The 57,671-nt window shown below is 37.6% G+C and carries 50 protein-coding genes and 1 riboswitch (1 of these 51 running past the window's edge); of the genes, 33 read left to right on the top strand and 17 right to left on the bottom strand.

All coding sequences use genetic code 11. The annotated features are described in order from the left end of the window. The 4 genes in view from ACEVFT_RS04150 to ACEVFT_RS04135 are tightly spaced (at most 11 nt apart) and all read left to right on the top strand, a layout consistent with a single transcriptional unit that may run on beyond the window. Positions 1 to 839, top strand: the 3' portion of a protein-coding gene (locus ACEVFT_RS04150; RefSeq protein WP_205441573.1) for an AAA family ATPase. 157 nt of this gene lie to the left of the window's left edge; 839 of the gene's 996 nt are visible here — the last part of the coding sequence; the start codon falls outside the window, past its left edge; the stop codon is at positions 837 to 839. Continuing rightward, complete coding sequence (locus ACEVFT_RS04145; RefSeq protein WP_393948256.1) at positions 836 to 1,711, top strand: DUF58 domain-containing protein; 876 nt, start codon at positions 836 to 838, stop codon at positions 1,709 to 1,711. Before ACEVFT_RS04150 ends, ACEVFT_RS04145 begins: the two co-directional genes overlap by 4 nt. A gap of 11 nt (positions 1,712 to 1,722) precedes the next feature. After that, positions 1,723 to 3,468: a vWA domain-containing protein gene (locus ACEVFT_RS04140; protein WP_393948254.1), complete on the top strand. Its 1,746-nt coding sequence runs from the start codon at positions 1,723 to 1,725 to the stop codon at positions 3,466 to 3,468. Continuing rightward, positions 3,452 to 6,049: a VWA domain-containing protein gene (locus ACEVFT_RS04135; protein ID WP_393948252.1), complete on the top strand. Its 2,598-nt coding sequence runs from the start codon at positions 3,452 to 3,454 to the stop codon at positions 6,047 to 6,049. Before ACEVFT_RS04140 ends, ACEVFT_RS04135 begins: the two co-directional genes overlap by 17 nt. 944 nt (positions 6,050 to 6,993) lie before the next feature. Here the strand turns inward: ACEVFT_RS04135 and thiW are convergent. From thiW to ACEVFT_RS04100, 7 genes are all read right to left on the bottom strand, one after another. Further along, on the bottom strand, positions 6,994 to 7,494 hold the full coding sequence (thiW, locus tag ACEVFT_RS04130) for an energy coupling factor transporter S component ThiW (RefSeq protein ID WP_393948251.1): 501 nt from the start codon (positions 7,492 to 7,494) through the stop codon (positions 6,994 to 6,996). Positions 7,495 to 7,588: 94 nt separating this feature from the next. Next, a riboswitch (TPP riboswitch) is annotated at positions 7,589 to 7,696 on the bottom strand. A 66-nt stretch (positions 7,697 to 7,762) separates the two neighbouring features. Beyond that, a complete protein-coding gene (locus ACEVFT_RS04125; RefSeq protein WP_393948248.1) occupies positions 7,763 to 8,959 on the bottom strand; it encodes an MFS transporter in 1,197 nt (398 codons plus the stop codon). Between the two features lie 622 nt (positions 8,960 to 9,581). Then, positions 9,582 to 10,655, bottom strand: coding sequence for an ABC transporter substrate-binding protein (locus ACEVFT_RS04120; RefSeq protein WP_205441591.1), 1,074 nt, complete (start codon positions 10,653 to 10,655; stop codon positions 9,582 to 9,584). Further along, positions 10,652 to 11,449, bottom strand: coding sequence for an ABC transporter permease (locus tag ACEVFT_RS04115; protein WP_205441593.1), 798 nt, complete (start codon positions 11,447 to 11,449; stop codon positions 10,652 to 10,654). The genes ACEVFT_RS04120 and ACEVFT_RS04115 overlap by 4 nt, the downstream gene beginning before the upstream one ends. Then, positions 11,446 to 12,255 carry an ABC transporter permease gene (locus tag ACEVFT_RS04110; protein ID WP_393948244.1) on the bottom strand — a complete coding sequence of 270 codons (810 nt, stop codon included), beginning with the start codon at positions 12,253 to 12,255 and terminating at the stop codon, positions 11,446 to 11,448. Before ACEVFT_RS04110 ends, ACEVFT_RS04115 begins: the two co-directional genes overlap by 4 nt. Beyond that, complete coding sequence (locus ACEVFT_RS04105; RefSeq protein ID WP_393948242.1) at positions 12,245 to 13,351, bottom strand: ABC transporter ATP-binding protein; 1,107 nt, start codon at positions 13,349 to 13,351, stop codon at positions 12,245 to 12,247. Before ACEVFT_RS04105 ends, ACEVFT_RS04110 begins: the two co-directional genes overlap by 11 nt. 17 nt (positions 13,352 to 13,368) lie before the next feature. Then, on the bottom strand, positions 13,369 to 13,911 hold the full coding sequence (locus tag ACEVFT_RS04100; RefSeq protein ID WP_004224674.1) for a helix-turn-helix domain-containing protein: 543 nt from the start codon (positions 13,909 to 13,911) through the stop codon (positions 13,369 to 13,371). A gap of 406 nt (positions 13,912 to 14,317) precedes the next feature. On the opposite strand from ACEVFT_RS04100, the gene ACEVFT_RS04095 reads away from it, so the two are divergent. The 8 genes from ACEVFT_RS04095 (at position 14,318) to ACEVFT_RS04060 (ending at position 20,494) form a co-directional block, all read left to right on the top strand. Continuing rightward, the gene (locus tag ACEVFT_RS04095) at positions 14,318 to 14,860 is read left to right on the top strand and encodes a peroxiredoxin (RefSeq protein WP_004224676.1); all 543 of its coding nucleotides are present in this window, start codon (positions 14,318 to 14,320) and stop codon (positions 14,858 to 14,860) included. A 156-nt stretch (positions 14,861 to 15,016) separates the two neighbouring features. Then, entirely contained in the window at positions 15,017 to 15,472 is a 456-nt protein-coding gene (locus tag ACEVFT_RS04090) for a TlpA family protein disulfide reductase (protein WP_205441599.1), read from the top strand. 141 nt (positions 15,473 to 15,613) lie between these two features. Beyond that, positions 15,614 to 16,276, top strand: coding sequence for a potassium channel family protein (locus ACEVFT_RS04085; protein ID WP_004224679.1), 663 nt, complete (start codon positions 15,614 to 15,616; stop codon positions 16,274 to 16,276). Positions 16,277 to 16,282: 6 nt separating this feature from the next. Beyond that, on the top strand, positions 16,283 to 16,762 hold the full coding sequence (locus ACEVFT_RS04080) for a hypothetical protein (protein WP_393948240.1): 480 nt from the start codon (positions 16,283 to 16,285) through the stop codon (positions 16,760 to 16,762). A 132-nt stretch (positions 16,763 to 16,894) separates the two neighbouring features. Then, positions 16,895 to 17,998 (top strand): GNAT family N-acetyltransferase, encoded by a 1,104-nt coding sequence (locus ACEVFT_RS04075; RefSeq protein WP_393948239.1) that lies wholly within the window; start codon positions 16,895 to 16,897, stop codon positions 17,996 to 17,998. A 16-nt stretch (positions 17,999 to 18,014) separates the two neighbouring features. Beyond that, the gene (locus tag ACEVFT_RS04070; protein WP_393948238.1) at positions 18,015 to 18,980 is read left to right on the top strand and encodes a S66 family peptidase; all 966 of its coding nucleotides are present in this window, start codon (positions 18,015 to 18,017) and stop codon (positions 18,978 to 18,980) included. Between the two features lie 18 nt (positions 18,981 to 18,998). Beyond that, complete coding sequence (locus ACEVFT_RS04065; protein ID WP_393948236.1) at positions 18,999 to 19,514, top strand: GNAT family N-acetyltransferase; 516 nt, start codon at positions 18,999 to 19,001, stop codon at positions 19,512 to 19,514. After that, the gene (locus ACEVFT_RS04060) at positions 19,511 to 20,494 is read left to right on the top strand and encodes a S66 family peptidase (protein WP_393948233.1); all 984 of its coding nucleotides are present in this window, start codon (positions 19,511 to 19,513) and stop codon (positions 20,492 to 20,494) included. Before ACEVFT_RS04065 ends, ACEVFT_RS04060 begins: the two co-directional genes overlap by 4 nt. A 33-nt stretch (positions 20,495 to 20,527) precedes the next feature. Here the strand turns inward: ACEVFT_RS04060 and ACEVFT_RS04055 are convergent, their stop codons facing one another. From ACEVFT_RS04055 to ACEVFT_RS04045, 3 genes are all read right to left on the bottom strand, one after another. After that, complete coding sequence (locus ACEVFT_RS04055) at positions 20,528 to 21,070, bottom strand: GNAT family N-acetyltransferase (RefSeq protein WP_393948232.1); 543 nt, start codon at positions 21,068 to 21,070, stop codon at positions 20,528 to 20,530. A gap of 105 nt (positions 21,071 to 21,175) precedes the next feature. Beyond that, the gene (locus ACEVFT_RS04050; RefSeq protein WP_393948231.1) at positions 21,176 to 21,391 is read right to left on the bottom strand and encodes a hypothetical protein; all 216 of its coding nucleotides are present in this window, start codon (positions 21,389 to 21,391) and stop codon (positions 21,176 to 21,178) included. Positions 21,392 to 21,491: 100 nt separating this feature from the next. After that, positions 21,492 to 22,754 carry a dicarboxylate/amino acid:cation symporter gene (locus tag ACEVFT_RS04045; protein WP_342442595.1) on the bottom strand — a complete coding sequence of 421 codons (1,263 nt, stop codon included), beginning with the start codon at positions 22,752 to 22,754 and terminating at the stop codon, positions 21,492 to 21,494. A 401-nt stretch (positions 22,755 to 23,155) separates the two neighbouring features. On the opposite strand from ACEVFT_RS04045, the gene ACEVFT_RS04040 reads away from it, so the two are divergent. Both ACEVFT_RS04040 and ACEVFT_RS04035 read left to right on the top strand, forming a co-directional pair. Then, on the top strand, positions 23,156 to 24,757 hold the full coding sequence (locus tag ACEVFT_RS04040) for an ATP-binding protein (RefSeq protein WP_342442596.1): 1,602 nt from the start codon (positions 23,156 to 23,158) through the stop codon (positions 24,755 to 24,757). Then, a complete protein-coding gene (locus tag ACEVFT_RS04035; protein WP_393948230.1) occupies positions 24,758 to 25,465 on the top strand; it encodes a response regulator in 708 nt (235 codons plus the stop codon). It abuts the gene before it with no gap. A 796-nt stretch (positions 25,466 to 26,261) separates the two neighbouring features. On the opposite strand, the gene ACEVFT_RS04030 is transcribed toward ACEVFT_RS04035, so the two are convergent. Further along, on the bottom strand, positions 26,262 to 27,515 hold the full coding sequence (locus tag ACEVFT_RS04030) for an MFS transporter (RefSeq protein ID WP_393948229.1): 1,254 nt from the start codon (positions 27,513 to 27,515) through the stop codon (positions 26,262 to 26,264). 433 nt (positions 27,516 to 27,948) lie between these two features. Here ACEVFT_RS04030 and ACEVFT_RS04025 point away from each other — a divergent pair, with 433 nt between their 5' ends. Continuing rightward, on the top strand, positions 27,949 to 29,517 hold the full coding sequence (locus ACEVFT_RS04025; RefSeq protein ID WP_342442598.1) for a glycoside hydrolase family 10-like protein: 1,569 nt from the start codon (positions 27,949 to 27,951) through the stop codon (positions 29,515 to 29,517). A 45-nt stretch (positions 29,518 to 29,562) separates the two neighbouring features. On the opposite strand, the gene ACEVFT_RS04020 is transcribed toward ACEVFT_RS04025, so the two are convergent. Beyond that, complete coding sequence (locus ACEVFT_RS04020; protein ID WP_393948226.1) at positions 29,563 to 32,652, bottom strand: efflux RND transporter permease subunit; 3,090 nt, start codon at positions 32,650 to 32,652, stop codon at positions 29,563 to 29,565. A 99-nt stretch (positions 32,653 to 32,751) separates the two neighbouring features. On the opposite strand from ACEVFT_RS04020, the gene ACEVFT_RS04015 reads away from it, so the two are divergent. After that, on the top strand, positions 32,752 to 33,585 hold the full coding sequence (locus tag ACEVFT_RS04015; RefSeq protein ID WP_205441634.1) for a TetR/AcrR family transcriptional regulator: 834 nt from the start codon (positions 32,752 to 32,754) through the stop codon (positions 33,583 to 33,585). Positions 33,586 to 33,632: 47 nt separating this feature from the next. Here ACEVFT_RS04015 and ACEVFT_RS04010 read toward each other — a convergent pair whose 3' ends face one another. The 3 genes from ACEVFT_RS04010 to ACEVFT_RS04000 all read right to left on the bottom strand — a co-directional run bounded on the left by ACEVFT_RS04010 (position 33,633) and on the right by ACEVFT_RS04000 (position 36,592). Next, entirely contained in the window at positions 33,633 to 34,421 is a 789-nt protein-coding gene (locus tag ACEVFT_RS04010) for a protein kinase domain-containing protein (protein WP_393948224.1), read from the bottom strand. Between the two features lie 288 nt (positions 34,422 to 34,709). Next, on the bottom strand, positions 34,710 to 36,377 hold the full coding sequence (rnjA, locus tag ACEVFT_RS04005) for a ribonuclease J1 (RefSeq protein ID WP_205441642.1): 1,668 nt from the start codon (positions 36,375 to 36,377) through the stop codon (positions 34,710 to 34,712). A 5-nt stretch (positions 36,378 to 36,382) separates the two neighbouring features. Beyond that, positions 36,383 to 36,592 (bottom strand): DNA-dependent RNA polymerase subunit epsilon, encoded by a 210-nt coding sequence (locus ACEVFT_RS04000; RefSeq protein ID WP_205441644.1) that lies wholly within the window; start codon positions 36,590 to 36,592, stop codon positions 36,383 to 36,385. A gap of 436 nt (positions 36,593 to 37,028) precedes the next feature. On the opposite strand from ACEVFT_RS04000, the gene ACEVFT_RS03995 reads away from it, so the two are divergent. After that, positions 37,029 to 37,799, top strand: coding sequence for a Cof-type HAD-IIB family hydrolase (locus ACEVFT_RS03995; RefSeq protein ID WP_205441646.1), 771 nt, complete (start codon positions 37,029 to 37,031; stop codon positions 37,797 to 37,799). Between the two features lie 320 nt (positions 37,800 to 38,119). Here ACEVFT_RS03995 and ACEVFT_RS03990 read toward each other — a convergent pair whose 3' ends face one another. Further along, positions 38,120 to 38,881, bottom strand: a complete 762-nt coding sequence (locus ACEVFT_RS03990) for a DeoR/GlpR family DNA-binding transcription regulator (protein WP_393948221.1) — start codon at positions 38,879 to 38,881, stop codon at positions 38,120 to 38,122. Positions 38,882 to 39,032: 151 nt separating this feature from the next. On the opposite strand from ACEVFT_RS03990, the gene ACEVFT_RS03985 reads away from it, so the two are divergent. The 5 genes from ACEVFT_RS03985 to phnX are packed head-to-tail and all read left to right on the top strand — an operon-like array spanning position 39,033 to position 44,308. Beyond that, the gene (locus tag ACEVFT_RS03985; RefSeq protein WP_205441648.1) at positions 39,033 to 39,785 is read left to right on the top strand and encodes an ABC transporter ATP-binding protein; all 753 of its coding nucleotides are present in this window, start codon (positions 39,033 to 39,035) and stop codon (positions 39,783 to 39,785) included. Further along, a complete protein-coding gene (locus ACEVFT_RS03980; RefSeq protein WP_393948219.1) occupies positions 39,778 to 41,409 on the top strand; it encodes an ABC transporter permease subunit in 1,632 nt (543 codons plus the stop codon). Before ACEVFT_RS03985 ends, ACEVFT_RS03980 begins: the two co-directional genes overlap by 8 nt. Further along, complete coding sequence (locus ACEVFT_RS03975; RefSeq protein WP_131521663.1) at positions 41,406 to 42,392, top strand: extracellular solute-binding protein; 987 nt, start codon at positions 41,406 to 41,408, stop codon at positions 42,390 to 42,392. The genes ACEVFT_RS03980 and ACEVFT_RS03975 overlap by 4 nt, the downstream gene beginning before the upstream one ends. 13 nt (positions 42,393 to 42,405) lie before the next feature. Next, the gene (phnW, locus tag ACEVFT_RS03970; RefSeq protein WP_281216869.1) at positions 42,406 to 43,506 is read left to right on the top strand and encodes a 2-aminoethylphosphonate--pyruvate transaminase; all 1,101 of its coding nucleotides are present in this window, start codon (positions 42,406 to 42,408) and stop codon (positions 43,504 to 43,506) included. Next, on the top strand, positions 43,496 to 44,308 hold the full coding sequence (phnX, locus tag ACEVFT_RS03965) for a phosphonoacetaldehyde hydrolase (RefSeq protein ID WP_393948217.1): 813 nt from the start codon (positions 43,496 to 43,498) through the stop codon (positions 44,306 to 44,308). Before phnW ends, phnX begins: the two co-directional genes overlap by 11 nt. 41 nt (positions 44,309 to 44,349) lie before the next feature. Here phnX and def read toward each other — a convergent pair whose 3' ends face one another. Continuing rightward, positions 44,350 to 44,907, bottom strand: coding sequence for a peptide deformylase (gene def, locus ACEVFT_RS03960; protein ID WP_048391947.1), 558 nt, complete (start codon positions 44,905 to 44,907; stop codon positions 44,350 to 44,352). A 394-nt stretch (positions 44,908 to 45,301) separates the two neighbouring features. Here def and pdhA point away from each other — a divergent pair, with 394 nt between their 5' ends. The 11 genes from pdhA (at position 45,302) to ACEVFT_RS03905 (ending at position 57,359) form a co-directional block, all read left to right on the top strand. Continuing rightward, on the top strand, positions 45,302 to 46,417 hold the full coding sequence (gene pdhA, locus ACEVFT_RS03955) for a pyruvate dehydrogenase (acetyl-transferring) E1 component subunit alpha (RefSeq protein WP_004224731.1): 1,116 nt from the start codon (positions 45,302 to 45,304) through the stop codon (positions 46,415 to 46,417). 3 nt (positions 46,418 to 46,420) lie between these two features. Continuing rightward, the gene (locus ACEVFT_RS03950; RefSeq protein ID WP_004224734.1) at positions 46,421 to 47,398 is read left to right on the top strand and encodes an alpha-ketoacid dehydrogenase subunit beta; all 978 of its coding nucleotides are present in this window, start codon (positions 46,421 to 46,423) and stop codon (positions 47,396 to 47,398) included. Positions 47,399 to 47,445: 47 nt separating this feature from the next. Next, complete coding sequence (locus tag ACEVFT_RS03945) at positions 47,446 to 48,795, top strand: dihydrolipoamide acetyltransferase family protein (RefSeq protein ID WP_048391944.1); 1,350 nt, start codon at positions 47,446 to 47,448, stop codon at positions 48,793 to 48,795. A 5-nt stretch (positions 48,796 to 48,800) separates the two neighbouring features. Then, positions 48,801 to 50,216 carry a dihydrolipoyl dehydrogenase gene (lpdA, locus tag ACEVFT_RS03940; RefSeq protein ID WP_004224738.1) on the top strand — a complete coding sequence of 472 codons (1,416 nt, stop codon included), beginning with the start codon at positions 48,801 to 48,803 and terminating at the stop codon, positions 50,214 to 50,216. Between the two features lie 213 nt (positions 50,217 to 50,429). Next, positions 50,430 to 51,317 (top strand): LysR family transcriptional regulator, encoded by an 888-nt coding sequence (locus ACEVFT_RS03935; protein ID WP_393948215.1) that lies wholly within the window; start codon positions 50,430 to 50,432, stop codon positions 51,315 to 51,317. A gap of 428 nt (positions 51,318 to 51,745) precedes the next feature. After that, positions 51,746 to 52,372, top strand: a complete 627-nt coding sequence (locus ACEVFT_RS03930) for a phosphate starvation-inducible protein PhoH (protein ID WP_342534031.1) — start codon at positions 51,746 to 51,748, stop codon at positions 52,370 to 52,372. Further along, positions 52,372 to 52,980 carry a hypothetical protein gene (locus tag ACEVFT_RS03925; RefSeq protein WP_393948214.1) on the top strand — a complete coding sequence of 203 codons (609 nt, stop codon included), beginning with the start codon at positions 52,372 to 52,374 and terminating at the stop codon, positions 52,978 to 52,980. Before ACEVFT_RS03930 ends, ACEVFT_RS03925 begins: the two co-directional genes overlap by 1 nt. Before the next feature lie 179 nt (positions 52,981 to 53,159). Then, on the top strand, positions 53,160 to 53,792 hold the full coding sequence (locus tag ACEVFT_RS03920) for a hypothetical protein (RefSeq protein WP_393948212.1): 633 nt from the start codon (positions 53,160 to 53,162) through the stop codon (positions 53,790 to 53,792). Continuing rightward, the gene (locus ACEVFT_RS03915; RefSeq protein WP_393948211.1) at positions 53,789 to 55,534 is read left to right on the top strand and encodes an ABC transporter substrate-binding protein; all 1,746 of its coding nucleotides are present in this window, start codon (positions 53,789 to 53,791) and stop codon (positions 55,532 to 55,534) included. Before ACEVFT_RS03920 ends, ACEVFT_RS03915 begins: the two co-directional genes overlap by 4 nt. Before the next feature lie 14 nt (positions 55,535 to 55,548). Further along, positions 55,549 to 56,550, top strand: coding sequence for a FecCD family ABC transporter permease (locus tag ACEVFT_RS03910; RefSeq protein ID WP_205441677.1), 1,002 nt, complete (start codon positions 55,549 to 55,551; stop codon positions 56,548 to 56,550). Then, entirely contained in the window at positions 56,541 to 57,359 is an 819-nt protein-coding gene (locus ACEVFT_RS03905; RefSeq protein WP_483869618.1) for an ABC transporter ATP-binding protein, read from the top strand. The genes ACEVFT_RS03910 and ACEVFT_RS03905 overlap by 10 nt, the downstream gene beginning before the upstream one ends. The last annotated feature ends 312 nt before the right edge of the window (positions 57,360 to 57,671 follow it).

Below are 57,671 nucleotides of genomic sequence, written 5' to 3'. Positions count from 1 at the left end.
GTTTAGGAAAAACGATGTTAATTCGGACGATTTCAGAGGTACTGGATCTGTCGTTTTCACGTATTCAATTTACACCAGATCTTATGCCAGCCGATATAACAGGAACGAGCATGATTGAACGTACACCCGATGGGAAGCAGCAATTTACGTTTCAACCTGGGCCAATTTTTAGCCAAATGGTATTGGCTGATGAGATAAATCGTGCAACACCGAAAACACAAAGTGCCTTGTTGGAAGCAATGGGAGAAAAAACGGTAACGATATTAGGGGATACGAAAAAAATGGCGAAACCATTTTTCGTGTTGGCAACACAAAACCCGATCGAAATGGAAGGAACATACCCATTACCAGAAGCACAAATGGACCGTTTCCTTTGTAAAATTCTTGTACCCTATCCTGAAAAAAGTGAACTAATGGAAATTATGAAGCGAACGACAGGTGCTCAGGAAATTGGTTTACAGAAGCAGATGGATACGGAGGCACTTATTGAAGCTCAGCAAATGGTGAAAGAAGTGATGGTTGCTGATGAAATGCTGGAGTATGCAACGGATTTAGTGGTGGCTACGCATCCTGAAAGAGCTGATGCACTTGATGAGGTTAAACAATATGCAATGTATGGCAGTGGCCCACGTGGCTTGCAGAGCTTAATCAAATTAGCAAAGGCGAGAGCTCTAATGAATGGACGTTTCCATGTTTCTGTAGCGGATATTAAGTCTGTTGCAAAGCCCGTTTTACGTCATCGGATGCTGTTGAATTATGAAGGGGAGGCTTCAGGAAAAACAGCAGATGATGTGATTGATGTTATTTTAGAAAAGGTTCAGCAAGGTGTTGGCAAGTGACAGCCAAATACTTATTGCCCGAAGACTGGTTAGCAAAAATCAGTCGCTTTCAAGTAGCGACGGCCTCCAAACTACGCGGGCAACATAAGGGCTCGCATCGTTCACAACGCTTCGGGGCCTCCCTTGATTTCTCGGATTTTCGAGAATACCATTTAGGAGATGATGTACGCCAAGTAGATTGGAACGTCTTTGCTCGTACAGATAAATACTTTATTAAAAGGTTTTTAGACGAGCAAGAGATGCGTGTACATATTTTACTAGATGCTACCAAATCAATGGGGGATCATGCTAAGTGGCTATTTGCTCGTCAAATCGTAGCCTCCCTCGGTTTAATGGTATTAGGTCGAGATGACCGTTTATCCTTTTCTATTGTTCAAGATGAAGTGAAACCACCCTTTAGACGGAAAGGTGCCATGTATCGCCGAGCTTTTTTGCAGGTAGTAACAGATATAGAGGAAGCTAATTACTCTAATCGTTTTGTCCAGAGTGCACTAAAAGCTTTGCCTAAAGATAGTACCGTATTATTCATCGTAACAGATGGATTAGAGCCAATTGAGGAATGGGAACAGCTATTGAAAAGGCTACCACGCTATGCTGGGGATGTTCGCATTTTGCAAATTGTGACGCAAGAAGAGCTGTCACCAAATTATTCGGGTGATGTACGCCTGCTTGACCGTGAAACAGGTAATGATGTGAATGTGACGATGTCCTCTAAAGTACTAGAGACCTATCATGCAAGACGCGTATTACATGAAGAAGAATTTGAAGCCATTTGCCGTCGCTTTGGTGTTCGAAAATTACAATTGAAAGTGGAAGATGGATTGCAACATGCAATTTTCCAGCAATTATTAAAAGCACATTGGATTAGGTGAGGTGAGCCGTATTGGGCTTTAGTCAAATTATATTTAGCTGGACGGCCATCATCCCGGTCATTGTCCTACTCTATTATTTCTTTCGAAAAAAATATACAGAGCAAACTGTTTCTTCGACACTTTTTTGGTCGGAGATTATGCAGGAAACGCGTGTATCGCCCTATTTAAAGCATTTACAAAAAAATGCCCTACTATATTTACAGCTACTAGCGTTGCTACTACTTGTATTGGCACTGATGAATCCATATGTAAAGAAATCAACCATTGTGGGTGCACAAACCATATTTATTGTAGATACTTCAGCTACAATGTTGGCAGGCAAGAGTCAATCAACCTTTGACACACATAAACAGGAAATGTTGACCTTGATGGATGAGCTGAATGGTCGACCTGTTACATTGATTACAACTGGTGCCGCTCCAAAAGCTGTTTTACAGCAAGAAACAAACATGAATGAAATAAAAAAAGCTATTCAAGATTTACAAGTAGCCTATGAAACAGCTGAAATGAATAAGGCACTGGATGTAGCACAGGCATTTGTGGGTGATACACCAACTTCTATCTATGTTTTTACAGATACACTTGATAAAAAACAATTACCGATGGACAAGGATTCTGTGAAATGGCTAGTAAGAGGGGCTGCAAAAGACTTAACAAATATCGCTATTACACGCTTTGCTGCTACGACAGATGGACAAGTTACGCTGGCACTTGTACAACTCCATAATGATACAAATACAGAGCAAAAGGTAACACTAGCATTGCAAAATGCAGAGGGCGAGGAGCTGGTAGCAGAAAGTGTCGTTGTGCCTCCAAATGAAGCCATTACGAAAACATTCAAAGATTTGCCTTTAGCAAAATCGATGACAGCTACTATTGATGCAAAAGATGATTATGCTGTAGACAATCAACAAACCGTTTTACTACAAACAACTACTTCTAAAATTGCTGTTGATCAAGGTATGCATCAATTGATACAAAAAGGTTTTCAAACGGTCAGTAATGGGGTGAAAATCGTTCCGTCATTACAAGTAGCTGACAATCAGGATGCTACAGTAATCACAAACCAAACAGCCTTATTGGAAAAGATGGAAAAACCCCTTGTATTATTTGGTCGTGACGATGCAGAAAAAGTAGAAGCAAATGGCTTGGTAAGCACTAGAAGTGATGCATTGTTTGCTTTTAGCGAACTAAAGGATGTTTATGTTAGTGCTGTTTATCCAGGCTTTGCGGACTATGAAACGATTGCTTCTGTTGGAGAAGAGCCGTTCATCCAACGCTCCCCTAAAGGAGATATCGTTGTTTTAGCGGATATTGCCGATACAGATTGGCCATTACATCCATCATTCCCGCTATTTCTATGGAGTACTGAGCAGCAGCTAACAGAAACAGTTGGTTCACTTGGGATTTTTTCACCGAATGAACAGCGTGCAGTAGCTTTAGCGCAAGGAGAGTGGAATGTTTATTCGCAAGAAGACGAGTTTCTTTCGACTGTTACGAAGGGCATGCTAACTGCACCAAAACAACCAGGCATTTATATGGTACGTTCAAATAATGAAGAAAAACAATTGATTGTGCAATTGCAAGCCCAAGAACGCGTTATTGAACAAGGAACAAGCTTTACATTAGGTGATATCTCAGATAATGGGAAAGAAGAAGTATCGATGACCTCTTTCGTACCTTGGCTAATTGTGATTATTTTATTATTAATTGTTTCAGAGTGGGAGGTGCAACGACGTCGTGGATTTACGAATTGATATGCCATTAGTATTGTTGCTACTCCTTCCATTGTTCTTGTATTTTGGATGGACTTATTTTCGTGAACGGCAGCGACTCAAAAAAAGTCATATTGTTGTACTTGCTATTCGCATAGTAGCAGTAAGTTGTTTAGTTTTTGCACTTGCAGGACCATATCTATTATTACCAATAAAAGAAGAACAAATCGTCTATTTAGTTGACCGTTCTGCTTCCATGAATGGCACAGAAGATGAAATGGTTCAGTTTATCCAGGAGAGCCTACAATCAAAAAAAGAACCACAGCTTGCAGGCATTTATTCATTTTCCTCCACTTTACAAACAGAAGCCATTTTGTCTAAAACATTAAAGGAAGTACCAAAACTTACAGAAATTAAAGCAACCGATCAAACAAATATTGAACAAAGTCTCCAGCTTGCAGCAGGTATTATCGATCCGAAAAAAGCAACTCGTCTTGTGCTATTAACAGATGGTAATGAGACAAAAGGCGATGCTTTAGAATTTGCCACGAAGCTGAAAGGCTCCAATATTAGTGTGGATGTTATACCTTTTAGTCAACCAGTTGTCAATGATGTGTCACTAAAAAGCTTTGTATCCCCTCAGGTTGCTTATGTGGGAGAGCAGCAACAATTAGTGACGGAAATTCATGCAACGACTGCAGGCCAAGGAGAGCTGTTATTATATGAAAATGATGAGCTTATTCATCGAGAGGCAGTTGAGCTGACTGAAGGCACGAATGTGTTTACCTATAAACATGCAGCGACAGCTGAAGGACTTGTAAAATATGAGGCAGTTGTTCAAGTTGGTCAGGATGCTATTTTTGAAAACAATAAGTTAACTAGTGTCACAATGGTGCAAAGTGAACCACATTTACTAATCGTTAATGGTTATGAAACAGCTTCACCTATCGCAGCAGCACTTGGCAGTCAATCTATTGCCTATGATGTTGTCAATCCTCAAAGTCTACCAAATGAACTGTCCAGCTATTTGCAGTATAATGCTATTATTTTCGACAATGTGCCAGGTCATTTAGTCGGTGAGGCAAAAATGAGTGTTATTGAGCAAGCAGTCAAAAACTTTGGTGTTGGTTTTACCATGGTTGGAGGAGAAAATAGTTTTGGTCTAGGCGGCTATTTTAAAACACCGATTGCAACCTTATTGCCAGTGGAAATGGAAATTAAGGGCAAAGAGCAATTACCTTCCTTAGGGTTAGTGATTGTACTTGACCGTTCTGGTAGTATGCAAGGCTCGAAGCTAGAGCTTGCTAAAGAAGCAGCAGCACGTTCTGTTGAGATGTTGCGAGATGAGGATACATTAGGATTTATTGTCTTTGATGATCGTCCTTGGGAGATTATAGAGACAGGACCTCTTAGCAGTAAAGAAGAGGCAGTGGATACTATTTTATCCGTAACACCTGGTGGTGGAACAGAAATCTACAGTTCATTAGCTAAAGCCTATGAAAATTTAGCTGATTTAAAACTGCAACGTAAGCATATTATTCTCTTAACAGATGGGCAATCACAGTCAGGGAATTACGAGGATCTAATTGCTGAAGGAAAAGAAAACGGTATAACCTTATCGACAGTAGCGATTGGACAAGATGCCGATGCGAACTTATTAGAAGCGCTTAGTGATATGGGCAGTGGACGTTTCTATGATGTCATAGATGAGCAAACGATTCCTTCTATTTTATCTCGTGAAACAGCTATGATTTCTCGCACTTACATTGAGGATAATCCATTCTATCCCGCGATTTATAATGCAGCAGGATGGAATTCGCTGTTTGCCAATGGTGTCCCACAAATGAATGCTTACATTGGTACAACCGCAAAACAGGGGACTACTGTTGTGGCAGAAAGCGAGAAGGAAGATCCTGTGTTAGCGCAGTGGCAATATGGTCTCGGTAAAACTTTTGCCTTTACATCTGATTCAACGGGTAAATGGACAGGAGATTGGGCAAGATGGCAGGATTGGGGAACATTCTGGCAAACACTTATTTCACAAATGCTACCAAGCTATAATGATGTGGCCTATGATGTAAGATTGGAAGTAGATGGTTCCTTTATGATTACCGACCCTACAAATGAAGCTGCATTTTTAGATATTGTAGCAGTTAATGAGGCTGGGGAAGAGCTAGAAACACAACTTGAAACCATTTCGGCCTCCCAAGTTCGAGCTGTAGTACAAGCCGAACCTGGATTAATATTCTTCCGTGTAGCAGATGAAAAGCAGGCCATTTATCAAGCAGGACTAAGTGTTCCTTATAGTGCCGAATACGAACTACTTCCTGTCAATGATCAACTGATAGAAGAGTTAACTCAACAAACAGGAGGCACGGTTTTAAAGGAACCACAAGATGTATTCCGTGACTTTACAACAAAAGGAGCGGATCGACAAAATATTGCTACATGGCTTCTCTTAGCAAGTATGCTTTTATTCTTTATGGATATTACCATAAGACGTTTTGGTTGGAACTTCCTAACGAATGCGAAGAAGAAAGAGCCGCTGGTTGAGGAAAAACCTATACAGGCAGAAGACACAAATGTGGCACAGTTATTAAAAGGTATGAAAAAACGATCTTAAAATAGTGGAAGCAGTGCAAAATATTAGATTTTGCACTGCTTTTTTGTATTGTTTAAATAGAGAGTTGTCCCCTTTGTAGAGAGTGGCAAGATGATCTAAAAAGTGGGACCTTTGCTCATAAAGAGATAGAAAGCACTCTAAGTTGAGTCAATGCCGCTCGTAAGGAGAAGAAAGGTGCTCTAAGTTGGGTCGCAGTCGCTCGTAAGGAGAAGAAAAGCGCTCTAAGTAGAGTCCCTGCCGCTCCTAAAGAGTTGGAAACCGCTCTAAGTTGGGTCCCAGCAGCTAGTAAGGAGAAGAAAAGCGCTCTAAATTGAGTCGCAGCCGCTCCTAAGGAGATGGAAGGTGCTCTAAATAGAGTCGCAGCCGCTCCTAAAGAGTTGGAAACCGCTCTAAGTTGAGTCAATGCCGCTCATAAAGAGAAGAAAGGAGCTCTAAATTGAGCCGCAGCCGCTCCTAAGGAGATGGAAGGCGCTCTAAGTAGAGTCGCAGCCGCTCCTAAGGAGAAGAAAGGCGCTCTAAATTGAGTCAATGCCGCTCCTAAGGAGATAGAAAGCGCTCCAAGTTGAGCCGCAGCCGCTCCTAAGGAGGTGGAAGGTGCTCTAAGTAGAGTCGCAGCCGCTCCTAAAGAGTGGGAAGGCGCTCTAAGTTGAGCCGCAGCCGCTCGTAAGGAGAAGGAAGGCGCTCTAAGTAGAGTCGCAGCCGCTCCTAAGGAGGTGGAAGGCGCTCTAAGTTGAGCCGCAGCCGCTCATAAGGAGATAGAAAGGAGCTCTAAATTGAGTCGCAGCCGCTCCTAAGGAGAAGGAAAGCGCTCTAAATTGAGCCGCAGCCGCTCGTAAGGAGACAGAAAGCGCTCCAACCAAGGCCATCGCCGCTCATAGAAGGAAGAAAAGCGCTCCAATCTTGGCCACCTCCATCTCAATGAATGCTCATAATCCAAACCCCCCTCAATAAAGAGAAGAATTAAACCCCTTTACTAGCTCTGTTTTACGCAAGCTGCTAGCAACCATAACACCTAGAATGGCGCCGATTGTACTTGATGTTAAAAAGGCAGGTAGGAAGAAGAATGCTGCTACAGATGTTCCCATGAATAATTTTGCATAAGGTACGGCAATAAGTGAAGCAAGAATGCCAGTTCCCACAACTTCTCCGATGCCAGCTAACCACATTTTATTGCTATATTTATAGGCAAGGGCCGCACAGAACGCGCCAATGACACTACCAGGGATAGCTAATAGAGAGCCTGTTCCGGTAAGGATTCGAATGATGGCAGTGACAAAGGCAACTATTACTGTTGGTACGGGTCCAAGTATAATGGCTCCTATCACATTAATAGCATGCTGAACGGGGTAAGCACGTGCGATTCCTGTTGGGATAGATACGAAGGTAGAGCCTGCAACAGCAATAGCTACTAATAAAGCCATGACTGTTAATTTGCGAATTGACATAAAGTTCACTCCTTTTGATAAAGTTCGTGAGGAAAAATAAAAAGGCCGCCCCCTTTAAACAATAGGAAGCGGCCTTGCGTGTATATAGTGACAACAGCAAGTAGCGCCACTTCCCTCCGCTAGTGTGAACTAGATCAGGTTCAAAGGGTCCGTATATTACCATATACGTCTCAGCCTTTTAAAGACTCCCCTAGTGGTTAAAATCATTCAATTTCGTTGACCAACATTAATGTAACATACTGCTAAAAATAGTCAATGATTTTTCAGACTATTTTGTATCGGGATGCATTAAATGAGGTGCTTTTTTCAATGTCCAGATAAGTGCAAGGAAGAAGCAAGCTAATAATATGATCGATCCGAAAATATATGGACTATTCATATTCCAGTCGAATAATAAACCAGCCAAAGCGGGTCCAATCATATTACCAAGACTCATATAGGCATTATTCAAGCCCGCAGCGAATCCTTGTTCTTTCTCTGCAAGCTTCGAGATGAGTGTATTAACAGCTGGACGAATTAATGTCGTTGCTGTAGAGAAAATCGTTGCTACAACTAATATAAGGGCAAAGCCAGAAACAAATAATATGAAGAAAATAGCAACAGATGCAATAAATAAATTGACAAGCACTACCTTCATTTCACCGAAGCGATTGAATAGTGGTGTAATAATAAACATTTGTACAACTACCCCAAAAGCACCACCGACAACTAATATAATTGCTATGTCCACAGGTGTGTAATTAAACTTTTCTGTCACAAATAATGACAATGTCGTTTGGAAGTTTGCAATTCCGAATGAGAACACCAGCATAATGATAAGCATTACAAAATAAGGCATATGTATGGAACGAGCCATTTGCTTCGCCAGATTGTCTTGCTTTTGCTTCTTTTGTGCAGTGTTTGGTTTGGTAGATGGTAATAAAAAGTAAGATAAAATAGAAGCTAGGATGGCTGCAGCTCCAGCAGTGTAAAATGGAAAATGTAAGCTAACCTTTGCTAAGAAACCACCAATTCCTGGCCCTATCATAAAACCAAGAGACATGGCAGCACCCAACATTCCCATCCCTTTCCCGCGTTCTTCATAGGTTGTGACGTCAGCGACAAAAGCCATAATAGGAGGTACGACAAAAGCGGAACCTAGGCCACCTAAAAAGCGTGCTAAAAAGAGCATCCATACATCTGTAGCAAGGCCAAAACCGATTTGTGCAAGACCTGTCACGATGAGGCCGAAAATAATTAAATTTTTTCGACCGTACTGATCTGAAAGGTTCCCAGCAATAGGAGAAAATACGAATTGAGCTAAGGCGAACGTTGCAATTAGCATACCTAGAACTTGTCCTGCTGCACCAAATATTTTTAAATACTCCGGCATGACAGGAATAATAATGCCAATACTCCCCATTGCGATAAACATATTAAACATTAAAATATACAAAGCCGCCTTATTGGACTTCTGCTGGGTCATCGAATGAACCCCCTTTTTTTGTAATCAAATATAGTACAGTCTATCATAAAGAATTATTGCTTGGCTAATAGTTAAGATTGTAGAACTGGTTCTATATTTAGAATGGTTTTCCACAAAAGTTTTCGTCCGGGCATCTATGAATTGCGAAACAATCCATTTTTGTAATAAAAATGGATGAAAATGAAGCTGTAGAATGGGAGATGGAAAATTTTACAGCTCCAAAGTTGCAACAATAAGTAAAGCAACAACAATGGATGGACTTCGCTTATGAAGAGAGAATAAAAAAATTGTGAGTAAGTCTGTAATGACATAAAGGTTGGCTATAAATCCTAGCGATGATATAGCGGCATCAGAAATACTGAGTGAAGGTTATGTAATATAAAAGGTACACTTTCATGGCTTGTTTTTCGATAAAGCAATATAAAATTGTGCATGATAGATGACAATATCTAGATGCAAAGCTATTCCATAACAAATGATGTAGGAATCCTCGAAATCCAGATAAATTATTTTCTAAATATAATAATGCAAATAATCCATTGTAAAGGTTCTTATTTAATAGAAAGTTAGATAAGCAGAAAAAAACTAGCGAATGGGTGTGAAAACCAATTCGCTAGTTTAATTATCGAATACTCATTTTAAATTCTAAAAATAATTCATTGTATTTCCCTAAGTAATCTGGTCCTAAGTTTTTGTAGACCTCTAATGTATCGCGTTGTTCTTCAGAAGGATAGTAGCGTTCGTCAGAAACAACTTCTTCATCCATTAAGTCCATAGCTGCAATATTAGGTGTTGAGTAGCCTACAAAATCGGCATTTTGAGCACCAGATTCAGCACTTAGCATAAAATTGATAAAGGCATGGGCACCATCGATATTTTTCGATGTTTTGGGAATGACCATGTTATCAAACCATAAGTTTGAGCCTTCCTCAGGTACTGCAAAGTCTAGCTCTTCATTTTCATACATCATGTCTGCTGCTTGCCCAGACCACGTAAGGGCTACAGTCGCCTCATTATTGATCATTAATGGCGTAATTTCATCTCCAATGATTGCTTTCACATTTGGTGCGAGTGTGATTAATTTATCAGTAGCTTCACGTAGTTCTTGATCATCTAGTGAATTCAGAGAATGTCCAAGACTGTTTAAGCCCATCCCTATGACTTCACGAGCACCATCCACTAAAAACACTTTTCGTTTTAAGGAAGGGTCCCATAAATCGTCCCAAGAAGAGAAGTCTAAGTCTCCAACAAGGCTTGGATTGTAAACTATACCTACAGTTCCCCAAAAATAAGGGACAGAATATTTATTGTTATCATCGAATGGTAAATCTAAAAAGTAAGGATCAATATTTTTAAAATTAGGGATTTTCGTTTTATCTAAAGGAATCAATAAATTTTCTTCCTTCATTTTTTCAATCATATACTCAGAAGGCACAGCAATATCGTAAGCTGTTCCGCCTTGCTGAATCTTTGTCATCATGGCTTCATTGGAATCGAATGTTTCATAGATGACATGAATGCCTGTTTCTTTTTCAAATGCTTTTAACAAATCGGGATCAATATATTCTCCCCAGTTAAAGATGGTTAACGTGTCTTTTCCACTTTTACCGCCGCCTGCACTTAAGGCGTCAGCCGCATAGAATAAAAGGGCTGAAACAACAAGGATGGCGATGGTAGCTTGAATTAATGACTTCATCGTTGGCCCTCCATTCTTTTACTCGTACGACTTGTAATGAAATAATAACCAACAACAACTAAAACCGTAACAAAGAATACTAATCCAGAAATCGCATTCACCGTTAGAGAAATTCCTGCTCGGGCCATTGAATAGATTTCTACGGATAATGTACTGAAGCCATTACCTGTTACGAAGAACGTCACGGCAAAATCATCTAATGAATACGTAAGGGCAAGGAAGAAGCCTGCAAAAATGCCTGGCTGAATATAAGGAAGAATGACACGCATCATAACGTCCTTTTTCGTTGCCCCTAAATCTAATGCTGCATCGATTAATGAGTTATTCATTTCTAATAGTTTGGGTAAAACCATTAGTACAACAATCGGTACACTAAATGCGACATGAGCTAATAACACAGATGCAAAGCCCAGTTTAATGCCAACCATTGTAAATAAAATTAAGAAGCTTGCCCCGATGATAACGTCTGGACTGACGATTAAGACATTGTTTAAGGATAGTAAAGTATTACGCATTTTTGAATCCTTAACCGTCACAATACCAATTGCTCCTAGCGTACCAATAATAGTAGAAATGAGAGCAGAAAGTAATGCCACGATGACCGTATTTATTAATATAACAAGAAGACGTGAATCTTCGAAAACGGCTTGATAATGCTCTAAAGTAAAGGATTCAAAATGATTCATGGAACCGCCACTATTGAACGAGTAAAAGATTAAATAGAGGATTGGTGCATAGAGAACGATAAAGACAATTGTTAAATAAACTTTGGCTGATGCAGATAGTTTGTTCATCGTACGCGACCTCCTTTATCCTTTTGTCCCGTAATTAGCATAATAATCACCATGAATAAAATTAAGAATACAGCAATAGTGGAACCCATACCCCAGTTTTGTGTCACAAGGAATTGTTGTTCAATCGCTGTACCTAGAGTAATGACACGGTTCCCCGCAATTAAGCGAGTAATCATGAACAGGGATAGTGCTGGAATAAAGACAACTTGAATACCAGACTTAACGCCATCCATTGTCAAGGGTAAAACAACGCGACGGAAGGTTGTAAAAGCCGAAGCACCTAAATCACGTGCTGCATAAATGAGCGTTGGGTTTAATCGATCTAAAGAATTGAAAATCGGTAAAATCATAAATGGAATAAAAATATAGACCGATACAAAAACAAAGCTAATATCAGTAAAGAGCATTTGCTTTGGATCGAAGCCAAATACTTCCCTAAATGCATTAATTGGGCCGTATAGCCCAAAGATGCCGATAAAGGCATATGTTTTTAATAAAAGATTAATCCATGAAGGAATAATAATAAGCAGAAGCCAAAGTTGTTTATGTTTTGTCTTCGTTAAGAAATAGGCAGTTGGATATGAAATTAATAATGTAAAGAATGTAATTAAAAACGCATACCAAAACGAGCTCAAGGTCATTTTTAAGTAAACAGAAGAAAAGAATCCTTTATAGTTATCGAGCGTAAAGTTGCCATGTAAATCAAGTAGGGAATAATAAACAACGAGTGCAATCGGCGCGATAACGAAAAAGGCAATCCATAACACATATGGAAATAACGCTGATTTCGATGTTTTAGTTTGCATCTTCATCGTCTCCATACGATTCTAATCGTTTATCAAACTCTTCCTCTGTTTCGTTTAAGCGCATTACATGAATCGCCTCAGGATCAAAGTCCAAGCCAATTTCAGTCCCTACTTCTGCTTTCTTCAATGAATGGACTAACCACTCATTACCATCTTTATCGTATGTTGATAATTCATAATGTACGCCTCGGAATAATTGTGTATCCACTTTTACCACAAGTTTTCCTTTATCAACCGTTGTCATTTCTAAATCTTCTGGTCGAATGACAATGTCTATTTTTTCATTTAGCTTCATCCCTTGGTCGACACATTCAAAAACCTTGCCAGCAAATTCAACCTTGAAATCCTCAATCATTACACCAGGTACAATATTGGATTCACCTATAAAGTCAGCAACGAAGCGGTTAATCGGTTCATCATAAATATCCACCGGTGTACCTGATTGCTGAATTTGTCCTTCACTTAAGACAAAAATTTCGTCACTCATCGCAAGTGCTTCTTCTTGATCATGTGTAACAAAGACAAAAGTTTTGCCAAGACGTTGCTGTAGTTCACGAAGCTCATATTGCATTTCTGTACGTAGCTTTAAGTCTAAAGCTGAAAGTGGCTCATCCAGTAAAATTACTTCAGGATCATTGACAATGGCACGTGCAATCGCCACACGTTGTCGTTGTCCACCAGACATTTCAGATATTTCACGGTTACCATAGCCTGCCAAATTGACAAACTTTAAGGCTTCAGCCACACGCTCTTTAATGTCCTTTTCAGGGAGCTTCTTAATGCGTAGACCAAATGCGACATTTTCAAAAACATTTAAATGAGGGAACAGCGCATAATCCTGAAAAACAGTATTAACCTGACGTTCATTGGCAGGAACTGCATTAATCTTTTTATCATGGAAAAATATATCTCCTGTTGTAGGTTCCGTAAATCCTGCAATAATTCGTAAAATGGTTGTTTTACCACAACCTGATGGACCAAGGAGTGTGTAAAATTTCCCTTTTTCAAGCTCCAAATTGATATTTTTTAAAACGACGGTACCGTCACTATATGACTTTGAAACATTTTCAAAGCGGATAATTGAATTTGTTGTCATGGATGCGCCTCCTTAAGCTATAAATAAGAATCTGTTGCGACAAGTAAAATTTTTGTTTCATCATCATGTGCATTAAAAATCTGATGATGGTCTGTCGCGTCATAATAAAGTGCATTGCCTTCACTTGCGATATACTGTTCATTCCCTAAAACGAGACGAATACGTCCTTTAACCACATAAATAAATGTTTCAGAGAGCGAAGGCTCAAACTGTTTGAACTCGCCATCTGCGGCAAAGGTTAAGAAAATGGGTTCCATCTCTTTTTCATTCGAAGTAGGAATTAGCCATTGAATTTCATATTTTTTTTCTTCATCCGTATAGGTAGATTGATCTTCCTCTGTATAAACAACCTTCTGTTCAGGTGATTCATCATCAAAAAAGTCTTTAGGTCTCGACCCTAAAACTTCTAATATTGAAAATAATGTTTCAATAGAAGGTGAGTTTAGATCACGTTCTAATTGGGAAATATAACCTTTACTTAAATCTGTACGTTCTCCAAGTTCCTCTTGGGTAAGACCTTTTTTTAAACGAAGCGCTTTAATTTTTGCTCCTATTTGCATCTTTTCCCTCCTAAGAGAAGTTTAGCAATGATAAACTTTCGAAATATGAAGTTTACTTTAACGAAACTTTTAGTTTACTAAAACCATTACAATTATACATAATAATAAAAAATTTGCAATCGTTTTTCGTGAAAAAAATAGCTATAAAATGTTAAAAAAAGAGGTATAAATTTAATTGAGAAAAAAATTGTATAGTGTAGAAAATTATTGTTAAAAATAGCTGATAGAAAGACAGTAGCGATAATTCCATTGATGGATTTGACGAATTTTTGTCAATCGATTTCAATCATCCAAACGGGCGGAGTTTACTTGTTTGAAAAACTACGGTTACTCTGCTATCGTAGAAGACGAGTTCGCTAGTGCGAATGGAATATATAAACTACATATTTATTCGGAGGGATTTATTATGGCAGAACGCATGGTAGGTAAACAAGCACCTGACTTTACAATGGAAGCAGTACTTTCAGACAAATCATTTGGTAAAGTATCATTAGAAGATATTAAAGCACAAGATAAATGGACAGTTCTTTTCTTCTATCCAATGGACTTTACATTCGTATGTCCAACTGAAATCACTGCAATGAGCGATCGTTATGACGAGTTCGAAGACTTAGATGCAGAAGTAATCGGTGTTTCTACTGACACGATCCATACACATTTAGCATGGATTAATACAGACCGCACGCAAAATGGTCTTGGTGAATTAAAATACCCATTAGCTGCTGATACTAACCATCAAGTATCTAAAGAATATGGTGTTTTAATTGAAGAAGAAGGTATCGCATTACGTGGTTTATTCATCATCAACCCAGAAGGCGAATTAAAATACCAAACAGTATTTGATAACAACATCGGCCGTGATGTTGATGAAACACTACGTGTACTTCAAGCACTACAAACGGGTGGTCTTTGCCCAGCTAACTGGCGTCCAGGCCAAGCAACTCTATAATTTAAATAGAGTCCAGTCATTATGCAACAAATTAACAGTCCCCACGACAAGTTTGTGGGGACTTTTAACTGAATTTTTCTTTTTGGAAAGATTTTTTAGACCGTTAGCTAAATATCTGAAGACAAACTATCTATTATCTATTAGAGGAGGATTTTTATGAAACTTCGTGAACAAATGCCTGAATTAGTAGGCGCAACGACTTGGTTAAATGGTGAAGTATCAAAAGCGGAATTAGTAGGCAAAAAACCAACTTTAATTCACTTCTGGTCAGTAAGCTGCCATTTATGTAAAGAAGCAATGCCAGACGTAAACAATTTCCGCGATCAATATAAAGATGAATTAAACGTTGTAGCAGTACATATGCCACGTTCTGAGGCCGATACTGATTTAGATACAATTAAAGCAGTAGCAGCAGAGCATGATATTGTGCAACCAATCTTTGTAGACAGTGAAATGAAACTAACAGATGCTTTTGAAAACCAATATGTACCAGCGTATTTTGTGTTCGATAAAGATGGTCAGCTGCGTCATATGCAAGCTGGTGGTAGTGGTATGAAAATGCTAGAAAAACGTGTAAACCGCGTGCTAGATGAGATGCGTAACGCTGAATAATAACGATATGTTGAAGACGGGGATCTAGGTCCTCGTCTTTTTTGTTGTCCAACATTGACGAATAGGCTCTTGTTTTGACAATACATATCGCAGAGAATACGCTACAATGGTGGTATAGTAGTTTTCGGAGGGATTTTTATGATGAAAAAAGAGTTTGCAGTCATAGGGCTTGGACGTTTTGGAGGAAGTATTGTTCGTGAATTAATGAGTCAGGGCGCACAAGTAATGGCGATTGACCATTCTTCAGAGCGTGTAGATGAGTTTGCTTCCATTGCTACACAAGCGGTTATTGCAGATTCAACCGATGAATCGGTACTGAATTCATTAGGTATTCGTAATTTTGAGCACGTAATTGTAGCAATTGGGGAAGATATTCAAGCAAGTATATTAACAACCATCATTTTAAAGGAAATTGGTGTTGAGCAAATTACGGTAAAGGCTCAAAACGATTACCATGAAAAGGTTTTACGTAAAATTGGCGCAGATTTTGTCGTCCATCCTGAGCGAGATATGGGGATTCGTATTGCCAATAATATGTTATCGAATACTGTACTAGATTATTTAGAGCTATCAGATGAACACTCCATTATGGAATTAAAGGCCAATGATGCGATTGCAGGATACTCCATTATGGATTTGGATATTCGCGCTAAATATGGCATCAACATTGTAGGAATCAAGCGTGGAGCTGACATTATTGTATCTCCACAGGCAAGTGACAAGATTTTACTAGGAGATATTATGCTTGTTATAGGCGCTGATGTGGATATAAATCGTTTTGTTAAAAAGGCATTGAATGGGTAAGAGCAAATGACAAAACGCAGATGGAGACTTGTTATATTTGCTGGTATATTATTAATTGGTGGATTTATCATGCAAAACAGAGAAAAAAGTGAAGATGAGGCAATCTCTCTTGTACTAGATCATGCCACAGAAATTGACGACATTGAATTATTCCAAGGAGACCAATCACTATTTCGTGCTACAGGCGATGAAGCACAAGATTTTATTGAGAAATATCCATTAAGTCATGTAAGGAAGCTTTCCAAAAAGGAAAGGACTATTTTTGAAGAAAAGCCAGCTTATCATATTGTTTATAAAATGAAGGATAAGCCTATTTATGAGGTGGAAATTTTAAAAGTGGCCATTAGTTCTGAACTCGATGAAGAGTTGCAGCAAATGGTTTTTCCTATAGGTGATGCACAATATTTGATCTATTGGACAAAAGAGAAAAAGGCACTTGAACAATCAATCAATACGCAACGTTTACTTGAACAATACGGACAATAATATAGGTAGTGATTCAGCAATTCATGCTGGTCACTACTTTTTTATTCTATTATTAAGAAAAATTGGAAAAAATATTTGATTTCATTCAGAGAGTTAGATTAAACTTTGACATAAAGAAGGGGGCTAGATGTAATGAAAATCATGTCAACTAACTGTGTAATCGAACGAATACAACCAGAGCATTTCACAGATATACATATACTCTACTCTAATAAACAAGTTCGAACTTTTCTCGGGGGTGTTCCATCAAACAACTATATAGAAGCATCTTTTAAAGGCATGCTAGAAGCACCATTCCCTAATACATATTTATATATCACTTTAAAGACGACAGGTGAATTTATAGGTCTTGTCTCGATCGATGAATACCATGATAAGGATCTATATGAGCTTTCCTATCAATTTTTACCTCAGTTTTGGGGGAGGGGGTTAGCTTTTGAAGTGCTTACACAGGTAATTGAGGAGGGGTTGAATTATCTGAATATAGCATCTATTGTGGCAGAAACACAAACGGCTAACAAAGCATCTTGTTGCTTACTTGAAAAATTAGGGATGAAGAAAGTTCAGACGTTAGAAAGATTTGGACATGAACAAGCTGTATATGAATTAAGAAAAAATAATGAACGGACAAGACAAATCTTTGCCCTATCAGGCGGAGGATTTTCTCAGCAAAACCCGTCAATTATCGACGAATACATTTTACGTCAAGTTCAAGTAAATGAACGAGTTAAAATTTGTTTTATTCCCACCGCAAGTAAGGATGCACAAGGGTATATCGAGAAGTTTTATGCAGCATTCCATCATTGTGAAGCAACACATATTCTGCAAAAGGATATGCTTGATAAAAATATCCGAGAAAAAGTACTAGCGCAGCATATTATCTATGTGGGTGGGGGAAATACAGGTTATCTTCTTGAAAAGTGGCGAGAATATGGTTTTGATGAATTGTTAAAGGAAGCTTATCAAAAAGGGGTTATATTAGCTGGTATCAGTGCTGGGGCCATATGTTGGTTTGATAAATGCTATAGTGAAAACACAAATAATGATTTTGAGGAATGGAAGGGCTTGGGAATATTAGCAGGTACTTATTGTCCTCATTATGATAATCAAGAGAGAAAGTGGGCATTTGATCGCTGGTCAGGAAATCATCCCACATTACCAGCATATACACTCATTGATGCAGAGTCGCTCCATTTTAGGAATGAAAAATTAGTAGCTAAAATTCAAACCTATTAGAAGGGACATAGAAAATATGAGAATACCAGCAAAATTAACATTGGGTGATGAGATACGTGTCATTGCTCCAAGTAGAAGTGCCCAAGTTTTAAAAGTAGAGATGGTTGAACAAACGAAGACCATACTGGAGAGATTAGGGTTTCGCATATCGTTTGGTCACCACATTTTTGAGTGTGATTTGCAGCAATCTTCATCCATCATGCATCGTGTTACGGATATACATGAAGCTTTTCGAGATCCACAGGTGAAAGCAATACTGACGGTGCTTGGTGGATACAACTGTAATGAGGTTTTACCTTATTTAGATTATCAAATGATTGCTGAAAATCCGAAGATACTTTGTGGGTTTAGTGATATCACGGCCTTAGCTATAGCTATTACTAAAAAATGCAATTTTATCACTTATTCAGGGCCACACTTTTCTAGCTTTCGTATGGCGCAAGCACAACAATATCAGCTGTCCTATTTTCAAAAATGTTTAATGGAGAAGAATCCATTTCCCCTAGTAGCATCTAGCGTTTGGAGTGATGATGCATGGTATATAGATCAGGAAAATCGTCATTTTGAAGCAGCCGGCTGGAAGGTCTATTCGGAAGGGGAAGTGAGTGCGCAGCTTTATGGTGGTAATTTATGCACATTAAATTTATTACAAGGAACAGCTTACATGCCTGATTTATCGAATTGTATTTTATTTTTAGAGGATGATGAGCTTGTGAATCCTGCTATTTTTGCACGTGATCTCACGTCATTATTGCAAGCAACGACTCCAATTAAAGGATTGGCAATAGGTCGATTTCAACGAGCTTCCGCTATGACAGAAGAACAATTACATTTTATTTTAGACAAGCATCCACTATTAAAAACTATCCCTGTATTATATGATGTGGATTTTGGTCATACACAGCCGATTTTTACATTCCCTATCGGTGGGAATATCCAAATGAATACAAAAGAAATGTGGATTCAGGTGACGAAATTTTAGAAGGAGAGTGTGCTCAACATGATTATACGAGAAGCAACCCGACATGACAGTGAACAAATTATAGCTGTTATGACAAATGCAGAGGCATCGAATTTTATGTTATTTGGACCAGGTGAGCGCAATTTAACACCTAAGCCATTTGGGGAGTATATAGACAAGCTACATCATAGTCAACACTCAGCTTTGTTCGTAGCTGAAATAGATGAGCAGGTTGTGGCGTACTTAATTGTACAGGGCAATGAGCCGACAAGAATTGCTCACCGTGCTTATCTTGTCATAGGCATACATAGTGACTATAGAGGAAGAAAGATTGGAACGGCTTTATTTCATCATGTAGAAAATTGGGCAATGGATAATGATGTACATCGTCTAGAACTAACCGTTATGGAAAATAATGAGTCGGGTGTTGCTTTGTATAAGAAAATGGGCTTTGATATTGAGGGAACGAAGAGGGATTCGCTGTATGTAGATGGACAATATATCAATGAATATTATATGTCAAAACTATTGATTGGGAGAGGAACTAGCGTATGACTTCAAAAATAAACATCGGCATCTATTCACCATCCTCACCAGCAACGGTGACGGCTTTGGAACGTTATGAACGTGCTAAAACGTTTCTGGAGGAGGAAAATTTTCAAATCGTGACAGGTTCTCTTACTGGCAAATCAGATTATTATCGTTCAGGTTCTCCAAAGGAAAGAGCAGAAGAATTGAATGCGTTACTACGCAATCCGAATGTGGATATGATTATGTCTACCATCGGGGGCACCAATGCCAATAGCATGCTACCTTATATTGATTATGAGGCTTTTCGTCAACACCCAAAAATTGTAGTAGGTTATTCGGATGCAACGGTCATTCTACTGGCACTTTATGCAAAGACGGGTATATCAACTTTTTATGGTCCAGCCCTCGTACCTTCCTTTGGCGAGTTTGAACCTTTAGTAAATGATACCTTCAAATTTTTTGAGCATTATTTCTTGAAGCCGCAAGCATTACCATATGAAATTCCAATGCCTCCTTATTGGTCAGATGAACCTGTTAATTGGCTAGAGAAGACAGTCGATAAGCAGCTCAAAAAGAATGAATGGTTAGCGATTCAGCAAGGGGTTGCTGAAGGGAGGTTAATTGGTGGGAATGCTAATGCCATGTATGGTTTTATTGGTACGCCTTATTTCCCTGAAGTTTTGGAAGGTGACATTTTATTAGTGGAGGACTGCTTAAAAAATGCTGCTATTGTTGAAAAGAATTTTGCTATGCTGAAATTGCATGGTGTCTTTAACAAAGTTAGTGGGATTATTTTGGGGAAACATGAATGCTATGATGATTTAGGAACGGGGCGACAACCCTACGATATTCTACTTGAACAGTTGGATGGAATAGAAATTCCTATATTAGCAGAGGTGGATATTTGTCATACACACCCTATGCATCCAATAGCGATAGGGAAACAAGTAAAGCTAGATGCAACAGCTAAAAAGATATATTGTGTAGAAAAATGGTTGTCATGACAAAGCCTTGCATACGGAGCAAGGCTTTATTTGCTAGAGTTTCCTATAATCATCATCAGTTATAGCGTACATTTTCACATTTTGGTATTGACCCTTAACAAACATACTTTTGCGTAATAACCCTTCAAACTGCATACCTGATTTCTCCATAACCTTTTGGGAGCCAATGTTTTCTTCAAAGCATCGTGCTTGGATACGTACTAAATCTAATTCATTAAAACCGAAGTCAATGAGTTTTTTCGTTGCTTCTGTTGTGAAGCCTTTGTTCCAATAATCCTCAGAAAGCACATAACCGATTTCCGCGTATTTATGGGTGTCATTCATCGTAACAAAATCGATTGTTCCAATAATTGTTCCTGCATATTCAATACCCCATAACATCAGATTGCCTTGCTGATAACCATCAAAAATTAATGCCATAAAAGCTTTTGTATCCTCTAAGCTTGTATGTGCTTGCCATGTCACATAACGCACGACATTTTCACGGGAAGAGTAGTCATACATTGCTTCTAAATCCTGAGGTGTAATAGGTCTTAATAGTAACCTCTCCGTTTTCATAATTGGTATATTACTCATGATTTACCTCCTTTAACAAATAGTATATAAAAAGCCGACCTATTATAATAATGGATTAGGTCGACTTTTTATGTTTATTCATTTTGAAGCACGATAATTTAAAATTCAACTTTTACATGATCGATAGCGCTTATCTGTTGCGGAAGAATCCTTTGTTTTGGATTTATGTTGTTCATCTTTCACTTTTTCATTCAATTCTTCGACAGGTATTGGATCAACTGTTTTCATGTCCTCATGTTTATCAAAAATGCTTTCTTTATCTGTATCCAATACATCAGGGTTGTTCGTATTACGTGTTTTCGCCTGTTTTTTATTAGCCATACACTATCACCTCTTACTATTAACTTTCACTTTTTTACTAGAGTGTAAACATTTTGAGTGATAGTGGAAACGGCGATGGCTATCATCACAACCATTTTTCTTAGGAAGAAATAGTGGTCTTTCCTTGAAGTGCACGTTCTTCCATCGTTACATCAAACTCTTTTTCAGATTTTGACACTACAACACAAGCTACACCATTACCAATTAAATTTGTTACAGCACGAGCCTCAGACATAAAGCGATCAACACCGATTAAAAGTGCTATTCCTTCCACTGGTATCATTGGGAAGGCAGCCAAAGTTGCTGCTAATGTGATAAAACCTGAGCCTGTTACGCCTGCTGCACCTTTAGAAGTAATCATTAAAATTCCGAGTAGTGTAATGATTTGAATCCAAGTTAGTTCCATTCCATATGCTTGTGCAATAAACAAGGCAGCCATTGATAGGTAGATGGAAGTCCCATCTAGATTAAAGGAGTACCCAGTAGGAACAACTAAACCTACAACCTGCTTCGAGCAACCATAATTTTCAAGCTTTCGCATCATAGATGGTAGAGCTGATTCAGAAGAGGATGTCCCAATGACTAAGAAAATTTCATCTTTGATGTAAGCGATAAATTTAAAGATGTTGAATCCAAAGAACTTTGCAATGGTACCTAAAATAAAGACAACAAATAAAAACATTGTAATATATACGGCAGCCATTAATAGACCTAGATTACCTAAAGATTTTAAACCAAAATTCCCAATTGTATAGGCCATTGCACCAAAAGCCCCGATTGGTGATATTTTCATCACCATACTTACGATCTTGAAGAATATCTCTGCTACTTGCTCAAAGAATGTGATGACTGGTTTTGCGGGTGCACCGATTGAAGCGGCTGCTAAGCCAAATAAAACAGCTGAGAATAGAACTGGTAATAGTTGCCCAGTTGCCAATGCACCAACTACATTTTCTGGAATAATACTAGAAATGAATGCACCCAAGCCCTGCTCAGATTCAGCCGCAGCAGTTGTGTATTTCGAAATATCAGCATCAGATGCACCTGAAGTATCCAAGCCTGTACCAGGACTTACGATTAAAGCAACAGCAATTCCGATTGCTAAGGCAATTGTGGAAACGATTTCGAAGTAAAGTAATGCCTTCCCTCCGATTTTCCCGACCTTTTTCATATCTCCCATACTGCCAATTCCAATAACTACTGTTAGGAAAATAATTGGGGCAATTAACATTTTAATTAATTTAATGAATAGGTCTGCTAAGATTTTTAAACTGGCACCGAACTCAGGGAAAATGGCTCCGACAATTATCCCAAGGATGATAGCCACTATAACCTGAACAGTCAAATTTTTCAGTAATTTCATTTTTTGCTACCTCTTTTCTAAATTTTCTCTTTGATATCGCTTTCAATAGAATCATCATAGCGAATACTTCTTGAAAAAAGAGATTTAGAAAATAAGAAACATAACGTTCATTAAGTACATTTGCGTATCCTTACATATAAATATAGTAATATCAATAACTATCTCTGTTATGGTACGCTATAGTTAATTAATTATTGTTATAATACAAAAATATAGAGTGATAAAAAAGTTCTTTTTAAATTGTCAATTTGTAATATTGTTCATTAAATTCAATATTTTCTGCTACTTATATAGACTAAAGGTGTTGTCAAAAGATTTTTTTGCAGATAATCTTAAAAACATATAATCGATATGTATGCCACTGATTTTGAGAATGCAAATTTGAAAGGAAGGAATTTTTAATGATGAAAATGCCTGTGAACGGCAAAATACTGTTAGTGACATTTTTAATCATTGCACTCTCCTTTTTACTAGGTGGTATTTTTTTACTGGGTAACCTATTATCTGAACAGGAAAAAGACTTTGGTCAGCGGGCAATGCTTGTGGCAAGAACTGTATCAAATGTACCAGAGCTTAGTGTACATTTGGAAAATGACAACATAAAAGAAGCTGCAAAAAATATTAATAAAATTGTAGATGGCATTAGAGTGATTCATAAGGCCGAGTATATTGTTGTGATGAATATGGAACGTATTAAACTATCACACCCAGTAAGTAAGGAATTAGGACAGCGCAGTGAGTCGCAGGATTTAAACGCAGCGTTTAGTGAACATTATTATGTATCGAAGGCACGTGGAGAATCCGGTGTTATGATACGCGCTTTCGTGCCAATTATAAATGATAAAAGGGAACAAGTGGGCATTGTAGTAGTTGGCTATTCATTACCAGATTTTCTGGAAATGTTACAAAGTTATGAGCGTGAAATTATGATAACGATTGTTATATCGCTGATTTTCAGTATTTTCGGTGCATATACACTCGGACGACATATAAAAAAACAAATGTTTGGGCTTGAACCTCATGAAATTGCAAAAATGTATGTGGAAAGAACAGAAACCTTTAATGCCATGCATGAGGGAATAATAGCCGTTGATAAGGAAATGAATATCACCATTTTTAATGAAAAAGCGGCCGATATTTTAGGGGTTTCTAGGAAAATAGAGGACTGTATTGGACAAAAGATTTATGATGTTTTGCCTGACACCCGTCTGCCTGAAATTGTTGAAACAGCAACACCTGTTTATGATCAAGAGCTTTACATTAATCATCATAGTATTTTAAGTAATCGTGTACCCATTATTGTGAATGGAGAGCTAGTCGGAGCAGTTGCTATGTTTAAAGATTTAACAGCTGTGAAAAAGCTTGCGGAGGAAGTAACGGGTGTAAAGGCTTTTGTTCAAGCATTACGTGTGCAAACCCATGAGCATAAAAATAAGATTCATACGATTGCAGGACTACTGCAATTGGGACATACAAAGCAAGCACTTGAATATGTTACAGTGACTACTGAAAATGAAGCCTCATTGACGAAGTTTTTAAATGAACGCTTTCATAATGAAAATATTTCAGGTTTGTTATTAAGTAAAGTAAGCTATGGCAAAGAGCTGGGGATCGAGGTTGAAATTGATCGAAAAAGTCATTTTAAACGCTTTCCACCTCTATTAGATCATCATGATTTTGTTGTATTATTCGGCAATTTAATTGAAAATGCTTTTGAGGCTTTAAATGTCCTTTCTAAGGAAGATAAATATGTAGCCATCTCTGTAGACGAGCATGATGGAGTCTTAGCGATAGCGGTTTCCGATAATGGGATTGGCATGTCCAAAGAGGTGCAGGATCGTATGTTTGAAAATGGATTTTCGTCAAAGGCTAGTGAAAATCGGGGCATTGGTTTGCATTTAGTATATGAAATTGTAAGAAAGGGCAATGGAGATATTGAAGTTGTGAGTGAATTTATGAAAGGAACAAGTTTCTTAATTTTATTTGAGTTAGGAGAAGTATAGATGGATGTAATAAATGTCTTATTAATTGAAGATGATCCAATGGTACGAGAAGTGAACAGGCAATTTATTGAGCAAATCAAAGGATTTTCATTAGTCGGCTATGCTAGCAATGGTATAGAGGGGATTCAAAAAATTAAACAATTAAATCCAGAGCTTGTTTTTATGGACATTTTTATGCCAGAGCAAGATGGCATTATTACGTTAGGGAAAATCCGAGAGGAGCATCTTCATGTTGATGTGATTGCGGTAACAGCTGCGAATGATATGCCCACTGTGCAGCGAATTTTACACTTAGGTGTTTATGATTATATTATGAAACCTTTTACGTTTGAGCGGATTGAGCAGACTTTAAAAAATTACCAAAGCTATAGAAAGAAAATAAGCGGTATGCAAGATTTAACTCAACATGATGTCGATCATTTAATGCAACAACGTCTTCCCGAGCAAGTTGTAGTATCAACAACAGGAATGGATGCCATTCTTATAGAAGAGCTCCCAAAAGGGTTTAATCGAGCTACCTTAGATAAAGTACTTGCATATATAAAGACAAGTGGCGAGGCAGTATCAGCGGAGGAGGTATCAACTTATATAGGGACAGCACGTGTTACAGCTAGACGCTATCTAGACTTTTTAGAAAAGCAGAATCTATTAAAAGTAGATATACAATATGGAAACGTAGGACGTCCTATTCATCGTTATTATATTTAATGATAATAGATTTTAGTTCAATTAGATTGAAAGCTCGTATTTTAGTTTTATTGAAAGCGTATGAAGTTATGGTGAAAAATGTACGGAGGAATTCTAGAAGCCCTATTTCCTAATACATATCTTTAAATTCATTTAAAGGCATAAAAACTGCAAATTATAATATGCAGTTTTTCATGTTGTTGAAAAAAGAGGATGTCAACGGCAGAAAAAGCAACTTGGCAAGGTGAGGGGTTGATTTCCGTTCCGCCAGCGTCCTTTCCAGAGGGCGTCCGATGAGCCGCTTCACTCACTTACGTTCGCTCCAGGGTCGCTAAATCCTCTAGGAGTGACGCTGGCTCCACTCCAATCAACCATGCTGCAAATTTTCATAGTAGCTTAGCAATTAAATAGCCCATTATTTGTATTCTTAGAGAGAGGATAGGCTCTTATTTTCAATGTGGAAAAGTGACGCGTGACAACACCTCTTCCTAAAGAGTAGTGAACACCTTAATTTTATGTGAAAACCTTTGCTAAAAAGATTACGTTTTTTGGGTTGGAGTGGAAGGCTACTTGACTCCCGTGGGATAGCGAGACAGGCGAGCCCCTGCACGGAGCGGTAGCAGAGGAAGCGGCTCGGCGCTCGCCCACAGGAAAGCAAGTAGCCTGCAACGGAAATCCATTTCTACCTTTCAATTGACTGTTTTGTTTTTTAGTAGAGCTTTTTTAGCGTCGAGAAAATCTGTATACATTTAAGATTGTTTATAAGCTAAGTTTTAATTTTTTTTTTATCATCAACAATTATCTCAAAACGAAATCTTCACTTTTTTTCTAGCGTGTCAACATCCATATGCTTGAGAGTAGGTTTGCCAGCTTTTAATAAGACTTTACTGCCCAGAAGGAAAAATCCTTGGATGAAGAGTAATAATCCTGTACCGATGAGTAGCCACTCAATAGCAATAATATCAGCTATTGGACCGAAAATTAGCATTCCTAACGGCATCATAGAGGTAGATATCATACTAAGAATGCCAAATACTCTTCCCATATAATCACTTTCAACTTTTTCTTGTAATAACACCGTAGCGGGTGTATTAAAGATTGGCATGGCTATACCAGTAATGGCCATGATCACAAGATACAGCCAAAAAACAGGGATGATTCCGAGAGCCATTGTACAAAGACCAAATAATAAAGCAGATAATGTCATCGTATGCACTTTATTTTTAAAGCCACCCCATGTTGCGATTGCGATCCCACCGATTAACATACCAATGGCAAAGGCCATTTCGATGGCAGTTAAACGCCATACATCATTACCAAAGCTACGTGTAACTTGTAAAGGTGTTAAAAAGGCAGCAGGTGCAGCAAGCAGCATGAAAAAGGCAAAGAACAAGAACAATTGTTTTAAGAAAGCATGCTCTTTAATGTAGATGAAGCCTTGTTTCATATCACTAAAATAGCCTGTTGTTTGTGGCTGCGTTGCTTTTGCATGTGCAGGAATATGCAGAAATAATAAGAAGATAGCGATGGCAATAGCCGCTGTTGTCACATCAATAAAGAAAATGGATTCAATGGAAGCCATTGTTAATAATGCACCACTTGCCATAGGTGCAAGAATCATAATAAAAGCTTGAATGCTACTATTTACGCCATTGACCTTCATTAAGCGCTCTTCAGGCACAAATTGCGGTAAAATAGCGCCCACAGCTGGTGTTTGAATACCCGCGCCAACTGCACGTACGGCTGAGATAACAAATAGTAGCCAAAGCTCATCATAGCCGATTAAAAATAAAATCGCTAAAATTAGCGTGGATAAGGCAATCATGCCGTCTGCCAAAATAATAAGCCATTTGCGATTATAGCGATCTGCCCAGACACCAGCAATAGGTGCTAAGAAGAAGGTTGGTAGAAAGCCGCAAATAATCGCAATGGTCATCATGCTGCCTGATTGCGTTGTAAGCGTAATATACCATGTAATGGCATATTGCACTAGTGCAGAGCCAAAAAGTGAAATCGTTTGACTACTTAAAAAAAGTATCGTATTACGTTTCCAATGTTCCAAATTCGTCATCCCTTTCTAACAGTAGTGCCTGTGTGGAAAGTTAAAAGACAACAAAAAAAGAGGGGAGTAGAAGTCCCCTCTTTTCCAGTATTCCTAAAACAGACTAGACCTAATTCCATTTCCCTTGCACAGCAGGCAAAGTGTACACATATTTAATTAGTAATGTGAAATCGTAGTCTAATTGAAGCTGTCATTGGAATACCCTCCGTTCTATATAAGTTGTGTTGATTGTAGCATAAAGTCCTTCTATGCGTAAAGAATGAATTAAACAAAAACTAGGTCAAATTTAAAAATATGGAAATTATAAAATGAATCTATTAAACTTGGCATAAAAGTGAAATGTATGATTTGCTTTATTTCATCAGGTGAACTTGCTACGAAGACGTGCATATAGCGAGCACTTATCATATACTAAAATAGAAAAATAGCAAATGGAGGAAATATGAGAAAGAATAATAGTAAATGGAAACTTTTAACTTTAGTCGCGATGATTTTTGTATTATGCCTATCGACAATCCCTGTAAATACAGCGAAGGCGAGCACGACACAGCCGAAAAGGGAAATGCGGGCTGTCTGGATTTCAACCGTTCTCAATCTTGATATGAAAGCAGGTATGACAAAGGAGCAGTACACGGCTTGGACACGCCAAACATTGGATCAACTAAAAGCCAATAAATTCAATACTGTTATTTATCAAGTAAGACCAACAAATGATGCAATGTATGCGTCTGATTTAGCGCCATGGTCATCTTACATAACAGGTAAAAAACAAGGCACAAATCCTGGTTACGATCCTCTTGCGATAATGATAGACGAAACGCATAAACGGGGTATGGAGCTGCATGCATGGATGAATCCTTATCGTGTAACAATGTCTGGACAAAAATTGACAGACCTTGCTGCCGACAATGTCGCTAGAACACATCCAAACTGGGTTATCAAATATGGCAAGCAATATTATTTAAATCCCGGTTTACCCGAAGTACAAGACTATTTAGTTGAAGTAGTAAGAGAGTTAGTTGCCAATTATGATATTGATGCAGTTCATATGGATGATTATTTTTATCCATACAAAATTGCTAATGAAGTTTTTCCAGATCAAGCAGCTTTTAAAAAATATGGTGCTTCCTTTAAAAAGGTGGAGGATTGGCGACGAGATAATGTCAATCAGCTTGTAGAAAATCTTTATACGGCCATTAAAGACACAAAGCCATATGTTCAATTCGGTATTTCACCATTTGGTGTATGGCGCAATAAATCGCTTGATAAAACAGGAAGCGATACACGGGCTGGTGTCAATAATTACGATGATTTATATGCAGACGTTAGAACATGGATTCAAAATGGCACAATTGATTACATTACACCACAAATTTATTGGTCAAGAACATTATCTGTTGCGAAATATGGGACGCTGCTGGATTGGTGGAGCCATGAAGTGCAAACATACGCAACAACGCACCCTGTGCATCTATACATTGGGCTTGCTGATTACAAGGTGGGCAATGACAGTGATGCAGCATGGAAAAATAAAATGGAATTACCAAATCAAATACTAGCGAATCGTTCGGAAAAGGTTGCGGCTGAGGGGCAAATGCATTTCTCCTTAAGAAGTTTTCAAAACAATAAACTAGGCTATGCAACGATTGTTAGCCAACAACTATACAATTACACAGCACTGACACCAGAAACAACTTGGGATGATGACATAGTGCCGAACGTGCCGACTTTTGTGCAAGTGACAAAGGAAGCGGCAGGACGCAAGATTGAGATTATAGACGAAAATGAAACACAACCACGCAAGTATGTCATTTATCGTTTTACAGGAAACAAAGAAGGCTCTTATGATGACCCTCGAAATATAGTGGATGTTGTTTATAATATGGATGGCCTCACTAAATTTGTGGACAAGTCAGCTCTTGCTAAGCATAGCTATACATACGGCATTACGGCTGTATCTGCTACAGGTGTGGAAAGCAAGGAAGTTTTTGTAGTGAAAGAAGATCAATAAAAAAACAGCTACTCATGCAATGACTGCATGAGTGGCTGTTTTTTATTAATTTTCTTCAGTATCTTTACGGTTTTTCTTTAACATTTTAGATAGCATTTCATAAACAATTGGTACAACAACTAGTGTTAATAGGGTAGAAGATAACAAACCGCCAATTACAGTGATGGCTAAGTCTTTAGAAATTAATCCACTACCACCAGTTCCAAGTGCCATTGGAATCATAGCACCGATTGTTGCGATGGCTGTCATTAGGATAGGACGTAAACGTGTTGCTCCTGCTTCGAGGATCGCCTCACGCATGGCAAGACCATCATGTTCCATATGAATGATACGGTCAACTAATACGATGGCATTGGTTACGACGATACCAATTAACATCAATAGACCCATCATAACAGATACAGAAATGGTTTGACCTGTAACGAATAAACCAATGAATGCACCAATTACAGCAAATGGTAGTGAGAAAAGAATAGCGAACGGAGCTAAACCTTCTCCGAATGTTACCACTAGAATGAAGTAAACAATGGCAATGGCCGCTAACATCGCAATACCAAGCTTCGTGAATGTTTCTTGCATATCTGCAGCAACACCAGCAACGCCAAGCGTTACACCTTTTTGTAAATCTAATTTATCAATTTTCTTATCAGCAGCAGTAGTGGCTTTTGAAATATCGTCACCGATAATCGTACCAGATACTGTTGCGAAATATTCACCTTTTGAACGAGATAATGAGTTAAGTGTCGTACCTTCCTCAACATCTACTAATTCTCCGATTGTCATTGTTGTGCCTAATGCTGTTTTAATTTCAGTAGCTAAGACATCATCAAGTGAAGTCGCAGCTGCTTTAGCATCACGTTGAACAATTACATCAATATCTTTACCATCGTTTTTCACGGTCGTTAACACTTCTTGTGATGTATTCGAATTTAATGCCATCACGATTTGAGCTGTTGTTAACCCATATTGAAGGACATTTTTTTGTTCAACTTTTAACACATGTCCTACATATGGATCTTCATTATCAGATTTAATATCTTCTAAGCCATCCACTTCTTTTAGAGCACCCTCTACTTGTTTTACAGAATCTCGAAGTTTATCTAAGTCATCACTATAAAGTGTATAGCTGACTTCGTTTGATGACATAGACATAGAAGTGAAGTTTTGAGACTTCCATTCTCCTGACTGACCGATGTTAAATACATAGTCCTCAACCTCTTCACGAGCTTTAGGGAAGTCTTCCATATCCGGATCAAAGATAAGGTACATTAAGGCACCACCAGCACCTCCACCCATCATCATTGCTGAAGGATCTACATTCTTCGCATCTGTAATGGAAACTTGTAAAATATTAACATCTTTACGTTTCATTAATTCTTTTTCTACTTTTTCAACATTCGCTGCTGTTTCGTCAGCAAGCTCTCCCGTTGCAGGCGTATACGTTAAGTACATAACTTTTTCTTCTTGTGAGCCCATGAAACTAAAACCAATAAGTGGTGTTAATGCAAGAGAACCAACAAGTAAAAGAATTGCAATGACAGATGTAATAATTTTGTGATTTAATACTTTTTCTAAGACACCTTTGTACCAAGTAGCAAGTTTACCAACCTCTTTATGTTGGCTTTCTGTCTTCTCACCGTATAATTTTTTACGGAATAAGAAGTGAGATAAAGCAGGTACGATTGTGATGGCAACTAATAACGAAGCACCTAATGCAAATGTCATTGTAAGGGCAAATGGCATGAATAATTCGCCTACCATACCACCTACGAAAATAAGTGGGGCGAATACAGCTACCGTTACTAATGTTGAAGAAAGAATTGGTTTAAACATTTCAATCGTTGCTTCACGAATTAGGGCACGACCTGTAAGTTTTTCTTGTTTTAAGTGAATTCGTCGGTAAATATTTTCGACAACTACAATGGAGTCATCGATAACACGCCCAATTGCGACAGTAATCGCGCCGAGGGTCATGATATTTAATGTGATATCCATCCAGTTTAAAAGCAGTAATGCCATGAAGACAGAAACTGGGATAGAAATAATTGAGATAATAGTTGATTTGAAATCACGTAAGAATAGTAAAATGATTAATACGGCAATTGCGCCACCAAATACTGCTTTTTCGATCATTGTAAATACGGAATCTTCGATTGGGGCACCTTGGTCAAGAGAGATCTCTACGTTTAAGCCATCTAATCGTTTTTCCTCATCCTTCATGAGGTCTTTTACTGCATTGACAACTGTTACCGTATTGGCATCTTGGCCTTTAACGATTTGAATAGCAATGGCATCTTGACCATTTGTACGTGAAACAGATTGTACTTTACCTTCTACTTCAATTTTTGCAATATCACCTAGACGAACGAAAGGTGAAGGATTTGTAGCTGAAGGTGTAACTGGGATTAATAAATCTTTCAGTTCATCAACGGATTGTACTTTACCGTCTACTGAAACGGCTTGCTCGCCAACAGTAAATTGATATAAACCAAGTGACAGTGACATATCACTTGCCTGAATCATCTGTTTAACAGTATCTTCCGTTAAACCAAGTGCTGCCATTTTTTCTTCATCATATTTAAATGATACTTGTTCAATATGCTGACCTGTGATGGTAGCTGAAGCAACACCATCAATTTTTTCGATTTTAGGAAGTAAAACGTCTTCAACTGTTGCAGTTAAATCCACAATATCTTCCTTAGAGCTACTTACAGATAATGCGACTACAGGCATCATGTTCATGCTGATTGCCATAATAGTAGGCTCTTGAGCACCTTCAGGTAGTTTAATATTATCTAAAGCTGCCTCTAATTGTCGTTTTTTCTCATCCATATCAATTCCATAGTCGTATTCCACTTGAACTTGTGCTACGTTGGAAGAGGATGTTGAGTAAACTGCCTTGACATCTTCTAAACTTTCTATCGATTTTTCAAATGGGATGGAAAGATCATTCATGACTTGTTCAGGCGTTGCGCCAGGATATACACCCATGACAATTAAGTATGGGATCGAAATATCGGGTATCGATTCCATTTTCATTCTTGTACCCGAATAAATACCAGAGACAGTGATGATAATTGTTAATAACCACACTGCCAATTTGTTTTTTAATACGAAATTAACTAAACCTTTCACCTTCACACCTACCCTTTATTGACTATCTAAATTCAATTATTTATACTAATGACTAATCGGTCATTTGTCAACGAAATGCATTAGGAGAGAGTTAAAAATATGTTAAAAAAGCAATTAATTATGGAGAAAGCGTTAGAGCTGTTTTCTGAACAGGGTTTTGAAGCTACGTCAGTACAACAAATTACGGAACGCTGTGGTATTTCTAAAGGTGCATTTTATTTATCCTTCAAAACGAAAGATGAGCTTGTTATTTCAATGGTGGATTACTATTTACAGCAGTTCATCACAGATATTGACCAAGTAGTCAGAGGAGCGTATAACAAAGAAACCGTTTTGGTTGAATTTTATAAAAGCATCTTTCAAGCATTCAAAGATCATTCTGCATCCGCTCGTGTATTTTTTAACGAAAAGGTCTTTCTAACGAAAAAAGAGTTATTTCATAAAATAACAGCCTATGAAGCAGAAATGTCGAAATCAATTCTCTATATGCTTGAGCAACTTTATCAGGATAAATTACAAGAAACGAAATATGATGTGATGTATTGTATAAAAGGGTTCATGAAGAGTTATGCTGAGCTTTTTATTTTTTCAGATATGCCTCTTGATTTAGAGCAATTAGCTAAATCTTTAGCAGAAAAAACAGATATTATCGCACATCATACAACCATTCCTTTTATCACAGCAGATCTTGTGCCATTTATTGCAAAGCCTTGTGAACAAGATGTATCAAAAGATGCTTTACTACAATTATTGAAGCAAAATATAGATCTTACCGGGGATTCTATAGAAAAAGAATCCCTTGAGCTGTTAAAGCAAGAAATAGAAAATCCTACTTACAGTAGAGCGATCATTAAAGGGCTAATTGAAAATCTACGTCTAGACCCAGCGTATCATTGGATTGCATATGTAACTGCAAAATACTTTAATATTTGAACTGCAGGATAGAATTGTTCACTTTTGGAGGTGAACAATTCTATTTTTTAATGTTTTCTATTTATTAATGGTGGCATAGATTGCAAAGCTTCTAACGCACTAGCAAAAGGTTCTTGAATCCATAATAATCGTTCAAGAAAATCTTGGACTTCGATTGGTAACTTCAATTCCTGCTGCCAGGCTTTTTCTTTTTTATTGCTTGGCTTGTAGTCTGAGTATAGTAAAAATAACAAAAAATGACCGACAAAATAAAGATCACTAATATGATTTTCTGCACGTTTAGGATTTTTGATCGTAGAGATATCGATTTGCTTTTGATAAGTGGTAGCAAGACCAAAGTCAATAATATGCAATTGTTGATGTACAAACAGTATATTAGGGATACGTAAATCGCGATGTACAATACCATCATTGTGTAACTGTACAATTTGTTCTAATAGTTGCTTTGTAATAACAAGTGATTGAGCGATTGTAAACTTGGCACCGTCTTGAAAAATAAGCTGCTCAAATGTATGCCCATTGACATAGTCCATGATAAAAAATGGGCTATCTTGAATCGTTCCTGTTGAATGGATGGTCGGAACGTAGGGTAGTGATATGTGTTGGAGTATGTGTATTTCTTGTTGAAATTTATGAATGGTTTTCTGGTGGTGACGATGTTTGGGACGCAAGCATTTTAAAACGAATAGCTTTTCTGACGAGCGTTCTTCAATTAAATACGTACGACCATATGAGCCATAGCCAAGAAATTTTTTAAAAGAGAATGCGGGATGCTCGGCAATGTAAAGTTCCACAGCCTGATCAAAGCTTTTTTCGGATAGTCGTTTCCACCACATTAGCTACTAAAGAAACTCATAGAGCTGAAAAAACTGCGTGAGCTTTTACGAGAGCTACGCTTATAATGCTTGTGACCATAATAATTATGTTTTTTTGAATATCTGCTACGGCTACTTGATGAAGAATAATGGCGTTTGGATTTACTATTGAATAAGGAATGAAGAATTTTATCTAGCATAAAAACGCTCCTTTTTGATGTTGTTATTACTATATACGCAAAAATAAAAAGGAGGTTTCAAAAATAAAAAAGAAACTATGTAAAATTTACATAGTTTCTTTCTACGAGGTTAAACCTCCATAATAATCGGTAAAATCATTGGTCGACGTTTTGTTTTTTCGAATAGATAAGGTCCCAAAACGTCTGTAATTTCATTTTTCAATTCTGTCCATTGAGGTGTTTTACTTTGGATTGTTTCATTCAGATGACGGTTCAGCATTTTTTGTGCCTCGTTTATCATCGTGCCTGATTCACGCATATAGACAAATCCACGCGAGATGATGTCAGGACCAGAAACAATTTTTTGTTTTTCCATATCCACGCTGACAACTACAATCACTAAACCTTCTTCAGAAAGGATGCGGCGATCACGCAACACGATATTACCGATATCGCCAATACCATTGCCATCAATGTAAACATCTCCTGAAGGAATACGGCCAGCTACATGTGCTTCATTAGCACTTAATGCTAGTACATCACCATTTTCCATAACAAATGTATTGTCTAATGCAACATCACAATCTTCTGCTAGATGTGTATGCATTTTTAACATACGGTATTCTCCATGGATAGGCATAAAGAATTTGGGTTTCATTAAACGAAGCATCAGTTTTTGTTCTTCTTGAGATCCATGACCAGATGTATGGATATTGTTTAATGCGCCATGAATGACTTCTGCACCTGCACGGAACAATAAGTTAATGATTTTATTAACACTTACAGTATTACCTGGTACTGGTGAAGAAGAAAAGATAACTGTATCGCCAGGCTGTATTTGAATCTGACGATGCGTACCATTGGCAATTCGTGATAAGGCGGCCATTGGTTCACCCTGAGAGCCTGTACATAAAATCATGACTTCGTTTGCAGGTAGTCGATTGATACTTTGAGCATCAATAAATGTATCCTTTGGAGCGGTAATATAACCAAGCTCACGACCAATTGTAATAGCATTGTCCATTGAGCGACCAAAGACAGCAATTTTTCTTCCATATTTTATGGCTGCGTCAGTGGCTTGCTGTAAACGGTGAATATTTGACGCAAATGTAGCAAAAATAATACGGCTATCCACTTTGCGGAAAATTTCATCGATACTTTTTCCAACTGTGCGTTCTGACATTGTGAAATTAGGCTTCTCAGCGTTTGTACTATCTGATAGAAGGCAAAGCACGCCATCTCGTCCAATTTCAGCCATCTTTGTTAGGTTGGCTGGTTCGCCCACTGGTGTAAAGTCAAATTTAAAGTCACCTGTGTGAACGATATTACCAGGTGGTGTTTTCACAACAATTCCATATGCATCAGGAATACTGTGTGTTGTTCTAAAGAAGCTAACAGATGTTTTTCTAAATTTAATAACATCCTCTTCTTTAATTTCGATTAGTTTTGTTGTACGTAGCAAGCCATGTTCTTCTAATTTATTACGTAATAAGCCAAGTGCGAGCTTACCGCCATAGACAGGGATATTTACTTGTCGTAAAAGGTATGGAATACCTCCGATATGATCCTCATGCCCATGGGTAATAAACAGTCCTTTAATTTTGTCGACATTACGCACTAAGTACGTGTAATCAGGAATAACATAGTCAATGCCGAGTAAGTCGTCTTCTGGAAATTTAATACCGGCGTCAATTAAAATGATTTCATCTTGAAATTGAACGCCATAAGTGTTTTTGCCGATTTCGCCCAGTCCGCCGAGCGCGAAAACAGCTGCTTGGTCATTTTTAACAAACTTCATGTTTGTTAAATTTCCTCCAAGACGAAGTTCGGGCTTGCTTGTTCGTACTCTAAATAGTTACCTTCAAGCAGTTGAACGAACTCGATGTTGTAGTTACGGTCTTTTAGCTTTTCACGTACTTCACGTTCTGAAGCAGCTTCAAGGTATAGACTTTTAGTATTTTCGCGAACTGGAATCTCATTTGCATTTTCTTGATAATAAACTTTGTAAATCATAGTTTGCTCTCCTTTAATTGCGTACAATTTTCTTGCACCTTTGACTACTACCACACACGTGCTACAAGAAAACAACGAATTTCTTTTATTGAAGAAATGTACGTTTGTAATACTTGTATCTCAATACTTCAGATGTGCACTATGTTATAAAATTGTATAGAAAGTAGTGAGACAGTGGTTGCGTATAGCCAAATAAATGCATTTCCTTTATATTATCACGCAGTTCCTCTAAAATAAAGAAAAGCCCTTCAAATAATGAAGGGCAAATGTTAGGCAATTGATTTTTTTCCGAGTACGCCACGAAGTTGCTTCAACAATTTTCGTTTGAGTTTCTTCAGCATGGCACATCACTCCTTAGGATCATTATAATAAAAATTATTGTCTATGTAAAGTCATTTAACTTGAAAGGATAATATTTATGGAAAGGGTTAATAGAATGAAAAAAATTTTATTTTTTGATGTCGATGGTACTCTCTATAACAGTGAAAAAAAATTACCTATATCTGCAAAAGAGGCGCTTTTGACAGCACGACGTAATGGTTATGAATTGGCAATTGCTACTGGTCGAGCACCATTTATGATTGAGTCACTACTAGAAGAATTAGAGATCGATACGTATGTTACTTTCAACGGACAGTATGTTGTCTATAAAGGTGAGGTTGTCTATACAAATGGGATTGCAAAGGAAGAGCTAGCTAATATCATTGCCTTTGGTGAGGCCCGCAATGAACCAGTGGTGTTTTTAGATGATAAACGTATGATTGCCTCAGTTGGCGAGCATCATATGGTAGCTGAAAGCTTAGACACTCTTAAATATCCATATCCAGAATTAGACTCATCTTATTATATGCAGAACGATGTATATCAAACACTTATTTTTATGGAAGAAAAAGATGAACCTTTATATAATGAAACATTTCCGAATGTTCAATTTGTACGTTGGCATCGTTATTCTTGTGATATTTTGCCTAAAGGAGGTTCGAAGGCTGCTGGTATTGAAAAGGTGCTTGAAAAAATGGGCATCACTTTACAAGATGCCTTTGCTTTTGGAGATGGCATAAATGACATTGAGATGCTGCAGGCTGTAGGGACAAGTGTTGCCATGGGGAATGGGCATGAGCGAGTGAAGGCAGTCGCTCATCATATTGCTGACCATGTAGATGAGGATGGTCTCTCAAAAATAATGCGCAAGCTATCGATTATTTAAAATAAAGAAGCAACTAGTTGCCAACTTCGCGACTAGTTGCTCATTTTTTTGAAAAACAAAGTAATCATTAGTGTGAAAGGTGAAAAAGACTTTCATTCCAATAAGTCTTAACTTAAAGTTGTTTACTACTCATTTTAGTATACGTTGTTGTCATTAATCTGTTAAAAATAAATGCATATCCTAAAATATGAAATAAAGGGCTATTTATTCACTACTGCTCGATATTTCTCCCGTATAGTTGATTGGAGTGTCGCTGGCGGAACGGAAATCAACCCTCGCCTTGCCAAATATACTCTATCTGTTCTTAACATCAGCGCTTTTTAATCCTCGACTGTGTTGACCACTTTTATTGGAACGCCATTATCTGCAAAATGTTGAATCGTTTTTTTAGGTAGTGCGTCATCTGTGATAATGACATCTATGTCATTCACTGGACAAACCTGAATTGCTACATCTTTATTAAATTTTGAGGAATCTGTAGCGACATAGACTGTTTGAGAGATGGATATTATTTGCTTTCTGGTAATCGCTTCATCCAAGCTAAAATCAGATATACCTTTCTCAATTGAGACGCCACTAGCACAAATAAATGCTTTGTTGATATTAAGGTGTTCAAAGCGAAATAAGAATTCATTCGACGTCACTGATTTTTCAGAATGACGAACTTTACCGCCAAGCAGTATAACCTCGATATTAGAGCCAATTAGATCGAATGCCACAGGTAGTGAGTTTGTTACTACTGTTAGTTTTTCCTTGTCCAATAAAAAGGGTGTCATTTGATAGGTAGTTGTTCCACTATCAATGAAAATACATTCCCCATCTTGAACGAGCGAAGCACATGCTTTGGCAATAGCAATTTTCTCTGCTAACTGCTCGTGAAGTCGTTGATCAATTAATCCCTCAACTGGCTCAATATATTTAACGCCTCCATAAAACTTTTCAATTTTTTTGTTTTGCATCAACTGTTGGACATCACGACGGATCGTTTCCATCGAAACGTTAAACTCTTTCGTGAGAGTTACTAATTTTACTACCTTATGTTGACGTATAAACTGCAAAATTTGATGTTGCCTTTCTATCATATACATTTCATCACCTCTACTAGATATTTACTCAAAGTAATCATAACTTTGTCAACAGTTGGTCAGAATTTACTCAACATTTACACAAAAAAGCATTTTCCTTTACAAATGGTCTCTATACTAAAGCTAAGAACTGAGAGAGGTGACCAAATTGTTAGAGCTAAAAAATATCTCAAAAAGCTATAAAAATAAGAAAGTTTTAGTAGATATCAACGTAACCATCGAATCAGGTGAGATCATTTCGTTACTAGGGCCAAGTGGTTGCGGTAAAACTACTTTGCTGAATATCATTTTAGGACTCGCGGATCCAACGGCTGGTCAGCTTATCTACAATGGACAAGATATATCAAAGCAATCGATGCAAGAAAGAGGATTTAATATCGTATTTCAGGATTTTGCGTTATTTCCTCATTTAAACGCATACGACAATATCATTTATGGATTAAAAAATAAAAACCTGCAAATGTCCAAAGAGGAGATACAAGAATACATTGATTTTTTAGAGCTAGCTCCACATTTGCATAAAAAAATTCATGAATTGTCTGGTGGGCAAAAACAGCGTGTTTCCATTGCAAGAACACTCGTGATGCAACCTAAAATTCTATTATTAGATGAACCATTAAGTGCACTGGATGGCGTCATTAAGGAATCGATAAAGGAGCGCATTAAATCCATCGCCCGTGAATTTGATTTGACGACTATTATTGTGACACATGATCCAGAAGAAGCCCTCACCTTATCAGATAAAGTTATGATTATTAATGAAGGTACAGTTGCTCAATTTGGCACACCTCATGAAATCGTAACAGCGCCAAAAAATCAATTTATAGAGGACTTCATATTAAGGCAGCTTCATATTAAGCGACATAACATCTATCAATTGTTTGGAGAAACATATGCTTAAAACGAATAAAATGATGAAATTAATTTTTCTGCCGATTCTACTATTTTTTCTATTCTTTTTAATTGTGCCATTGCTTTATATGTTTTGGCAGTCATTCAAAATAGGAAATGTCGTGACTGTTCAAAATTATATAGAGGCTTTACAAAATATCGAAATTCGTGAAGCTTTCATTAATAGCTTTAAAGTTTCCTTTGTAGCATCGATAGTGACAACTATTTTAGCTTTTTTATTGGCGTATGCTGTTCATTTTACTACGATGCATCGCCATACAAAAAAGCTAGTTCAAATTGGAATTACCTTGCCGATGCTACTGCCAACCATCACCTATGGCTTTGTATTGATTTATACATTTGGGAATCAAGGAATTCTAACAAAATTAGTGGGGCAGCCTCTTTTTACAATCTATGGGTATAACGGCTTGGTGATCGGTTACGTCTTATACACATTACCAGTTGCCTTTATATTAATGCAAAACTCCATGCAATATATCGATAAACGTTTTTTACTTGTTTCAATATTAATGCATGATCAGCCAATGCGTCGTTTTTATCATACCGTATACCGTCCTATGGTTGGGACAATTGGCGGGGCATTTATTTTAACATTTGTTTTAAGCTTCACTGACTTTGGAATCCCTGCATCGGTTGGTGGCAATTACAGGGTAATAGCTACTGAACTCTACCAAGCTATGTTAGGTTCCATTGTGCATTTTGAACGTGGAGCAGTCATTTCAGTGTTAATGCTAGTACCTGCTGTATTAGGTGTTGTCATGCTAACGATTTTAGAGCGCTTCAATTTTCAATATAAACAGGTTGGGCAAAGTGAACTTGTAAAGCATCGTTTACGAGACACGCTATTTACAATTTATTCAATTCTCTGTGTAACAGCTGTATGTATTATTTTTTTAACCATGTTTATTGTGCCTTTTACCAAAGGCTATCCGTACGATTTCAGCTTTACATTAGAGCATGTTCAAAATGTACTCGCAGAGAAAGATTTAACAAAGGTTTACATCAATTCTCTCATCGTAGCGGTTCTAACAGCAATATTAGGTGTGGGCATAACATTTATGTCGGCGCTTCTTAATACAAGGACACCATTAAAGGGAAGAAAAAGCTTAGATGTAACTTCTATGATGACAAATACAGTTCCAGGTATGGTACTTGGATTATCCTACTTATTTTTCTTTAATGGAAGTTCTTTAAAGGGTACTTTTCTTATCGTTATCGCATGTAATATCGTGCATTTTTTTACGACACCTTATTTAATGGCGAAAAATTCATTGCAAAAAATGGATCCTACGTGGGAAGTGACAGCTGAGCTGTTAAAGGATTCGTGGTTAAAAACCGTGATACGAATTATTTTACCGAATATTAGGCCAACGATTTATCAAATGTTTAGCTACTATTTTTTAAATGCGATGGTTACAGTCAGCGGTGTTATTTTTCTTGTCAGCACAAAGACAATGCTTGTATCGACAAGGATAAAAGAGCTACAGCATTTCGCAAAGTACACCGATATTTTTGTTTTATCGATATTCATTTTATGTACAAACCTCATTGTGAAATTAGGTTGTGATTATATAGCAGCACATAAAGAAAAAACGGAGGAGATTACAAAATGAAGAAGTCAACAGGCATGATGTTAGGGACAGTAAGTGCAGCAGCAGTCGTTTTAGCTGCATGTGGAGGAGTAGCAGCAGATTCCAAAGAGCAAGTCATCATTTATTCAAATGCTGATGATGAAGCTATTGAAGTGATGGAAACTACATTAGATGATAAAGGCTATAAAGGTAAGTATTTAATCCAGTCGTTTGGTACTTCTGAGTTAGGTGGCAAAATGATGGCGGAAGGGACAGATATTGAAGCAGATGTTGTAACAATGGCTTCTTATTTTATAGAAAGTGCACAAACCTCAAAATCCATGTTTGTGGATATTTCCTCAGACTTAAAGCCTCTTGATGGGAGTGTTACGTATGCATTACCGATTTTAGGCAATGTAGGCTCTATCTTTATTAATACAGAGGTATTACAACAAAAGGGGCTATCTATTCCGAAATCCATTAAAGATTTGACAGACCCTGCTTATAAGGATTTAGTGTCATTCCCAAACATTATGGACTCCTCAACAGGGTGGCTTCTAGTACAAGCTATTATAAAGGAATATGGTGAAGAGGAAGGGAAAAAAGTTCTAGCAGAGTTAATTAAAAATGCAGGACCACATATTGAAAGTTCAGGCTCTGGCCCTATTAAAAAGGTGAAAACAGGAGAAGTTGCTGCAGGCTTTGGTTTACGTATCCAAGCTATTGATGCCAAAAACGAAGGGTTACCGATTGATTATATTGACCCGACAGAAGGAAATTTCACTTTAACGGAATCTGTAGCTGTTGTAGATAAAGAAGGTGAGGAAGCATTAGCAAAAGAAATTGCAAAGGTAATTGCAACAGAGGCTCGTGATGGTCTTCTAGAGCAATATCCTGTAGCTCTATATGAAGGAGAACAAGTAAAGGACGAGCACGTTCCTACCTATTTGAAAAAATGGGATACTACCTTAACCGTAGATTTATTAGAAAAACACCAAGCCTTCTTTAAAGAAGCACAGCGATAAGGAGTTATAGCAGATGAGTAACTATAAATTATTGACGCCAGGTCCATTGACAACAACTGAAGCAGTGAAACGAGAAATGTTAAAAGATCGTTGTACATGGGATGACGATTATAAAAATGTGACACAAGTGATTCGTAAGCAACTCTTAAAATTAGCAAAAGTTGATGAAGCTGATTACACTACGGTACTAATGCAAGGAAGTGGAAGCTTTGTAGTAGAGTCTGTACTAACAACAGCAATTGGTGAAAATGATAAGGTGCTGATACTAACAAATGGTGCTTATGGTGAAAGAATTGTTGAAATGGCCAAAGCCTTAAAGTTACAGCATGTTGTTTATAGTGCTCCTTATGATGAACAGCCCTCCTTGTTAGAAGTTCAATCCTTCCTTGAAAGAGATAGGAGTATTACTCATGTAGCTCTCGTACATTGTGAGACGACTACTGGTATTTTAAATCCTATTAAAGAAATTGGGGAAGTTGTTCATTCGTTCAACAAAACGTTTATTGTGGACGCCATGAGTAGCTTTGGAGGCGTACCAATGGATTTATCAAGCTTGCATATTGATTTTTGTATTAGTAGTGCCAATAAATGTATTCAGGGTGTCCCAGGCTTTGGTTTTGTTATCGCGAATACAAGAGCACTGGAAAAATGTAAGGGACAAGCTCGAAGTGTTGCATTAGATTTGCATAGTCAGTGGGAAGTAATGAAGCAAGATGGGAAATGGCGTTTCACATCGCCTACACATGTAGTGGCAGCTTTTGCGAAGGCGCTTGAAGAGTTGAATGAAGAAGGCGGAATTCATGCCCGCTACAAACGCTATGCGTATAATAATCAACTACTTCGCTCTCGCTTGTCGGTGCTGGGATTTAAAGCGTATATTTCAGAGGAGCTTCAATCACCAATTATCACAACATTTTTATTCCCGTATAAAGAGTTTTCTTTTGAGGATTTTTATCAAGAAATAAAAAATGCAGGTTTCGTTATCTATCCAGGTAAGCTGACGGATGTCGATACATTCCGTATTGGCAATATTGGTGATATTCATGAGGAAGATATTCTTGCATTATGTGAAATCATTGAAAATTATATGGTGGTGAAAAACAATGAAAATTGAGACGGTTATTTTGGACTGGGCAGGCACAGCAGTTGACTTTGGTTGTTTTGCCCCTGTTAATGTTTTTTTAACAATTTTTGAAGATGCTGGTGTAATAGTTACACTGGAAGAGGCTCGTAAACCAATGGGGATGCTGAAAATTGATCATATCCGCACCATGCTAGAAATGCCAAGAATTAAAGCAGAATGGCATCGTGTACATGGACAATCCTTTAATGAAAAGGGTGTACATGTATTGTATAATCATTTTGAAACAAAATTAATGGAGTCTTTGGCGACCTATACAGATCCTATCCAGCACGTGAAAACAACAGTACAGCAATTAAGAGATGCAGGTATTCGAATAGGCTCTACAACTGGCTATACAGATGCAATGATGGAAGTAGTGACAAAGCATGCTGCTGACAAGGGCTATCAACCTGATTTTCTTGTAACACCAACACAGGTTGGTGATAAAGGGCGACCATATCCATATATGATTTTTAAAAATATGGAGGCATTAGGTTCGCAAGCGACGAAGCAAGTTGTGAAGGTTGGCGATACAACATCAGATATAAAGGAAGCCTTGAATGCAGGTGTTTGGGCTGTTGGCGTTATTATTGGAAGCTCAGAAATGGGACTATCCGAAGAAGAATTCAATGCCCTATCTTCAGAAGAACAGCAACAAATCATAGAGAAAACAAAATGTGTTTTTGAAGAATCTGGCGCTCATTATACAATTGAAACAATGGCGGAGTTGCCAGCATTAATTGAAACGATCAATGCTCGGTTAAATATGGCTAGACAATTAGAATATAAATAATAATTAACCTCGGCAGAAGTAAAAAACTGCCGAGGTTGTTTTTAGTCGCGCTCATATGGGATTGAATCTGGTATTTCCGCAAATGGATTCTTTTCATTAATACGGTCATAAAACATAATGCCGTTAAGATGATCTAATTCATGCTGAAAGGCAATAGCTGGCAAGCCCTTAAGGCGCATTTTTTTCTCTTCACCATCAATTGTTTTAAATTTTACTGTGATGCGTGCATGGCGAGGTACATACCCAGGAATATTACGGTCAACAGAAAGACATCCTTCACCTGCTGATAGGTATGTGTTTTCAACAGAATGGCTAACGATCTTTGGATTTATGGCTACAAAGCTTAATTGTTCACCAGCCTCATCTTTTAAATGAAGAGCAAACATACGCTGTAAGCTATTTACCTGATTGGCAGCCAAACCAATGCCACTACGCAAATTATATTTTTCTGCCATTTCAGGATCTTGGCTGTTGATTAAATATTGAAGCATATCCTCAGCAAGCTTTCTTGTTTCTTCAGTTAAAGGGAATTTAACTTCCTCTGCTTTTGTGCGTAAAGTCGGATGACCTTCGCGGATAATATCATCCATTAAAATCATAATAGTAATCTTCCTTTCAACTTTGTAGTGCTTACTAATAAGTATACATCACGTTTTCGTACAATCCCATGAAAAAAGTCCTTATTTGAATATACTCAAAAAATTTTTCTAATGCTATTAGATTTTCGAGAATGGGGTATTCTACTAGGGGAAAACCTGTTGGAAAACGTAAGAGTTGTATGGTGTGAGTAAGGTGTTGTAATACAGAATTTGAATATTAGTAATACAGTATAGGACAGCGGTGTTTGATTGTTATTCTAGAAAAAATCTTTGTATATAGCAGTAATAGATGATTGACCGACAGTATTTTATTCAGTATACTGAGTGTCAAGAATAAGTTGTACTAGTTAAAAAGGTGATTTATTTTAATACAGCTGAAAGGGAGATGTGACAAATGAGCAAGAAAAACAATAATATTTTTGATGCTAAACAAACGCTAACTGAAATCGAAGATAAGTTTGAAATGTTTCAAATTTTGAATGAAGAAGGCGAAATTATAAATAAAGAGGCAGATCCGAAATTATCAGATGAGGAACTAGTTGAGTTAATGACACGTATGGTTTACACACGTATTTTAGATCAACGTTCAATCTCATTAAATCGTCAAGGACGTTTAGGCTTCTATGCACCGACTGCTGGTCAAGAAGCTTCACAACTTGCTTCTCACTTTGCATTAGAACAAGAAGATTGGATTTTACCAGGTTACCGTGATGTACCTCAAATTGTATGGCATGGCTTACCTCTTGAAAAAGCATTTTTATTCTCACGTGGTCACTTCATGGGGAATCAGGTTCCTGAAGGTGTAAACGTTTTAGCTCCACAAATTATTATTGGAGCACAATATATTCAAGCTGCTGGGGTAGCACTTGGTATTAAAAAACGCGGGAAAAAAGCTGTTGCAGTAACTTATACTGGTGACGGTGGTTCTTCTCAGGGAGACTTCTATGAAGGCATTAACTTTGCAGGTGCATTTAAATCTCCAGCAATCTTCATCGTACAAAATAACCAATATGCAATCTCAACACCTCGTGAATTGCAAACAGCTGCTAAAACAATTGCACAAAAAGGTGTAGCAGCAGGATTACCAAGTATTTTAGTAGATGGAATGGATGCGCTTGCAGTTTATGTAGCAACTCGTGATGCTCGTGAGCGCGCGGTTAATGGTGAAGGCCCAACATTAATTGAAACAATGTGTTACCGTTATGGACCTCATACAATGGCTGGGGATGACCCAACTCGTTACCGTACTTCTGATACAGATAATGAATGGGCTCAAAAAGATCCTCTAGTTCGCTTCCGTAAATACCTAGAAGCAAAAGGTATATGGGATGAGAAAAAAGAAGAAGCAGTTATTGAGCGGGCAAAAGAAGAAATTAAAGAAGCAATCAAAAAAGCAGATGCTGCTCCAAAACAAAAAGTAACAGAATTAATGGAAAATATGTATAAAGGCGAAATGCCATCTAATCTAAAAGAACAGTATGAAATCTATAAAGAGAAGGAGTCGAAATAACCTATGGCACAAATGACGATGATTCAAGCAATTACAGATGCACTTCGCACAGAATTAAAGAATGATGAAAACGTTCTTGTATTCGGGGAAGATGTAGGTGTCAACGGTGGGGTATTCCGCGCGACAGAAGGCCTACAAAAAGAATTTGGGGTTGACCGCGTATTTGATACACCATTAGCAGAATCAGGTATTGGTGGCTTAGCAGTTGGCCTTTCTCTTCAAGGATTCCGTCCAGTTCCTGAAATTCAATTCTTTGGTTTCGTTTATGAAGTAATGGATTCAATTAGTGGCCAGCTAGCACGTATGAGCTACCGTAGTGGTGGCGTCTACAATGCTCCAGTAACAATCCGTTCACCATTTGGTGGTGGTGTGCACACACCTGAAATGCACTCAGATAGCTTAGAAAGCTTAATGACAGCACAACCAGGATTAACAGTTGTTGTTCCATCAACACCATATGATGCAAAAGGTTTACTTATTTCTTCTATTCGTAATGACAACCCAGTTATTTTCTTAGAGCATTTAAAGCTATACCGTTCATTCCGTGAAGAAGTGCCTGAGGAAGCATACGAAATTCCACTAGGAAAAGCGGATGTAAAACGTGAAGGTACTGATTTAACAATTGTTGCTTACGGTTTAATGGTTCATGAAAGCTTAAAGGCTGCAGAAGAACTTGAAAAAGAAGGACATTCTGTAGAAGTAATTGACTTACGTACAATTCAACCAATCGATGTGGAAACAATTATCGCATCTGTTGAAAAAACAGGTCGTGCAATCGTTGTCCAAGAAGCTCAAAAACAAGCAGGTATCGCTGCGAACGTAGTAGCAGAAATTACAGAGCGCGCAATTCTAAGCTTAGAGGCTCCTGTTCTTCGTGTGGCTGCACCAGATACTGTGTACCCATTCCCACAAGCTGAAGGTGTTTGGTTACCAAACTACAAAGATGTAATGGAAACAGCGAAAAAAGTTTTAACATTCTAATAAAGCTTCTAAACTTGAACAACAGTAAATAGAAAGGATGGGTACACATGGCATTTGAATTCAGATTACCGGATATTGGCGAGGGTATTCACGAAGGCGAGATTGTGAAATGGTTCGTTAAAGCTGGAGATACAGTAAAAGAAGATGATATTCTTTGTGAAGTACAAAATGATAAAGCAGTAGTAGAAATCCCTTCACCAGTTGAAGGAACAGTGGAGGAAGTTTTAGTAGGAGAAGGAACAGTTGCCGTAGTTGGCGATGTTTTAATCCGATTAGACGCACCTGGCTATGAAGACTTAAAGCTAAAAGGTGACGATCATGCCGAAGCAAAAACAGAGGCACAAGTTCAAGCAACTGCTGAATCTGGTCAGAACGTAGAAAAAGCTCCTACTAAAGAGGAAAAGGCACCAGAAAAAGCTCCTGAAAAAGCTCCAGAAAAGGTGGAGACAGTAGTTGATGAAACAAAACGTGTGATCGCGATGCCTTCTGTACGTAAATTTGCCCGTGATAACGATGTAAATATTCGTGAAGTGAAGGGTACAGGCAAAAACGGTCGAATCCTTAAAGAAGATATTGAAAACTTCTTAAAAGGTGGCGGCACTGTAGAGGCTGAAACTGCAAATATCGAAACATCAGAAGATACAGTTCAACAAGAAACGTCTACACCAGCAGCACCAGTAGTTCTTGAGGGGGATTTCCCAGAGACTCGTGAAAAAATGTCAGGTATTCGAAAAGCGATTGCAAAAGCAATGGTACACTCGAAACAAACGGCTCCTCATGTTACACTAATGGATGAAGTCGATGTAACAGCTCTTGTAGCACATCGTAAAAAATTCAAAGATATCGCTGCCGAAAAAGGTGTTAAATTAACATACTTACCATATGTAGTGAAAGCACTTATTTCAACTTTACGCGAGTTCCCAGAATTTAATCGCTCTTTAGATGATGCAACACAAGAAATTATCCAAAAGCATTACTATAACATTGGTATTGCAGCAGATACGGAAAGAGGCTTACTAGTACCAGTTATTAAGCATGCAGATCGTAAATCTGTATTTGCAGTGTCTAATGAAATCAATGAGTTAGCGACGAAAGCCCGTGAAGGCAAACTAGCGCCACATGAAATGAAAGGTGCTTCTATGTCCATTACGAATATTGGCTCTGCAGGAGGACAATGGTTCACACCAGTTATTAATCATCCTGAAGTAGCAATTCTAGGTATTGGTCGAATTTCAGAAAAACCTGTAATAAAAAATGGTGAAATTGTAGCCGCACCTGTGTTAGCATTATCATTGAGCTTTGATCATCGTATGATCGATGGAGCCACTGCGCAAAATGCTTTAAATCACTTAAAGCGTTTGTTAAGTGAGCCAGAATTATTATTAATGGAGGCGTAACAAAAATGGTAGTAGGAGATTTCCCAATCGAAACAGATACTCTTGTCATTGGTTCAGGTCCTGGAGGATATGTAGCAGCAATTCGTGCAGCTCAAACTGGCCAAAAAGTAACAATCGTTGAAAAAAATGTACTTGGTGGTGTGTGCTTAAACGTAGGTTGTATTCCATCAAAAGCATTAATTTCAGTAGGTCACCGTTTTGAGCAAGCTAAACATTCAGATGACATGGGAATCATCGCTTCTGATGTGAAATTAGACTTCTCAAAAGCACAAGCATTTAAAGACAGCGTTGTTAAAAAATTAACTGGCGGTGTTGAAGGCTTACTTAAAGGCAACAAAGTTGAAATTGTACAAGGTGAAGCTTATTTCGTTGACGCTCATTCAGTGCGTATCATCAATGGTGAATCTGCTCAAACTTACACATTTAACAATGTCATTATTGCAACAGGTTCTCGTCCAGTTGAAATTCCAACATTCAAATTCACTGATCGCGTACTAAATTCTACTGGTGCACTTTCTTTACAGGAAGTTCCTGGTAAATTAGTTGTTATCGGTGGAGGTTATATTGGTACAGAGCTAGGATCAGCTTACGCAAACCTTGGCTCTCAAGTAACAATTATTGAAGGCGGAAAAGATATTTTAGCTGGCTTCGAAAAACAAATGACGCAAATCGTGAAAAAAGGCCTTAAAAAGAAAGGCGTTGAAATTGAAGTTAACGCATCTGCAAAAGGCGTTGAAGAAACTGAAAACGGCGTAGTCGTAACTTATGAAGTTGGCGGAGAAGAGAAAAAAGTTGAAGCTGATTATGTATTAGTTACTGTAGGTCGTCGTCCAAATACAGATGAAATGGGCCTTGCTGAAATCGGAGTTGAATTCGGTGAACGTGGTCTAATCAATGTTGACAAACAATGTCGTACAAATATTCCAAACATCTATGCAATTGGTGATATTGTTGCAGGTCCTCAGCTTGCACATAAAGCATCTTACGAAGGTAAAGTTGCTGCTGAAGCGATTGCTGGTGAAAAATCAGTTGTTGATTATCTTGCTGTACCTGCTGTATGCTTCACAGATCCAGAAATGGCGACAGTTGGTTACAACGAAGAACAAGCGAAAGCAGAAGGCATTGAATACACTGCAGCGAAGTTCCCATTCGCAGCAAACGGTCGTGCTCTTGCATTAAACCAATCAGAAGGTTTCGTGAAGCTTGTTGCTCGTAAAGAAGATGGTTTATTAATTGGTGCTCAAATCGTAGGTGCTGGTGCATCTGATATGATCGCTGAAATGGGCTTAGCAATTGAAGGCGGCATGACTGCTGAGGATATCGCATTAACAATTCACGCTCACCCAACATTAGGTGAAATTACAATGGAAACTGCTGAAGTATTACTTGGCAACCCAATCCACATTGTAGCGAAAAAATAATATGAATAAAGGAGTGTAGAAAAAGCGGATGTTCATTCGCTTATCTACACTCCTTTTTTATTAGCAATTGTTTTATTAAATGCAGATTGTCGTTGAATAAAAGGTAATAACTTGAAGATGTTGCCCCTAAAGATATTACATTTTACTTTATGCATAAAAGATAGTATTATAATTGATAATGATTATCAATTATATATAAAGGAATGGGTTACGATGAATGAGCGCTATCGAACATTTATTTTATTAGCACAACACAAATCATTTACTGAAACAGCAAAGCATATGTTTTGTTCCCAACCGACAGTTTCTCAGCATATTCAGCAATTGGAAAATGAATTAGGCTGCCAGCTAATCTCAAGGAAACAACGGCAAATTAAGTTAACTACACAAGGAGAAATTGTGTTGGCTTATGCACAAAAAATGCAGGAAATGGATCAACAATTGCGAAGAGCAGTAAAGCAGACACAACAGGAAAATATCAAATTATATATAAGTCACTATATTGCCGATAGCTTTTTTGACGAACTATTTGATAAAAATAATAGCACATATAAACAATATCCCTATGAAATTAATAGCTATTGCTATGAAGATTTAAAAAGTAGTTTAGTAGAAAACCATACCAAATTTGCCGTGATGCCGATTTATGATGCTGATACGATCGTTCACGAGTCATTTGATATAGATATTTTATTTGAGGAAGAATTAGTATTAGTGATGACAAATGATCATCCTTTAGCAAGTCGTCAAATCATTTATACAAGAGATTTGAAAAACCTATCGATGCTATTGTCTCAAAGTTCTTATTTGAATCAGCATATTAAACAAGCTTTACATCAGAAGGCAGTACCTGTTTATTATATACAGATGACTAATTTTGAAATTATTAAAAAGGCTGTACAGCAGGGTATGGGCGTATCTTTTTTACCTTATAAATCAATAGAGGATAGCTTAGATAAATTAACGTTTAAATATGTGAAAGGTCTATCTATTAAACGAAAAAATGGTATTGTATTTAACCGTAACCAAATTTTAAATGAGCAAGAACAAGCATTTTGTGAACGTTTAAAGAAGAAATTGAAGATGGAGTCTGTCAGGTAAGTTAAACTTATAAAGGTAAATAAATCCTTTATAGTGTTTCTTCTATTATATTTATTTTTACCATTATATTCATTAAAATAAAATATTTTCTAAATTAATCCAAGCAATATACGAAGCTTTTATTTACTGTTTCGTCATTGTTTGGTTTTTTTTATCTTAATTGAGCCTCTATGTCAGCAATATGGTAGCACTTGGAGGAATTTATATCGCTTTTCTGCGATGACTTCCAAGGATCATTTCTGGTAGAATATCATCCTTAATTTGTAGGTTTATAGCATTCTATAAGAAAATGTAATAGTACAATTGGAGATTTTTATAATTTGAGAAAAACTGATAAGCGGTCAGAGAAAATTAAAATACTACACCTTAAATGATATTGATAATCGTTATCAGTGATGATATAGTTCGAAATGCAAGGAGGTATGAAGATGTCAAAAGATTATATTGTAGTTCATCCATGTAATATTTTTTCTCAAGGCAAAGCAGATGAAAATTTTGAAATAGTAGATATGTATGATTTACCGAATATTGAGCTATCTTCTTATAAATGTATGGTGATTTTAGGGTTTGTTGATCAAGAATTTTTGCAAGAAAAGAAACAAATTATCGCTGATTTTTTGGCAAATAATAAGATTGTATGCTTCTTCGGTAACTTAGTCACAGATTGGTTACCAGGACAGCAGGCTTTTATCGCAAAGGAGATTCGAAATCATTGGGATTATGACATCTCTATTGCGAAACAACACGGAATTTTTGCAGGTGTAAAGGAAGAAGATATGACAATAAATAAAGGTGTGAAAGGGTTTTTTGCTCGTGGACATCATCCAGCACCAGCAGATGCAGAGATATTATTAACTTTGCCAGACGGTGAGCCTGTGACATTTATTGATCGAAGCTCAACAAATGGGACCATTTTTATGCATGCAGGTAATAATCTCTTTAATATTGGAGGCATGACACCGTCAATATCAAAAACGACCAATCGTATTCCTACACAGCTAATGCAATGGATACAGGAAGAATACAAGTATTTAGCGGAAAGGAGTGTCAAGTAGTGCGTAAAATAGCTGTTATGTATAGTGGTAGTTCACAACATTGGCGTACATATAAGACATCTGAATTCGCTCAGTATATCGATCAATTGATTCCAGTGCGTCAGTTAGAGGAAGAAAATTTAGACGCTTTTGATGTATTAATCATCCCTTCTCAAACACATACAGGATTATTAGATAAAAATATTCAAAAGATCTATGATTTTGCGAATACAGGGAAAGTAGTGGTCACATTTGGCCCGCAGCATCGAGATTGGTTGCCGATGCATAACTGGGAATTCAGACCAACTAATTTTTGGTGGTGGCTAGAACCTAATGCTGATAGTGGCTTGCGTTTAGTAGAAGCAACGAATGATTTATTTAAGAATTATCTTACATTGGAGGATGCAACTTGGCATCAACATGGTGTGTACTGGCCAAGTGAGGGCTGCGAAGTATTAGTATCGACAGATGATGGTGGTGCCGTTTTATATATTGACCGAGTGAACACAAATGGGGTTTGGGTCAATACAACATTGGATCCAGATTATCATTTTGGCTCTTATTTTATGCCGGCAACGGAACGGTTCTTACAGGGATTTTTACCTTGGCTAAAGAAAGGGCAGATATAAGGAACGCTAAATGCGCAAAATGATTACTAATAGCTCTATTTGAGTATGTTGGTTCAAGGCTTTGACAGGATAGCTTGCCGTACATAGTGTAGAAAAACAAGCTTGTGGATATTGGACTAAATTTGAAATTTCTCGTCATTGATAAGGAAATTTTTTGATAAAAGAAAGTAGGAGAACTAGTGGAACCTATTGCTTATGTTGGCATTGATATTCAATTTACTCGGTTAACAGATGAGGATCGTGAACGTGGCTTAGTATTTTTATATTTATATGATTTACCCTCTGTCGATTTAACAGCCTATGCAGGAATAATTATCACAAATCATGTAGAAGAACAATTTCTACTAGAACATAAAACGATTTTAGATGAATATTTGCTACAGGGTGGTGTGATCTTTTCACTGACAGAAATATCCTTGTCATGGTTAGCAAATGTAGCTAATTGGAAGCGCTCTCCTATTCCATTGAAAGATCGTGAAATTATGATTGAGCAATCTAATTGTTCTTTATTTAAAGGGATAGAGCCCTATGATATTAATTATCGAAAAGGTGTACGGGGCTTCTTTTCTCGTGGTTATTTTGAAAAAGTACCTGCACAAGCGGAAGTGTTAATTACAGATCAAAGCGGTGTACCAATACTTTATGTTGACCGACATTCAACAAATGGCACCATTTTTGCAGGAGCAGGCACCGATATTTACAAGGTTTTTATTAATGAAGAAAATACATCGAAAAAGCTTAGTTTGCAAATGCTAGATTGTATTCGTGAGGAAGCTAACCGCAATTATGCAAGTGGAGGTATGGGCGAATGATAGGGATTGTGACGAATGGCTTACCATTTCAAAATCGTTTTTTTGCAGAGCAAGAATTTCATTATTTATATGATGAAGTGCTACATATTCGCCACTTGCATCAATATGATTTAACAAAGTATGACACACTTATTCTATCTTGTCGCTTAGATATCCGTTCTTTAAAACGGTATCAGTCACAATTACTGAAATTTATTAATGCTGGCAAAAGACTGATTATTTTTGGTGAAATATTGGATTGCTGGTTTCCTACAATTGATTGGGAAGATTCTGAAGTTAATTTTAGTTGGTGGGTGAGAGATGGCGGTGATTTACCGATGAAAATGCAAAATAATGTGCATCCACTTTTCAAATACGTCACATTACATGATATGAAATGGCATTATCACGGTTCTTTTTTACCGCCACAAGGAGCGCAATCGTTATTAGATATTCCAAATGGACGATCGTTATTTTATGTGGATAATGTGAGCTTTAATGGAGAACTAGTTGTCACTACACTTGATCCGATGTTTCATATCGGATTAGGTTTTATTGATCAATCAAAGCCGTTTTTACATGGGATTGCAAAATGGTTAAGAGAGGAAAAAACATTGAAAAAGTATGGACTTGTCGCTGCTGCAGCACTAACAATGTTGCTGGCAGCTTGTAATAATAATAACGAAGAGACGCAAAATAAAACTGAGCCTCAGGTGGAGGAACAATCATCAGAGTTGCAAACGACTAAGGAAGAAAAGCTTGTAGTTGACCAATTAGGACGTGAAGTAACAGTACCAAACTCGATTGAGCGTGTTGTAACGGGAGGCATTCTTCCATACTTCTCTACTTGGTATGTAGCAACAAATTCTACAAAGGAAATTGTTGGTATGCATCCAAATTCGTATAATGCAGCAAAACATTCGATGCTAGGTAAAATGTCTCCAGATGTTTTAAAGGCTGATACGTCATTTATTCAGAATGGCGAAGTCAATGTTGAAGAATTAATGAAAGTAAATCCACAATTATATATTGAGATTGCAACAGATGAGAAATCGATTAATAAAGTAACTGAAGCAGGCATTCCAGTAGTGGCACTCAAGGCAATTGATGCGGCTGCGGCAGAGCCGTTAGCTACATTTAATAGTTGGTTAGAAGTAACAAGCCAAATAACTGGTACAACAGAACGTGCCAATCGCTTCCTAGAGGAAGGGAAAAAAGTACAAGCTCAATTAGATGAAAAATTAAAAGCAATAGAAGAAAAAGACAAGCCTCGTGCAATGATGTTGTTTAGACATAATGAAAAGTCGATTACAATTGGAGGGAAAAACTTCTTTGGTAACCAATGGCTCAATGCGACTGGAGCAATTGATGTAGCTGAAAATGATATACAAGGGCAAAAAGAAGTGAATATGGAGCAAATTTATGCTTGGAATCCTGATATTATTTTTATTACCAATTTTACAGAAACACAACCAGCTGATCTACTTGAAAACAAGGTAGATGGACAGGATTGGAGTCAGGTAAAGGCAGTACAGGAGGGTAAAGTTTATAAGATACCATTAGGGATTTATCGTTGGTTCCCACCTAGTGGTGACGCCCCATTAATGTTAAAGTGGTTAGCGCAAAAAAATCATCCTACATTATTTGATTATAAAATAGAGGACGAGATTAAAGCATATTACAAAGATTTTTATGAATTTGATGTGACAGATGAAGATATTCAAGCTATTTTAAATCCATCATCAGAAGCAGCTAAATATTAAGGAATGATTGGTAAATGCAAAACTGGAAAAAGATTATTATATGGTTCCTACCCCTGGTAATTGCCATCATTTCCCTTGGTGTAGGGCGCTTTGAAGTTGGCATCGAGCAGATATTAAAAATTCTTGCTTCACAGATTTTCCCTATAGAACCGACCTGGACAGAGATGGAAGAAACGGTTATTATCAATATTCGCTTGCCACGTATTCTTCTCGCATTGTTAATTGGTGGAGGTTTGGCTATTGCAGGTGCTAGCTTTCAAGGAATGTTTGGTAATCCCCTAGTATCACCAGATATTTTAGGTGTTTCTGCGGGAGCTGGCTTTGGTGCTTCTCTTGGAATATTATTGTTTGGGCAAAATTTTGCTACACAGATAATGGCATTGCTTTTTGGATTAGGTGCCATTGGCTTTACATTTTTAATTGCCGGCGCACGCAAAAATGCTCCTATATTTATGTTTGTCTTAGCGGGTGTTATTACATCGGCACTGTTTAATGCGCTTATTTCGTTAACTAAATTTGTAGCTGATCCAGAAGAAAAGCTACCTGCCATTACCTATTGGCTGATGGGAAGCTTAGGAACAGTTACTTATAAAGATTTATATATAGGCGGACCATTGATTATTATCGGTATGTTAATACTTTATTTCCTAAGGTGGCGATTAAATATTTTAACCCTCCCAGAGGATGAGGCAAAATCAATGGGAATTTCCGTAGTGCCTTTAAAATGGATGATTATCTTCGGTGCTACATTGATTACTGCTGTATCTGTTGCGGTTGCAGGAATTGTTGGCTGGGTTGGTTTAATTATTCCACATGTTGCTCGTATGCTTGTGGGGAATAATAATCAACATGTACTACCAATGTCGATTGCTATAGGAAGTATGTATTTGTTAGTAATTGATAATTTAGCACGTTCTATAACAGCAACAGAAATACCTTTATCCATTTTAACAGCGATTATAGGCGCACCATTCTTTGCTTATTTACTGCGTAAATCTGGAGGTGGATGGGCGTGATAATTGAAGTGAAAAATGGCAATTTTTATTATGAAAAGCGTCATAAGAAATCTCAAAATCTTTATATGAACAATATTAATTTTACACTGGAACCAGGACAGATTATGGCTATTCTTGGTCCTAATGGTGCTGGAAAGACCACAATGCTCAAATGTATTACAGGGTTACTAGAGTGGAAGCAGGGAGAAACCTATATAGATGGCAAGCCATTGTCTACTGTCAAGCGTAAGGAGCTTTGGCAACGTATTGGCTATGTACCGCAAGCTCATAAAATGGTATTTGGTTTTACAATAGAAGAGCTTGTTGTAATGGGACGAGCCCCTTTTATTAGTACATTAGCCCAACCATCAAAAAAAGATTTAGAAGCGGCACATTTGGCACTAGATACAATTGGTATTGTCCATTTAGCCAAAAAATCATGTAATGAGGTAAGTGGTGGGGAGTTGCAATTAGCTTTAATAGCACGTACATTGGTTGCCAATCCAGAAATACTTATTTTAGATGAACCCGAGTCCCATTTGGATATTCAAAAACAAATTATTATTTTACAAACAATTAAGCAATTAGCAAGAGAGCGTGGCATTTCTTGTATTATTAACACGCATTATCCTAATCATGCCTTTTATTTAGCTGATCGGGTTCTAATGACGGCAAAGGATAAGGATGTTGTATATGGTACTGTACATGAAATAATGACGGAGGAGAGAATGCAGTCGTTTTTTGGTATAGAGCTAAAAAAAATACTATATGAGGAAGAGAATTATGTAGTAGAAACGATGGTACCACGTGCATTAGGTGCAGAAAAATAAGAACGAAAATGATAGTCAGCATGTAGTTGGAAAACAACTACATGCTTCTTAGTGTTGAAAAACAAAACAGTCAATTGAAAGGTAGAAATGGATTTCCGTTGCAGGCTACTTGCTCGCCTGTCTCGCTATCTCATGGGAGTCAAGTAGCCCTCAACTCCAACCCACTTTTTAGCAAATGTTTTCAAATAAAGTGAAGGTGTTCACTACTCTTTATGAAGAGGTGTTGTCACGCATCACTTCTCCACATTGAAAATAAAAATCCTATCCCTCTAAGAATACAAATAATGGGTGATTTGATTGCTATACTAGTAT

This window comes from Lysinibacillus sp. PWR01 (genome assembly GCF_043359455.1).
Taxonomy (GTDB): domain Bacteria; phylum Bacillota; class Bacilli; order Bacillales_A; family Planococcaceae; genus Lysinibacillus; species Lysinibacillus fusiformis_F.
Note: the sequence above shows the minus strand (reverse complement) of the source record. Positions and strands in the feature narration are given on the sequence as shown.

Bases quoted from the DNA above. Each gene is read 5' to 3' on its own strand.
- thiW (WP_393948251.1), bottom strand. From the start codon at position 7,494: ATGTCAATTCGCAAATTAACAGTCATGGCTTTATTAGTAGCTATTGCT.
- ACEVFT_RS04125 (WP_393948248.1), bottom strand. From the start codon at position 8,959: ATGACCCAGCAGAAGTCCAATAAGGCGGCTTTGTATATTTTAATGTTT.
- ACEVFT_RS04120 (WP_205441591.1), bottom strand. From the start codon at position 10,655: ATGAAGTCATTAATTCAAGCTACCATCGCCATCCTTGTTGTTTCAGCC.
- ACEVFT_RS04115 (WP_205441593.1), bottom strand. From the start codon at position 11,449: ATGAACAAACTATCTGCATCAGCCAAAGTTTATTTAACAATTGTCTTT.
- ACEVFT_RS04110 (WP_393948244.1), bottom strand. From the start codon at position 12,255: ATGCAAACTAAAACATCGAAATCAGCGTTATTTCCATATGTGTTATGG.
- ACEVFT_RS04105 (WP_393948242.1), bottom strand. From the start codon at position 13,351: ATGACAACAAATTCAATTATCCGCTTTGAAAATGTTTCAAAGTCATAT.
- ACEVFT_RS04100 (WP_004224674.1), bottom strand. From the start codon at position 13,911: ATGCAAATAGGAGCAAAAATTAAAGCGCTTCGTTTAAAAAAAGGTCTT.
- ACEVFT_RS04095 (WP_004224676.1), top strand. From the start codon at position 14,318: ATGGCAGAACGCATGGTAGGTAAACAAGCACCTGACTTTACAATGGAA.
- ACEVFT_RS04090 (WP_205441599.1), top strand. From the start codon at position 15,017: ATGAAACTTCGTGAACAAATGCCTGAATTAGTAGGCGCAACGACTTGG.
- ACEVFT_RS04085 (WP_004224679.1), top strand. From the start codon at position 15,614: ATGAAAAAAGAGTTTGCAGTCATAGGGCTTGGACGTTTTGGAGGAAGT.
- ACEVFT_RS04080 (WP_393948240.1), top strand. From the start codon at position 16,283: ATGACAAAACGCAGATGGAGACTTGTTATATTTGCTGGTATATTATTA.
- ACEVFT_RS04075 (WP_393948239.1), top strand. From the start codon at position 16,895: ATGAAAATCATGTCAACTAACTGTGTAATCGAACGAATACAACCAGAG.
- ACEVFT_RS04070 (WP_393948238.1), top strand. From the start codon at position 18,015: ATGAGAATACCAGCAAAATTAACATTGGGTGATGAGATACGTGTCATT.
- ACEVFT_RS04065 (WP_393948236.1), top strand. From the start codon at position 18,999: ATGATTATACGAGAAGCAACCCGACATGACAGTGAACAAATTATAGCT.
- ACEVFT_RS04060 (WP_393948233.1), top strand. From the start codon at position 19,511: ATGACTTCAAAAATAAACATCGGCATCTATTCACCATCCTCACCAGCA.
- ACEVFT_RS04055 (WP_393948232.1), bottom strand. From the start codon at position 21,070: ATGAGTAATATACCAATTATGAAAACGGAGAGGTTACTATTAAGACCT.
- ACEVFT_RS04050 (WP_393948231.1), bottom strand. From the start codon at position 21,391: ATGGCTAATAAAAAACAGGCGAAAACACGTAATACGAACAACCCTGAT.
- ACEVFT_RS04045 (WP_342442595.1), bottom strand. From the start codon at position 22,754: ATGAAATTACTGAAAAATTTGACTGTTCAGGTTATAGTGGCTATCATC.
- ACEVFT_RS04040 (WP_342442596.1), top strand. From the start codon at position 23,156: ATGATGAAAATGCCTGTGAACGGCAAAATACTGTTAGTGACATTTTTA.
- ACEVFT_RS04035 (WP_393948230.1), top strand. From the start codon at position 24,758: ATGGATGTAATAAATGTCTTATTAATTGAAGATGATCCAATGGTACGA.
- ACEVFT_RS04030 (WP_393948229.1), bottom strand. From the start codon at position 27,515: ATGACGAATTTGGAACATTGGAAACGTAATACGATACTTTTTTTAAGT.
- ACEVFT_RS04025 (WP_342442598.1), top strand. From the start codon at position 27,949: ATGAGAAAGAATAATAGTAAATGGAAACTTTTAACTTTAGTCGCGATG.
- ACEVFT_RS04015 (WP_205441634.1), top strand. From the start codon at position 32,752: ATGTTAAAAAAGCAATTAATTATGGAGAAAGCGTTAGAGCTGTTTTCT.
- ACEVFT_RS04010 (WP_393948224.1), bottom strand. From the start codon at position 34,421: ATGTGGTGGAAACGACTATCCGAAAAAAGCTTTGATCAGGCTGTGGAA.
- rnjA (WP_205441642.1), bottom strand. From the start codon at position 36,377: ATGAAGTTTGTTAAAAATGACCAAGCAGCTGTTTTCGCGCTCGGCGGA.
- ACEVFT_RS04000 (WP_205441644.1), bottom strand. From the start codon at position 36,592: ATGATTTACAAAGTTTATTATCAAGAAAATGCAAATGAGATTCCAGTT.
- ACEVFT_RS03995 (WP_205441646.1), top strand. From the start codon at position 37,029: ATGAAAAAAATTTTATTTTTTGATGTCGATGGTACTCTCTATAACAGT.
- ACEVFT_RS03990 (WP_393948221.1), bottom strand. From the start codon at position 38,881: ATGATAGAAAGGCAACATCAAATTTTGCAGTTTATACGTCAACATAAG.
- ACEVFT_RS03980 (WP_393948219.1), top strand. From the start codon at position 39,778: ATGCTTAAAACGAATAAAATGATGAAATTAATTTTTCTGCCGATTCTA.
- ACEVFT_RS03975 (WP_131521663.1), top strand. From the start codon at position 41,406: ATGAAGAAGTCAACAGGCATGATGTTAGGGACAGTAAGTGCAGCAGCA.
- phnW (WP_281216869.1), top strand. From the start codon at position 42,406: ATGAGTAACTATAAATTATTGACGCCAGGTCCATTGACAACAACTGAA.
- phnX (WP_393948217.1), top strand. From the start codon at position 43,496: ATGAAAATTGAGACGGTTATTTTGGACTGGGCAGGCACAGCAGTTGAC.
- def (WP_048391947.1), bottom strand. From the start codon at position 44,907: ATGATTTTAATGGATGATATTATCCGCGAAGGTCATCCGACTTTACGC.
- pdhA (WP_004224731.1), top strand. From the start codon at position 45,302: ATGAGCAAGAAAAACAATAATATTTTTGATGCTAAACAAACGCTAACT.
- ACEVFT_RS03950 (WP_004224734.1), top strand. From the start codon at position 46,421: ATGGCACAAATGACGATGATTCAAGCAATTACAGATGCACTTCGCACA.
- ACEVFT_RS03945 (WP_048391944.1), top strand. From the start codon at position 47,446: ATGGCATTTGAATTCAGATTACCGGATATTGGCGAGGGTATTCACGAA.
- lpdA (WP_004224738.1), top strand. From the start codon at position 48,801: ATGGTAGTAGGAGATTTCCCAATCGAAACAGATACTCTTGTCATTGGT.
- ACEVFT_RS03935 (WP_393948215.1), top strand. From the start codon at position 50,430: ATGAATGAGCGCTATCGAACATTTATTTTATTAGCACAACACAAATCA.
- ACEVFT_RS03930 (WP_342534031.1), top strand. From the start codon at position 51,746: ATGTCAAAAGATTATATTGTAGTTCATCCATGTAATATTTTTTCTCAA.
- ACEVFT_RS03915 (WP_393948211.1), top strand. From the start codon at position 53,789: ATGATAGGGATTGTGACGAATGGCTTACCATTTCAAAATCGTTTTTTT.
- ACEVFT_RS03910 (WP_205441677.1), top strand. From the start codon at position 55,549: ATGCAAAACTGGAAAAAGATTATTATATGGTTCCTACCCCTGGTAATT.
- ACEVFT_RS03905 (WP_483869618.1), top strand. From the start codon at position 56,541: ATGGGCGTGATAATTGAAGTGAAAAATGGCAATTTTTATTATGAAAAG.